This is a genomic window from Geotalea toluenoxydans JCM 15764, from assembly GCF_001311985.1.
GTDB lineage: Bacteria > Desulfobacterota > Desulfuromonadia > Geobacterales > Geobacteraceae > Geotalea > Geotalea toluenoxydans.
The window spans coordinates 1-57671 of the sequence record NZ_BBCJ01000004.1; the positions used below are offsets into that span (position 1 = coordinate 1).

At 54.6% G+C, this 57671-nt stretch carries 51 protein-coding genes, 7 pseudogenes and 1 CRISPR repeat array (1 of these 59 running past the window's edge); of the genes and pseudogenes, 48 read left to right on the forward strand and 10 right to left on the reverse strand.

Translation table 11 applies throughout. From position 1 onward, the window contains the following. Positions 1–28 precede the first annotated feature (28 nt). Positions 29–1120: a CRISPR direct-repeat array (repeat unit 36 nt; unit sequence AGTGTACTTAGGAAACGGTTCTTCTTCAACAACAAC). Between the two features lie 78 nt (positions 1121–1198). The 3 genes from JCM15764_RS21450 to JCM15764_RS03210 form a co-directional block, all read right to left on the reverse strand. After that, a complete protein-coding gene (locus JCM15764_RS21450; RefSeq protein WP_243688251.1) occupies positions 1199–2440 on the reverse strand; it encodes a methyl-accepting chemotaxis protein in 1242 nt (413 codons plus the stop codon). Beyond that, complete coding sequence (locus JCM15764_RS21455) at positions 2323–3285, reverse strand: HAMP domain-containing protein (RefSeq protein WP_243688252.1); 963 nt, start codon at positions 3283–3285, stop codon at positions 2323–2325. Before JCM15764_RS21455 ends, JCM15764_RS21450 begins: the two co-directional genes overlap by 118 nt. 275 nt (positions 3286–3560) lie before the next feature. After that, a complete protein-coding gene (locus tag JCM15764_RS03210; protein WP_054692559.1) occupies positions 3561–3770 on the reverse strand; it encodes a GSU3473 family protein in 210 nt (69 codons plus the stop codon). A 233-nt stretch (positions 3771–4003) separates the two neighbouring features. Here JCM15764_RS03210 and JCM15764_RS03215 point away from each other — a divergent pair, with 233 nt between their 5' ends. The 10 genes and pseudogenes from JCM15764_RS03215 (at position 4004) to JCM15764_RS03250 (ending at position 12268) form a co-directional block, all read left to right on the forward strand. Then, positions 4004–4432, forward strand: coding sequence for a hypothetical protein (locus JCM15764_RS03215; RefSeq protein WP_054692562.1), 429 nt, complete (start codon positions 4004–4006; stop codon positions 4430–4432). A gap of 2 nt (positions 4433–4434) precedes the next feature. Beyond that, positions 4435–4563, forward strand: a complete 129-nt coding sequence (locus JCM15764_RS25965) for a hypothetical protein (RefSeq protein WP_279384238.1) — start codon at positions 4435–4437, stop codon at positions 4561–4563. A gap of 53 nt (positions 4564–4616) precedes the next feature. Continuing rightward, positions 4617–4799: a hypothetical protein gene (locus tag JCM15764_RS03220; RefSeq protein ID WP_243688253.1), complete on the forward strand. Its 183-nt coding sequence runs from the start codon at positions 4617–4619 to the stop codon at positions 4797–4799. Positions 4800–5793: 994 nt separating this feature from the next. Then, complete coding sequence (locus tag JCM15764_RS03225) at positions 5794–6729, forward strand: TolC family protein (protein WP_054692567.1); 936 nt, start codon at positions 5794–5796, stop codon at positions 6727–6729. 11 nt (positions 6730–6740) lie between these two features. Then, the gene (locus tag JCM15764_RS21460) at positions 6741–6878 is read left to right on the forward strand and encodes a hypothetical protein (RefSeq protein ID WP_243688254.1); all 138 of its coding nucleotides are present in this window, start codon (positions 6741–6743) and stop codon (positions 6876–6878) included. After that, positions 6875–7405 (forward strand): hypothetical protein, encoded by a 531-nt coding sequence (locus tag JCM15764_RS03230; protein ID WP_054692570.1) that lies wholly within the window; start codon positions 6875–6877, stop codon positions 7403–7405. Before JCM15764_RS21460 ends, JCM15764_RS03230 begins: the two co-directional genes overlap by 4 nt. Further along, complete coding sequence (locus JCM15764_RS03235; protein ID WP_243688318.1) at positions 7399–8406, forward strand: efflux RND transporter periplasmic adaptor subunit; 1008 nt, start codon at positions 7399–7401, stop codon at positions 8404–8406. The genes JCM15764_RS03230 and JCM15764_RS03235 overlap by 7 nt, the downstream gene beginning before the upstream one ends. 132 nt (positions 8407–8538) lie before the next feature. After that, positions 8539–10179: an efflux RND transporter permease subunit gene (locus JCM15764_RS25970; protein ID WP_054692575.1), complete on the forward strand. Its 1641-nt coding sequence runs from the start codon at positions 8539–8541 to the stop codon at positions 10177–10179. An 11-nt stretch (positions 10180–10190) separates the two neighbouring features. Beyond that, positions 10191–11616, forward strand: a pseudogene (locus JCM15764_RS25975) (efflux RND transporter permease subunit). An 85-nt stretch (positions 11617–11701) separates the two neighbouring features. Then, positions 11702–12268 carry a hypothetical protein gene (locus tag JCM15764_RS03250; protein ID WP_054692577.1) on the forward strand — a complete coding sequence of 189 codons (567 nt, stop codon included), beginning with the start codon at positions 11702–11704 and terminating at the stop codon, positions 12266–12268. An 84-nt stretch (positions 12269–12352) separates the two neighbouring features. Here the strand turns inward: JCM15764_RS03250 and JCM15764_RS29255 are convergent, their stop codons facing one another. From JCM15764_RS29255 to JCM15764_RS03265, 5 genes and pseudogenes are all read right to left on the reverse strand, one after another. After that, complete coding sequence (locus tag JCM15764_RS29255; RefSeq protein WP_439645250.1) at positions 12353–12868, reverse strand: DUF3443 family protein; 516 nt, start codon at positions 12866–12868, stop codon at positions 12353–12355. After that, a pseudogene (locus JCM15764_RS27740) lies at positions 12762–13570 on the reverse strand (DUF3443 family protein). The gene JCM15764_RS29255 and the pseudogene JCM15764_RS27740 overlap by 107 nt, the downstream one beginning before the upstream one ends. After that, positions 13558–13821, reverse strand: a complete 264-nt coding sequence (locus JCM15764_RS21485) for an Ig-like domain-containing protein (protein WP_243688256.1) — start codon at positions 13819–13821, stop codon at positions 13558–13560. The pseudogene JCM15764_RS27740 and the gene JCM15764_RS21485 overlap by 13 nt, the downstream one beginning before the upstream one ends. Beyond that, positions 13808–14275, reverse strand: a complete 468-nt coding sequence (locus tag JCM15764_RS03260) for a DUF2844 domain-containing protein (protein ID WP_054692580.1) — start codon at positions 14273–14275, stop codon at positions 13808–13810. The genes JCM15764_RS21485 and JCM15764_RS03260 overlap by 14 nt, the downstream gene beginning before the upstream one ends. A 46-nt stretch (positions 14276–14321) precedes the next feature. Further along, on the reverse strand, positions 14322–14663 hold the full coding sequence (locus JCM15764_RS03265; protein WP_012648825.1) for a YtxH domain-containing protein: 342 nt from the start codon (positions 14661–14663) through the stop codon (positions 14322–14324). A 194-nt stretch (positions 14664–14857) separates the two neighbouring features. Between JCM15764_RS03265 and JCM15764_RS03270 the strand changes: the two are divergent. Beyond that, a pseudogene (locus JCM15764_RS03270) lies at positions 14858–16499 on the forward strand (aspartate:alanine exchanger family transporter). Between the two features lie 62 nt (positions 16500–16561). Here JCM15764_RS03270 and JCM15764_RS03275 read toward each other — a convergent pair. Next, positions 16562–17533 (reverse strand): ATP-dependent 6-phosphofructokinase, encoded by a 972-nt coding sequence (locus JCM15764_RS03275; protein WP_054692811.1) that lies wholly within the window; start codon positions 17531–17533, stop codon positions 16562–16564. A 138-nt stretch (positions 17534–17671) separates the two neighbouring features. Between JCM15764_RS03275 and JCM15764_RS03280 the strand changes: the two genes are divergently transcribed. The 31 genes and pseudogenes from JCM15764_RS03280 (at position 17672) to JCM15764_RS21550 (ending at position 50548) form a co-directional block, all read left to right on the forward strand. After that, positions 17672–18799, forward strand: coding sequence for a hypothetical protein (locus JCM15764_RS03280; RefSeq protein ID WP_054692583.1), 1128 nt, complete (start codon positions 17672–17674; stop codon positions 18797–18799). 186 nt (positions 18800–18985) lie between these two features. Continuing rightward, a complete protein-coding gene (locus JCM15764_RS03285) occupies positions 18986–19729 on the forward strand; it encodes a Pvc16 family protein (RefSeq protein ID WP_243688257.1) in 744 nt (247 codons plus the stop codon). Continuing rightward, positions 19686–20924, forward strand: coding sequence for a hypothetical protein (locus tag JCM15764_RS21490; protein ID WP_243688258.1), 1239 nt, complete (start codon positions 19686–19688; stop codon positions 20922–20924). The genes JCM15764_RS03285 and JCM15764_RS21490 overlap by 44 nt, the downstream gene beginning before the upstream one ends. A gap of 7 nt (positions 20925–20931) precedes the next feature. Further along, positions 20932–21489, forward strand: coding sequence for a hypothetical protein (locus JCM15764_RS21495; protein WP_243688259.1), 558 nt, complete (start codon positions 20932–20934; stop codon positions 21487–21489). Positions 21490–21518: 29 nt separating this feature from the next. Next, the gene (locus JCM15764_RS21500) at positions 21519–22508 is read left to right on the forward strand and encodes a phage tail sheath family protein (protein ID WP_243688260.1); all 990 of its coding nucleotides are present in this window, start codon (positions 21519–21521) and stop codon (positions 22506–22508) included. A 56-nt stretch (positions 22509–22564) separates the two neighbouring features. After that, entirely contained in the window at positions 22565–23005 is a 441-nt protein-coding gene (locus tag JCM15764_RS03295) for a phage tail protein (RefSeq protein ID WP_054692586.1), read from the forward strand. Further along, a pseudogene (locus JCM15764_RS03300) lies at positions 23005–23450 on the forward strand (phage tail protein). Before JCM15764_RS03295 ends, JCM15764_RS03300 begins: the two are co-directional and overlap by 1 nt. A gap of 1 nt (position 23451) precedes the next feature. Beyond that, positions 23452–23613 (forward strand): DUF5908 family protein, encoded by a 162-nt coding sequence (locus JCM15764_RS21505; RefSeq protein ID WP_243688261.1) that lies wholly within the window; start codon positions 23452–23454, stop codon positions 23611–23613. Positions 23614–23616: 3 nt separating this feature from the next. Beyond that, on the forward strand, positions 23617–23790 hold the full coding sequence (locus tag JCM15764_RS25980) for a CIS tube protein (protein WP_279384239.1): 174 nt from the start codon (positions 23617–23619) through the stop codon (positions 23788–23790). A 25-nt stretch (positions 23791–23815) separates the two neighbouring features. Further along, positions 23816–24283, forward strand: a complete 468-nt coding sequence (locus JCM15764_RS03305; RefSeq protein WP_279384240.1) for a CIS tube protein — start codon at positions 23816–23818, stop codon at positions 24281–24283. 74 nt (positions 24284–24357) lie between these two features. Then, positions 24358–25778 (forward strand): annotated as a pseudogene (gene vgrG / locus JCM15764_RS30580) (type VI secretion system tip protein VgrG). Continuing rightward, the gene (locus JCM15764_RS21520) at positions 25775–26122 is read left to right on the forward strand and encodes a hypothetical protein (RefSeq protein ID WP_243688264.1); all 348 of its coding nucleotides are present in this window, start codon (positions 25775–25777) and stop codon (positions 26120–26122) included. Before vgrG ends, JCM15764_RS21520 begins: the two are co-directional and overlap by 4 nt. A 9-nt stretch (positions 26123–26131) precedes the next feature. Further along, positions 26132–26407, forward strand: a complete 276-nt coding sequence (locus JCM15764_RS03315) for a PAAR domain-containing protein (RefSeq protein WP_054692590.1) — start codon at positions 26132–26134, stop codon at positions 26405–26407. Positions 26408–26509: 102 nt separating this feature from the next. Next, positions 26510–26878, forward strand: coding sequence for a GPW/gp25 family protein (locus tag JCM15764_RS03320; RefSeq protein ID WP_243688265.1), 369 nt, complete (start codon positions 26510–26512; stop codon positions 26876–26878). 21 nt (positions 26879–26899) lie between these two features. Further along, a complete protein-coding gene (locus JCM15764_RS03325; RefSeq protein ID WP_054692594.1) occupies positions 26900–28150 on the forward strand; it encodes a baseplate J/gp47 family protein in 1251 nt (416 codons plus the stop codon). After that, complete coding sequence (locus tag JCM15764_RS03330; protein ID WP_243688266.1) at positions 28117–29913, forward strand: baseplate J/gp47 family protein; 1797 nt, start codon at positions 28117–28119, stop codon at positions 29911–29913. Before JCM15764_RS03325 ends, JCM15764_RS03330 begins: the two co-directional genes overlap by 34 nt. A 1-nt stretch (position 29914) precedes the next feature. Then, entirely contained in the window at positions 29915–32665 is a 2751-nt protein-coding gene (locus JCM15764_RS03335; protein ID WP_054692602.1) for a baseplate wedge protein, read from the forward strand. Positions 32666–32674: 9 nt separating this feature from the next. Beyond that, complete coding sequence (locus tag JCM15764_RS03340) at positions 32675–35626, forward strand: hypothetical protein (RefSeq protein WP_054692604.1); 2952 nt, start codon at positions 32675–32677, stop codon at positions 35624–35626. 15 nt (positions 35627–35641) lie between these two features. Continuing rightward, complete coding sequence (locus JCM15764_RS03345) at positions 35642–37501, forward strand: contractile injection system tape measure protein (protein ID WP_054692605.1); 1860 nt, start codon at positions 35642–35644, stop codon at positions 37499–37501. Beyond that, the gene (locus tag JCM15764_RS03350; protein ID WP_243688267.1) at positions 37468–38844 is read left to right on the forward strand and encodes an ATP-binding protein; all 1377 of its coding nucleotides are present in this window, start codon (positions 37468–37470) and stop codon (positions 38842–38844) included. Before JCM15764_RS03345 ends, JCM15764_RS03350 begins: the two co-directional genes overlap by 34 nt. Then, on the forward strand, positions 38844–41078 hold the full coding sequence (locus JCM15764_RS03355; protein ID WP_054692606.1) for an eCIS core domain-containing protein: 2235 nt from the start codon (positions 38844–38846) through the stop codon (positions 41076–41078). Before JCM15764_RS03350 ends, JCM15764_RS03355 begins: the two co-directional genes overlap by 1 nt. Then, positions 40973–42262 carry a DNA/RNA non-specific endonuclease gene (locus tag JCM15764_RS03360; protein WP_243688268.1) on the forward strand — a complete coding sequence of 430 codons (1290 nt, stop codon included), beginning with the start codon at positions 40973–40975 and terminating at the stop codon, positions 42260–42262. Before JCM15764_RS03355 ends, JCM15764_RS03360 begins: the two co-directional genes overlap by 106 nt. A 505-nt stretch (positions 42263–42767) precedes the next feature. Continuing rightward, positions 42768–43502, forward strand: a complete 735-nt coding sequence (locus tag JCM15764_RS21525; protein WP_243688269.1) for a hypothetical protein — start codon at positions 42768–42770, stop codon at positions 43500–43502. 416 nt (positions 43503–43918) lie between these two features. Beyond that, positions 43919–44449: pseudogene (locus tag JCM15764_RS21530) on the forward strand (CxxxxCH/CxxCH domain c-type cytochrome); the annotation flags it as partial. Positions 44450–44664: 215 nt separating this feature from the next. Next, positions 44665–44763 (forward strand): annotated as a pseudogene (locus tag JCM15764_RS29260) (CxxxxCH/CxxCH domain-containing protein); the annotation flags it as partial. Between the two features lie 199 nt (positions 44764–44962). Then, positions 44963–45211, forward strand: a complete 249-nt coding sequence (locus JCM15764_RS03370; RefSeq protein ID WP_054692613.1) for a CxxxxCH/CxxCH domain c-type cytochrome — start codon at positions 44963–44965, stop codon at positions 45209–45211. Next, positions 45208–47340 (forward strand): CxxxxCH/CxxCH domain c-type cytochrome, encoded by a 2133-nt coding sequence (locus JCM15764_RS03375; RefSeq protein WP_054692616.1) that lies wholly within the window; start codon positions 45208–45210, stop codon positions 47338–47340. The genes JCM15764_RS03370 and JCM15764_RS03375 overlap by 4 nt, the downstream gene beginning before the upstream one ends. Continuing rightward, positions 47301–48119 (forward strand): CxxxxCH/CxxCH domain c-type cytochrome, encoded by an 819-nt coding sequence (locus tag JCM15764_RS03380; RefSeq protein WP_054692619.1) that lies wholly within the window; start codon positions 47301–47303, stop codon positions 48117–48119. Before JCM15764_RS03375 ends, JCM15764_RS03380 begins: the two co-directional genes overlap by 40 nt. A 13-nt stretch (positions 48120–48132) precedes the next feature. Then, positions 48133–48417, forward strand: coding sequence for a hypothetical protein (locus JCM15764_RS21540; protein ID WP_243688270.1), 285 nt, complete (start codon positions 48133–48135; stop codon positions 48415–48417). Further along, positions 48381–49211 (forward strand): cytochrome c3 family protein, encoded by an 831-nt coding sequence (locus JCM15764_RS21545; RefSeq protein ID WP_243688271.1) that lies wholly within the window; start codon positions 48381–48383, stop codon positions 49209–49211. The genes JCM15764_RS21540 and JCM15764_RS21545 overlap by 37 nt, the downstream gene beginning before the upstream one ends. After that, entirely contained in the window at positions 49208–50548 is a 1341-nt protein-coding gene (locus JCM15764_RS21550; RefSeq protein WP_243688272.1) for a CxxxxCH/CxxCH domain c-type cytochrome, read from the forward strand. The genes JCM15764_RS21545 and JCM15764_RS21550 overlap by 4 nt, the downstream gene beginning before the upstream one ends. A 165-nt stretch (positions 50549–50713) precedes the next feature. On the opposite strand, the gene JCM15764_RS21555 is transcribed toward JCM15764_RS21550, so the two are convergent. Then, positions 50714–50941, reverse strand: a complete 228-nt coding sequence (locus tag JCM15764_RS21555; protein ID WP_243688273.1) for a hypothetical protein — start codon at positions 50939–50941, stop codon at positions 50714–50716. On the opposite strand from JCM15764_RS21555, the gene JCM15764_RS21560 reads away from it, so the two are divergent. The 6 genes from JCM15764_RS21560 to JCM15764_RS21585 all read left to right on the forward strand — a co-directional run. Beyond that, positions 50918–52489 (forward strand): CxxxxCH/CxxCH domain c-type cytochrome, encoded by a 1572-nt coding sequence (locus JCM15764_RS21560; RefSeq protein WP_243688274.1) that lies wholly within the window; start codon positions 50918–50920, stop codon positions 52487–52489. The two genes, JCM15764_RS21555 and JCM15764_RS21560, sit on opposite strands and share 24 nt — an antisense overlap. An 11-nt stretch (positions 52490–52500) precedes the next feature. Further along, positions 52501–53229 (forward strand): cytochrome c3 family protein, encoded by a 729-nt coding sequence (locus tag JCM15764_RS21565; RefSeq protein ID WP_243688275.1) that lies wholly within the window; start codon positions 52501–52503, stop codon positions 53227–53229. After that, positions 53202–55430 carry a CxxxxCH/CxxCH domain c-type cytochrome gene (locus tag JCM15764_RS21570; protein WP_243688276.1) on the forward strand — a complete coding sequence of 743 codons (2229 nt, stop codon included), beginning with the start codon at positions 53202–53204 and terminating at the stop codon, positions 55428–55430. Before JCM15764_RS21565 ends, JCM15764_RS21570 begins: the two co-directional genes overlap by 28 nt. Continuing rightward, positions 55405–56220, forward strand: a complete 816-nt coding sequence (locus JCM15764_RS21575) for a CxxxxCH/CxxCH domain c-type cytochrome (RefSeq protein WP_243688277.1) — start codon at positions 55405–55407, stop codon at positions 56218–56220. Before JCM15764_RS21570 ends, JCM15764_RS21575 begins: the two co-directional genes overlap by 26 nt. Beyond that, positions 56217–57590: a CxxxxCH/CxxCH domain c-type cytochrome gene (locus JCM15764_RS21580; protein ID WP_243688278.1), complete on the forward strand. Its 1374-nt coding sequence runs from the start codon at positions 56217–56219 to the stop codon at positions 57588–57590. The genes JCM15764_RS21575 and JCM15764_RS21580 overlap by 4 nt, the downstream gene beginning before the upstream one ends. 61 nt (positions 57591–57651) lie before the next feature. Then, positions 57652–57671 carry the 5' portion of a CxxxxCH/CxxCH domain c-type cytochrome gene (locus JCM15764_RS21585; protein WP_243688279.1) on the forward strand. It continues 1993 nt past the right edge of the window, so only the first 20 of its 2013 coding nucleotides appear in the window; its start codon is at positions 57652–57654; its stop codon lies beyond the right edge, outside the window.

The following is a 57671-nucleotide window of genomic DNA, read 5'->3' on the forward strand; positions in this document are numbered from 1 at the left end:
CCGCGTCAGCAAAACCGCCAATTTCTGCAGTGTACTTAGGAAACGGTTCTTCTTCAACAACAACAATGTGGTTGGTCTGATGCAATGGCTAGAAAGTGTACTTAGGAAACGGTTCTTCTTCAACAACAACACAGTCTCTAAGCTTGTAGCAAACCCTTGTTAGTGTACTTAGGAAACGGTTCTTCTTCAACAACAACTGTGTAAACAGAGAGCGGCAAATATAACAAGTGTACTTAGGAAACGGTTCTTCTTCAACAACAACAGGGTGATCTGATGCCCACTCAAAATTTCCAGTGTACTTAGGAAACGGTTCTTCTTCAACAACAACCCCTGTGGAGGCGTCCCAGGCCGGAATCCTAGTGTACTTAGGAAACGGTTCTTCTTCAACAACAACCCAACAAGATCAAGGCCGAGAGAAAGGAGAAAGTGTACTTAGGAAACGGTTCTTCTTCAACAACAACGAACTGAAGACCAGGCCGCAGCTTAACTACAGTGTACTTAGGAAACGGTTCTTCTTCAACAACAACTTGGCGCCGTTGTCCCAGTAGGCGGTCCAGAGTGTACTTAGGAAACGGTTCTTCTTCAACAACAACGGTCTCGGCGAGCTTTTCGTACTCCGCCAGAGTGTACTTAGGAAACGGTTCTTCTTCAACAACAACTGAATGTACGATACATCAACCAATGAGGGAAGTGTACTTAGGAAACGGTTCTTCTTCAACAACAACGGCGTAGATGGCGGCGGTGGACTTGCCCCAAGTGTACTTAGGAAACGGTTCTTCTTCAACAACAACCATGGGGCTTGGTGACCGCATTAGTGGCAAAGTGTACTTAGGAAACGGTTCTTCTTCAACAACAACTATGAAACCGGAACTGAAACCCCTTGATATAGTGTACTTAGGAAACGGTTCTTCTTCAACAACAACTTGTTGGCGTTGCGGACAGTTTGTTTTCAAGTGTACTTAGGAAACGGTTCTTCTTCAACAACAACACCTAACGAAAACTCAATCAATGCCGGAGCAGTGTACTTAGGAAACGGTTCTTCTTCAACAACAACGCTGCAATTACGCCATGCCTGATCTTCACCAGTGTACTTAGGAAACGGTTCTTATTCAACAACAACCATGAACGACCGCAACTGAACGCAGGTGTAAAAAAGCCGCCCCATTTACAGGGCGGCCTTTTTCTGTCTTTGGTCCGTTTATCTGGACTGGTAGCCGATTCGTACCGCACCCCAGTGCCTGTTGTCGATGATGATGGGGGCCGACATGTCGTTCATGATCTCGCCGGTATCCCGCATGTAAGTCTGCAGGATGAAGGGCTCTGTGTTCTGTGCTCCCCTGATGCCGGTGCGGTCGTCAAAGATTCTCTTGGTTCTGTTGGCGGTTTTGTCTGTCTCCGGATTGCCGGTGAGAGGCTTGGTGTAGCGCAGATTATGGGTCGGGCAATAGCCATGATCATCGACACAAATGGCAAAGTTGATATCCTCGCTGTCTGCCAGTAGTCGTTCCTGGATCGGAGAGATGGCCTGATCGAAAAAACTGTCGAAGCGGGTGGTAAACTTCTGGGGAGAGGCGCCGGGAATCGGCTTGTAATTACGATCGAAAAGATCTGAAATGGAAAGCCTGTTTTCGGCGATAGCCTTTTCCAGTGCTGCCACCACCTCATCCCGCAACCGGCAGGCATAACCCTTCATGGCGTCGTGATGGTTTCCCACGTTGAACTTGCCCACGGTAGTAAAGATATTTTCCGCCACCTCGGTGAGCTCGTTAAATGCTGCCCTGCTTTTTTGCATCTGCCCGTAAACCTCGGCAGCCGAGGACGACACATTATGGATGCTGGAGGCGATCTCGTTGACCGTCGCACTCTGTTCTTCCGTGGCCGACGCTATCTGGTTGATCATATCCGACGATTCGGAGGCGGAGAGGAGGATTTTTTCCAGACAATCCTTCGCTGCCAGCGATTTGTCCACCCCTTCCTCGACCCGCTGTTTTTCCTCAATAATTGAGGCTGCGGCATCCCGGCTTTCGCTCTGGATATCGGCGATGATCTTGGCAATTTCCTTGGTGGAAGCAGCAGTCTTTGCCGACAGATTCTTCACCTCATCGGCAACCACGGCAAATCCCCTGCCGTGCTCTCCGGCGCGTGCCGCCTCTATGGCAGCATTGAGTGCAAGCAGGTTGGTCTGGTCTGCTATGTCCTCAATGAGCACGATAATTTCGCCAATTTTCTTCGACGAGGTTTCCAGTTTCATAACAGTTCCCAGGGTTGCCGTCACATTTTCGTTGACCATCCTGATGCTGCTGCATGCTTCATCGACCACGGTCATTCCGTCGCTTGCCGCGGCATCGACCTGGGCTGAAAGCTCTGCCGCCCGATGGGTGTTACCGGCGACCACATTAAGGGTGGCCGCCATCTCTTCTGTGGCCACGGCAACTGACATGGCCTGCTCTTTCTGGGCGCTTGAGGCTGCTCGGTGCCTATAGTATCCCTGGAGACCATGCAGATGGAGACGGAAATGTTTCCTGCCTGTACATAAAGGGAAGCGATAATATCTCGCAGTTTCGAGATCAGATGGTTGATCTCCTCTGCCAGTGAGCCGATTTCATCCTGGGAGCGGATGGATATCTCCTTGGTCAGGTCCCCCTCGCCGCGGGCAATGACCCGCAGTTTATCGGCGAATTCAATAAGGTCTTTGATGATCGTCTTTTTGAAGAATAAATAGAGGGTGATGAGCATGGTCAGGAAGAAAAATATGCCGGCAGCAGTCAGCATCCAGGTAAGCTTGAGGGCACTGTTGAACCCTTCTTCAAGGGAGGTGGTGAGGACGATGGCCCCCAGGAATTTGGGCTCCGCATCATGGCACTGCTTGCACCGTTCCTCGTTGGGCACGGGCACCACAGATCTAAGGGTGTGAATGCCGTTTTCCTTCTGCTTCAGCTCCAGTGTTTTGCCGCTGGCCAAGGCAGCAACAACATCCTTATTGGCTGGTACTTCCAATTGTTCGGACTCTTTACCGTCGCCATTGAAGATTCGCATATCAAGGGCGAATTTTTTCTCCTTTATTTTGCTAAGGAAGCCCTCCACAGCCTTGGATTCCCCTTTCATCATGTACTCATCGATATTGTGGATGATAAACGCCGCCATGTTGCGGCTGTTTTTCATCTGCAGGTCCATGGTGGCTGAGTACTCAAGCCATAGGGCCAGTATGCCCATGGCGGCAAAGCCGACGAAAAGGGTAAGACCGATAATTCCGAGAATTTTGTGCAGGAGCTTTTTCTTGGGCATAATTCCTCGCAGAGCCGCAGCCATTTTAAGTATTTGTAGAGAGTTATCGGCGGCGCCATGGGAATCTTGAGAATAAAACGCAGTTTAATTAGGAGGGGTATAAGCTGCAGATTTGTGGGAATTGGTGCTGCAGAAGGTTTGTTGCAGATTGCCAGGATGTTGAAAATTATTGGGCAGTCGACCCCGCGAACTTCCTTCCCTTGAATGAAAGAAGGGTGCAATGATCTTGATGTGGACTCTTACGGCAGTAAGCCTAGCATTGGAGGCCTTCCTGGTCAGCCATAGTAGTCTTCCATCAGATCGTTTACCCTCTTCCCCGGCCCGTCGAAGGGGAGCTTCTGTCTGCGGACCGGGTCCCGGTCAAGGCGTGTCCAGCCATCGGACCGGCAGAAGGCGAAGATTTCCCCGTTTTTGATCAGGTGGCTCAGTGAAGAAGAATTTACAATATCGACGCTGCCGTCGCGATAGATGACATTGATCAGCATGGTAGATCTCCAGGGGGGGCAAGAATTAAATTGATCTAACATTTTAGAGTATACTAAATTTCCGTCAAATATCTGCCGACTTCAGTAATAAATAAAATATCCTCCCATTCTTTCGGTGATGCTAAATTCACTTCAGTTTTGCGGGGTTGTGCCGAAATAAACCATTAGAATTAACTACAGCATGGACCGGTTTGCCGTGTTGTGCTGAGAAAATCCAATAGGAGGAAAACAAATTGAAAAAGCTATCATTTGTTGCGGCCATGGTTATGTTGAGTGTGGCTCCGGCGTTCAGCGCCGAGTACCGCGAAATTCAGGACAACTCTTTCCTCATCGAAGAAGCATACAACCAAGAGGACGGGGTAATCCAACACATTTTCACCTACCAGCACATGAAGGGTGACAGCTCGTTGTTTACCTTCACTCAAGAATGGCCGGTGCCGAAACAGGATCATCAGCTTTCATACACCATCCCGGTCGAGAGGATCAGGGGGGGCGGACAAGACGACACAGGATTTGGAGATGTGGCGATCAATTACCGCTATCAGGCAGTTCTGAAGGAAGGCATCGCCTTTGCGCCCCGCTTCTCTCTCATCCTTCCCACCGGTGATGAGAAGAAGGGACTGGGAACCGGCACAGTTGGTTATCAGTCAACTTTCCACTGAGCGTGAAACTTGCCGAACGGTGGGTTACCCACTACAACATGGGCATTACCTTTACCCCTGACAGCAAGGATGCAGCAGGAGCCAAGGCCGACACGGTTGCGACTAACTACGGCGCAAGCGCAATTTTCTAGCCTCGAAAAATCTGAACCTGATGCTCGAAATAGTAGGAGGTACAGAACAGACCGTGCAGGGAAAAGGGGTAACCGCCGATGAACACTCACTACTCGTAAGCCCCGGGTTTCGGTATGCAATCGACATCGGCAAACTGCAGATTGTGCCGGGCGTTGCGTTTCCCATTGGTTTCGGTCCTTCCAAAGGAGAATATGGCGCATTCGCCTATCTTTCATTTGAGCATTCATTGTTCTGATAAATTAGTCGATACGAGTGGCAAAGCCTGTCAGGCACTATTTTTTACAGGCTTTGCCACTCTCGCATTTTACTGCTTGACACAGACGCTGCAAAAATTTAATCTCTTGCAATAGCTACTCATTAAAAGGGTTGAGGTCGTAAACACGCTTGAATTCGAAATTCAGAAAAATCACTGCATTAACCCTGATAATGGTAATGGCCTGTCTTTCCATCAATACCGTATTTTCTGTTGCCCATGAAATTGAGGAAGCAGGGTTTTCCACCCCCCACAAAATCTCAATAGGATTTTTGCACGTCGAAACTTCCGGTCACTGCCCGGTTTGTCCACCTGACGACCATCCCAGCACCGACCATGACCATTTCAGTTGCGACCATCACACCTACGTTTCTCTGGCAGCCCAAACCGCTTATCGTCTTCCCTTACCCCATGAACTTCCTCACCTCAATTTAGAATCTTTTCAATTCATCCCCGAAGTATTTCTGGCTATAGATACTCCCCCGCATAACCTCGCCTGAAGGCTGACACGCTACACATGCGCCTAAAACGACACTCTTCCTGAGGTCGTTCTGCGTCCAGTCCATAATTCTCGAAATACTACAACTTAATTCCCCGTAATTGTGTCAGTGGGCCTGGCTTTGGCCAGAATTACAAAGGCATTTCTGCATGCGTATTACCTTGCTGTTGGCTGAGGTAATTCAATGATGCTGATATTGGCACAGTTACGTGGTTGGATTCAGGACAAGTCATACCTTAGCGCAACCAGGGAGGAACAATTGAAACAGAGTGTAATGAAGCGACTAACGTCTGTCGTCGCAATGGCGGCAGTAATTTGTGCAGCAACGGCGCCACTTCGGGCAGAGGAATATGCCATTAATCTACAGGAAATCATCACCATTGCCAGGGAGCACAACGGGGAACTGAAAGCGCTCCGCCAAGAGTTGGGAATCGGCGACGCAGGCAAAATCAAGGCCGGCTCCATCCCAATCCTGTTTTGGATCTGGAAGGCGCCACCGGCGCCCTTACCGGCAGTTCGTCCGAAAACCGTCTGGGCATCGGCGTATCCCAGGAATTCTTGTTCGGTGGTAAACGTGAGAAGCGGCTGGCCGTGGCTGACTCCGAACTTGTACGGTTCGGGAACCGGATCAAGGATGCGGAACGTCTGCTGCTGCTGGAGGTGAAGACCGGGTTCTACAATCTTCTTCTAGTGGAAAGCCGTCTTGAGCTGGCACAAAAGTCCCAGGAACTGAACAAAGAATTGTTGCAGATTGCCAAAGAACGGCTGGCCGCCGGTGATGTTGCGGAACTGGATGTAAACCTGGCCAGGGTCGAAACCGCCCGCAGTGAAGGACGAAAAATCGAGGCGGAGCGCGAACTCGTGCCGGCCCGGCAGCAACTACTCTCGCTTATGGGGACGCCTGCCTTGACGGACTTGAAGATTACCGGCAATCCGGAGACGAAGCCGTCCACTGAAAATCCTGCAGAATTCAAGGCTATGGCCCTGCAAAATCGCCCTGACCTGGGAGCTGCTGAAGCGGAAAAGAACAAAGGTGAAGCTGAACTCTCCCTGGCTAAGGCCGAACGGGTGCCGAATGTGACGGCTGGAGTCGGTTTCAGCTGGGAAAGGTCGGAGACTTCCTTGGGAGGCCTCCAGGAGCAAGATACCGACTATCTGATCGGTCTGAAGCTCTCTGTCCCCCTTCAATTTTTTGACCGAAACCAGGCAGGCGTAAGAGAAGCCCAGGCCAGAAAAAGCAGTGCTGAAACACGCCAAGCGTTCGTCAGGCAGGGCATTGAGAGGGAGGTAGAAGCTGCCCACGCGCGTCTCGCCTCTGCGGAAAAATCTTTGAATATCTATGCCGAGGAAATTATCCCACAACTCACTGAGAACCTGAAACTGGTCCAGGAGCGTATCGCCTTGGTGAAGTAGGGATTCTTGCAGTGATCGAGGAACAGAAGAATTTTATCGAGGTAAATGACGGCTATCTTACAGCACTCTACAGCTGGAACACGGCGGTCGCAAAACTGGAGGCCGCGGTGGGAGTCGAATTACAGAAAGTGGACGGAGGAAATAAATGAGCATCTACAAAACTGCCATGAAATATATGGGTATAGTACTGGTCCTGCTGTTCACACTGTCAGGCTGTAATCACAAGGAACATGCGCCCGCCGCTGCTGCCGGAGACGAAGCCGAACCAATCAAGGTAACCGCCTATTCCGCCAAGAGCGAACTTTTTATGGAATATGATCCGCCGGTGGCCGGAGAAAAGACGGGCTTTCTGATCCATCTCACCAGACTTGCCGATTTCAAGCCGGTAACTGAAGGGGGACTGAAAATGGTATTCACTCCATCTGCCGGCGAACCGGTAACCTTCACCATGCCGGCCCCGACCCGCGCCGGTATTTACAAGGCTGAGGCGACCCTTGCCAATCCCGGGAAATATTCGCTCAAACTGATCACTGACGGGAAGGGATTCGCCGACGAAATCACGGTATCTGAAGTACAGGTATTGAACAAGGGTGAGAAACCGGCAGAAGGACATGCAGGCGGTAAGGGAGCAATTGCCTATTTGAAGGAACAACAGTGGTCGTGGACTTCATGGTAACCCAGCCGGTCAAGAAAGATCTGGGCAGCTTCGTTACCACGACCGGGGAGCTGGTGCCGGTGTCGAACGCCGAAGCAACGGTTGCCGCACCTTTGGCTGGCATTGTCTCGACTACCAAACAATTGCCGTTCATTGGGAAAAAAGTTGCAAAAGGTGAAGTCGTCGCCCTGATCGATCCTCCGATCAGGCCGGATGGCGGCATCGGCCAGTTGGGAGCGGCCTATGCCGAAGCAAAAAACCGGGTTGCACTTGCGCAAAAGGAGTACGACCGGGCCAAGCGACTCCATGACGCTAAAATAGCCCCGCTGAAAAGAGTGGAGGAAGCGGAGCTGGCACTTTCCAGTGCGAAGTCGGCCCTTGAGCCTCTTGAAAAATCCATGGGAAGTGTCAAGGGAGAAGGAAGTGGTCGGATTGCGGTGCGTGCACCGGTGAGCGGCACGGTGGTCGAGGTGACTGCCGGGGCCGGCAAAGGGGTTGAGGCGGGACAACCAATCCTGCGTATTGTCAATACCGGCACTCTCTGGCTCAAAGCAAATCTTCCCGCGAGCGAGATCGCCACAGCCGGCAAATCGCTCAATGCCACTTTCACCGTTGCCGGCTTGACTGATGAATTCAAACCGTCGCGTCTGGTGTCGGTCGGCGACATGCTCGATCCCCAGACCAGAACCCTGCCGGTACTGTTTGAAGTGCCCAATCAATCAGGGCGCCTCAAGGTAGGATTGTTTGCCAATGTTGCCATTCGGACCGGCTCTGTTGCCGGCGCGCTGGCCGTGCCCAAGGATGCTCTGATTGAAGACGAGGCCCGCTGGTTCGTCTTTATCCAGCCGTCGGGGGAGGCCTTTGATCGACGGGAGGTAAAGGTCGGCGTCGAAGATGGCGGATTTGTCCAGATAACCTCAGGTCTCAAGGGTGATGAGCGGGTAGTGACCCGTGGCGCCTATTACGTCAAACAAGCCGAGTCTGCTGCCAAGGGTGGCGCAGACCAGGGCCATGCCCACTAGATCCGGATTGAAGCCCCGATGACAATTTTTGTAGGGGCAACCCCAGTGGTTGCCCAATCAGGGCGGCCACATGGGGCCGCCCCTACAGATCGGTGTAATCCTGATTTCAGAGACAAACAAGGAGATACATTCATGCTCGATAAAGTAATCCGCCTGGCCCTGGAGAACCGGCTGATCGTCGTTGTGGCGTCACTGCTGGTGCTGCTGGTCGGGACCTATATAACCATGAAGATGCCGGTGGATGTCCTGCCGGATCTGACCGCGCCGACGGTTACCATCATCACCGAGGCCCATGGCATGGCCACGGAAGAGGTGGAGTCGGTCGTCACCTATCCGATTGAAAGTGCCGTCAACGGCTCCAGCGGCGTGCGCCGGGTCCGTTCTTATACGGTAGCCGGTCTCTCCACCGTCTGGGTCGAGTTCACCTGGGGAACTGATATATACAAGGCGCGCCAGGTGGTCAATGAAAAGCTGCAATCACTGGCCGGTGTTCTGCCTGCTGATGCGATTCCCCAACTGGCCCCGATCTCCTCAATCATGGGGGAGATCATGCACGTGGCCCTTGTCAGCGACAAGCATAACACCATGGAATTGAAAGAAACCGCTGACTTCGTTATCCGCAAGCGACTTCTGGCGGTACCGGGGGTCTCGCAGGTTTCCAATATCGGCGGTGACACCCGCCAGTATCAGGCCGAACTTGATCCGCAACGTCTGCAAGCCTTCGGCGTCACAGTGGGGCAAGTAATTACGGCGCTCAAGGGAGCTAATGAAAACTTTGCCGCCGGTGTTATGAAGAAGACCGGCCAGGAATACATGATTCGTGGCGTGGGCAGAGTCCGCACCACAGCCGATCTGGAGCAGGTTGTAGTGGCTGCCAGGGGCGGTGTGCCGGTTCTGGTTCGGGATGTGGCGCGGGTTGTCATTGGCCCGGCTTTCAGGTATGGGGACGCTTCGGCCAACGGCAAACCCGGGGTGGTGATCTCGATTCAGAAGCATCCTACCGCAAATACCCTTGAACTGACCAAGCGCCTGGAAGGGAAACTCGCTGAGTTGCAGAAAAGTCTGCCTGCCGGTATGAAGCTGGAGACCGACATATTCCGCCAGTCAGATTTCATCGAGAGGGCCATAGACAACATCAAGAAAGTTTTGACCGAGGGGGCGCTGCTGGTCATCGTCATCCTTTTCCTTTTCCTGGGCAATGTGCGGACCACCCTCATCTCTATCACCGCCATGCCATTGTCGCTGCTGTTTGCCATCTTTGCCCTGCGGATTTTCGACATCTCCATTAACACCATGACTCTTGGGGGAATGGCCATCGCCATCGGGGTCATTGTCGACGATGCCATCATCGATGTGGAAAACGTTTTTCGGCGTTTGCAGGAAAATCGCCTGAAACCGGAAAGCACACGATCCCCGTCGCGCATGGTGATTTTCGAGGCGTCGAAAGAGATCCGTGCATCCATTGTCAATGCGACCATGATCATTCTTATGGTATTCATGCCCCTCTTCTTTCTCACGGGCGTTGAGGGTCGGCTGTTGCGGCCGCTCGGAATATCCTACATGGTTTCAATCGGCGCGTCGCTGATTGTCGCCCTGACGGTGACCCCGGCCCTCTGCTCCTACCTGTTGCCACGGGCCAAATGCCTGGAGCGGGAGGAAGAAAGTGCCGCAGTTCGCTGGTTGCAGCGCCTCTATCGCCCCATGCTCAACCTGGCAATCAGCCGGCCTAAACTCGTGATTGCAGGATCAGTGGTGGCCTTTGCTTGGCAATGATTCCCTTGTCCATGACAGGCCGCTCCTTTCTCCCCGCATTTAACGAAGGGGCGCTGACGGTGGTTGTCGTTACGTCGGCGGGAACCTCATTGGAACAGTCGGCGGCCATTGCTCTGGAGGTGGAAAAAAAGCTGCTGGCACACCCTAACATCAAGAAAACGGCCCGCAGAACAGGTCGGGGTGATATGGATGAGCACGGCAAGGCGGCAAGCATGACGGAGATCGAGGCCAAGCTCGATATGAAGGACCGCAAACTTGGCGATGTCATGGCGGAAGTGCGCAAATCAATGGCCGGAATGCCTGCTACCATTACCTTCGGCCAGCCTATCGGCCACCGGATCGACCATATGCTGTCCGGCACCATGGCTAACCTCGCCATTAAGGTCTATGGTCCCGAGCTGTACCGGTTGCGGATTACAGCGGAAGAAATCAGGGGCGCCATTGCCGATGTTCCGGGCCTGGCGGATCTGTCGGTTGAACAGCAGAAGGACATCCCCCAGGTCCGGATCATTCCGGACCGGGTCCAGATGGCTCGGTATGATCTCACCATGTCTGGTGTTGCGGAGGCAATGGAGGCTGCCACCGCCGGCATGGCCGTGACCCGTACCCTGGAAGGAGATCGAGGGTTCGACGTAGTGGTGAAGTTTCCAGATACGGCTCGTGATAGTACCGGTTCCATCGAAAACGTCATGATCGACACCCCGACCGGGGTCAAGATTCCCCTGTCCACCGTAGCTCGGGTCGTTTCCGCCAAGGGGCCGAATACCATCACCAGGGAGAACGCTCAACGCAAGATTGTCGTTCAGGCAAACGTGGCAGGACGTGATCTGCGCAGTGTTTTTGAGGATGTCCGCAGCAACATCGAGCAGAAGGTCAAGCTCCCGGAGATACTACGTGGAGTACGGCGGACAGTTTGAGAGCGAGGCAGAGGCAACCAGGACAATCGGCCTGCTGAGTATCGTTTCGCTGCTCTTCATAATCCTGATCCTCTATATTGAATTCCGTTGTTTCAGAGATGCGTTTCTGGTCATGGTCAACCTGCCGCTTGCCTTTATCGGCGGCATAATAGCCGTCTATTTCACCTCAAGGGTCATCAGTGTCGCTTCGCTGGTGGGATTTATCACCCTGTTCGGCATAGCAACACGAAATGGCATTCTGCTGATTTCCCACTACAAACACCTGATGGAACAAGATGGGAAAACCTTGCAAGAAGCAGTGCTGCAGGGCTCTATGGAGCGTCTCAGACCGGTCATAATGACCGCACTGGCAGCCGGTCTGGCACTGGTGCCATTTGCCATTGCCGCCGACAAGCCGGGCAACGAGATCCTTTCGCCGCTGGCCATCGTAATTCTGGGGGGGCTGCTCAGCTCGACCGTGCTGAATATGGTGGTACTGCCCTCGCTCTATCTGAAGTTCGGAAAAGAGCAACAGAAGTAATGTCTGTGCCCCTCTCCCCATCGCGGGGGAGGGGCACACCGGTAATAACGGTTGACAGCTCGATTATTACAAGGAGACCCACAGTATGAAAACTGTGTTGCATTTTGCATGCATGATCATGATTGCAAGTTTACTGATCAGCGGATGTGCAAACAGCCGGGGGCTAATTGCGAAGGCATCGATTGGAAGTAAACAGGATGTCTTTACTGACGTGCTTGGTAAGGAGGTCCCGTTGGGTAAAGCTATTGCGGATATCAAATTTTCCGTCAAAAGTATTTCTTCACGGTTCCTGTGGTTTTACAACAAGCATAACGACCCTCCATTTACCGTTCATCTGAATATTGATGGTCAGGCAACGGTGCTTGAGACTGAGCCGGTCTTGGAAGAAATATCACCAATTGATTCCAACGTGCCGGAAAGTGGGACGGGCTGGAGATATCAATTCAGTAAGCAGATTGCCCTAGCTCCGGGCAAACACCAGCTTAGGATTGTGCTTCCAGTTGATGATGTAATTGTGGAGCAAGAAATTGTTCTGCGGGATGGTTTAAATAGGATCAACCTGAAACCCTTATACAAGAAGAGATTACTTCGTCCATATAAAGGTGAAAGTTTTACTGCTGGTGTAAAGTCGGTTGAGGTGGTGGTTCATTAGATTGAATAATTTCGATAACTACTCTGAAAATTCCGCACAGGGTCCATCAACGGACCCTGTGCGGCAGCAGGATTGAGATCTGTTTCAAAATGCCCAGAAGGGTCCCTCACCTAGATTGGTCCCTTTTCCTTCGATACCGATGAAGACATCCCTGCCCAGGAAGAAAGGGAAGCCCCAGTCGAAGATGTTGCCATGTGAGGGGCCGCCGATATTATTGAAAACCCTGTTTCCTGTGGCGGTGAGATTGAGGAAATTGCCGACCCGGAACGGGACCTCTGCCGTCGGGACGCCGGCCGCCGCAATGACCGTGGCGGAAAGGGGCAGTTCCTCTGGCGGACAGTACCAGGCGGCAAAGGGGGAAGGGCACGGGGGAAGCGACGGCTGGGCCGGCTGGGGGAAAAAGAGGCCATTGGAGCCGCTGTCGATGAAGCTGCCGTTTGAGACTCCATTGAAGACGGTGGTTATCTCCCCGAACTGGTTGACGGCAAAGGTCTTAACTGCCGTCGGTGTATTGTTTGGTTGAGTGCCGAGGCCGAAGATGAGACTGCCGTCTACCGAAGGCGCCCCTGTTGCGGAAACGGCTGGAAATCGGACGAGTATGCCGTTGTTGTCCTGGGGGAGGAAGGCGACCGGATTCTTCACCTGGTCGCAACGGCCACGGTAGTACCGACGCAGGAAGTGCCGTTGCAGGAAAAATACATGCCGTTGGCGGCAGCGTTGGCGCATCTGCTTCCGCAGTCCTGTGGGAACAGCCCGACCCCGAGTATGCCGTTGAACCCGGCTGTAGCCGGATCGGGATCGGCATCGAGCAGGCGGTGGAACGTGTGCCAAAGGAGGTATCAAAGACATGGATCGGGATGTTGATTGCCGGCTCGTTGCCGAGGGTGACGCTGGCCATGCGGATGGGACCCCACTCTGAGGTGCCGTCGGCAAATTGAATGCATTCGGCCAATGCACCGAGGCGCCTGGTGCGGCGGGCAATTCGAGCCCCAAGGGCTGCTTGAAAAGACGCAAGCCGAAACTTCCCGTATCCAGCAGGATATCGTTGATGGTTGTACAGGTGGTAGTGCCGGGGATGCAGACCGTAACGGCGACGCACGGTTTATTGGGATAGGAGTTGGCCGAACAGAGCGAGCCGTTGACGGTGACCGGCATGACATTGCGCTCGGCGACCCCGGCTACCCCGGCCGCGGAGGTTACAGTGAGAGTGGTCGAGCCTTGGACGTCGCCGGATGTTGCGGTAATGGCCGTAGACCCGGCAGCGACTGCTGTGGCAAGACCGGCGTTGCTTATTGTTGCCACAGCCGCATCTGCGGATGACCATGCGGCCGCAGAAGTGAGATCCTGGGACGTGCGTCGGAAAAGGTGCCGGTAGCTGAGAACTGCTGGGTCTGTCCCGTACTCAGGGAATGCGCCGATGGTGTGACGGCGATGGAGAGGAGAGCTTTCGGCGCTAGTGCTGCGTTGCTGTTTCCGCTGTCGCCGCAGCCACCCATGGCCAGAGCGAGAATAAGCATCAGCATGGAGCGAAAGAGCAGGTTATCGGATCTCATTGATGGTCACCCCCGCCGGCAACAGATCAGGTGCATAGGCGCGTCCCTGCAGGTTCCGCATGTGGCCCCATTTTTCGACGATGACCCTGCTGGAGGTTACCTGCAGGCTTCGGCGCCCCGGTTTGCGGGGAACCTTTTTCAAGGCCTGCTGATATTCAGAGGCGTAGGACCCGAGGAGATGGGTAAGATCGGGATGGACCAAGCCATTCCAGGCAACGGCAAAAACAATTCCGTCAGGTGAGACGTATTCCCGCACCGAAGTGGCTTCCGACTGTATCTCCTGTACCTCAAAGCCGTCGCCGGCTGACTTGGCAATCCGCAAGCCCCCGAGAGACTCTTTATCCGATGCAATGGAAGTGGCTGGTTCCCCCAAAACAGCATTTGCCGGCTGAACAGCGAAGAACTGCGCAGCCAGGAAAACAATTCCTCCCAAGAAAAAAAAGTGACTGGGCATGATAATCGTCCTCCGGTTGTCATGTGTGGGGCTGTTGCCCTTAACCTCAGCCGATCAACCGCGCCAGTCTCTGCCGCTGTTTCTCCAGCTTGACCTGCCCCCTTTCTATGGCTGCCAAAAGCTCTTTTTTCGATTCCGGAGCCAAGTCCACTTCACTGCTGAGGATACTGGACGCCTTTTCGCCGATGGTGTCGGCCAGCTCGGAAACATTGTCGGCAAACTCATGGACGACCTTGTCCGTTTTACTGCCGACGGTTCTCGCCATGCGGACAATATCCTTGCGGGTATCCTTTCCTGTCTTGGGAGCGAGCAACAAGGCCAACCCGGCGCCTACAATACCGCCACCGACGAGCATCAGAGCATCTGCCATGGTATCTTTCTGTGCCATAATTGTGTCTCCTTTTTATTTATAAATTTTAATTTTAACTATAGCATAAAAATAGACGGCGCAAATGAAATGGGAAGAAAAGGTGGTTTCCCCTGCTCATTGACGTTCAATTCCCTATGGAATAGGGGGACAGAGGGGAGTGGATATTTGGCAGAATTGGTTATAATTATTAAGGATAATTAAAGGAGCCACTGATGACCAAAATCCTCATCGACAACCCACTGTTGCTCCTTTTCCTCGTGGCTGGAATCGGCTATCCACTGGGGCGGATAAAAATACGCGGCAGCAGCTTCGGAGTGGCGGCAGTGCTTTTCGTCGGCCTGGCCTTTGGTTCCCTCGATCCCGCCATGAAACTGCCGGAAGTCATTTACATGCTGGGATTGAGCCTGTTCATCTACGCCATCGGCCTGAGCGGCGGCCCCACCTTCATGGCGTCATTCAAGCGTCAGGGGCTTCGCTACAACCTGCTGGTGATCGGTGTTCTGACGGTCTGTGCCGCAGTGGCGGCGGTGGCAGGCAAGCTACTGCACCTTAAGTCGACGATCGCAGCAGGGATGTTTGCCGGAAGCCTGACCAGCACGCCGGCCCTGGCGGCTATTCTCGATACGCTGAAGCACAACTACTCGGGCAGCGGCCTTGAAGATCTTCTGGCCGAGCCGGTTGTCGCTACTCCATCACCTATCCCATGGGAGTCATCGGCACCGTCCTTGCCATCGGCCTGGCACAGCGCCTGTGGCGGATCAATTTCGCCGGCGAGGCCAAGCAGCTGCGCGATCTGGGCGCACCCACCGAGCCGTTGCGAAATTTCACCATCCGCGTGACCCGGGCTCCCGTCTGTTGCGCCAAGCCATTGGAGGATCTGCGCCGGGAGCAGGGGTGGGACGTGATCTTCGGACGGGTGAAACGGGCCGGCCAGTTTCAATTGGCAACCATGGAAGAAAAGCTGGCCATAGGAGACCTGATCACCGTGGTCGGCTCTTCCGGGGAGATAGAGCGGGCCGCCGCCTACCTGGGGGAAAAGAGCGTGGAAGAGATCGATCTGGACCGAAGCGAGTTCGATTTTCGCCGTATATTCGTCTCCAGCCCGGAGGTGGCAGGGCGCCGCCTCAAGGACCTCAACCTCCGCAAGAGGTTCGGCGCGGTCATCACCAGGGTTCGGCGCGGCGATGACGACTTTCTGCCCAATGGCGATCTGGTGCTGGAACTGGGGGACCGGGTCAGGGTGGTGACCCACCACGACAACATGAAGGCGGTGTCAAGATACCTGGGGGATTCGTATCGCGCTGTCAGCGAGGTGGATATCCTCACCTTCAGCGGTGGACTGGCCCTGGGGCTCCTGCTGGGCATTCTGCCGATCCCGCTTCCCGGCGGCATCACCTTCAAGTTCGGTTTTGCCGGGGGGCCGCTGGTGGTGGCGCTGATCCTGGGCACCATTGGCCACAGCGGAAAGATGGTCTGGAACCTTCCCTACAGCGCCAACATGACCCTGCGTCAGATAGGCATGGTGCTCTTTCTGGCCGGCATCGGCACCCGCGCCGGGTACAGTTTTCTCTCTACCTTTACCAAGGGCGGTGGCATTCTGATCTTCGGTACCGGCATCATCCTCACCTGTCTTGCTTCACTGGCAGCGCTCTGGATCGCTACCGCCTGCTGAAGATTCCCATGACCCTTCTCATCGGCATTATTGCAGGAATGCAGACCCAGACCGCCGTTCTCGGCTATGCCCTGGATCAGACCCGCAATGATCTGCCCAATATCGGTTTTGCATCGGTCTATCCGGCGGCGACCATCTACAAGATTATTTGCGTTCAGGTGCTGCTGGCAATGCTGGAGTGAACAGGCTGTTGTAAAACTACTGCGAGGGTGGTCTGCGGCGTTGCTGTCTCGCCCGGTTCCGGTCATTTTGCCAGGATTTTTGCCAATTCCAACAAACGCAAGTCAAGATCTTTTTTGTTCTCGACGACCACGTCCAGCGGCGTGGCGGTGATTTCTCCCTTAATCATCCCCATCAGGACCCCCTTGTTGCCTTTCTCCAGATTTTCGGTGGCGGCTGCACCGAGCTGGGTGCCGAGGATGCGGTCGAATGAGCCGGGAGATCCGCCGCGTTGCACATGGCCGAGCTTGGTAACCCTGAGCTCGAAACCGAGCCGTTCCCGATGGATCTGAAAGTACTGGGCCATGCCGTCGGCGTTGTTCTGTGCACCTTCGGCGACAACGATAATGGCATGGGCCTTGCCGTTGTCATAGGCAGCTCGCAGATCGGCAGCAACAACCTCCGGGTCGGTCTTCTGTTCGGGAATCATGATCGCCTCGGCGCCGCCGGCAATGCCTGCCATCAATGCCAGGTATCCGCATTTGCGCCCCATGACCTCAAGAAGAAAGGCCCGATGGTGGGAGGAGGCGGTAACCTTGAGCCGGTCGATTGCTTCAAGTGCCACATCCATGGCGGTCTGGACGCCGATGGTAATGTCCGAACCGTAGAGATCGTTGTCGATGGTCGAGGCGACTCCCACCACCGGGAACCCCATCCGGGACAGCTCATAGGCGCCGGTCTGGGAGCCGTTGCCGCCAATGACGATCAGGCCGCCGATTCCCTGCTGCTCCATCTGGGTCAAGGCTTTCCGGCGACCTTCCTCGGTCTCGAATTCGCGGCAGCGGGCGCTACCGAGCATTGTACCACCCTTCTGGATGATGCCCCCCACATCCCGCGCGCCCAATGGCATTATCTCGCCGCTGATCAAGCCGGCATAGCCGTTATGAACGCCAAACATCTCCCAACCCTTGTCAAGTCCTGTCCTGACGATGGCACGAATGGCGGCGTTCATGCCAGGGGCGTCGCCGCCGCTGGTGAGTACGGCAATACGTTTCATGGTTCCCTCCACACGGTTGATTTTCAGTAATTTTATATCAGAATCGGGATAAGCATAGGTGTGGCAGCAAGATTTTTCGCCGGCCTTTCTGCGAATGTGAGCGAGCATTAGCCGGAAAACCTTACCTGGAGGAACGGGATGAATTCAAGATCTGTCAGCATCGGGCATATATTGCCCATCATTGTCATGGCCATGGCTCTGACCGGCTGTAATCCGGTACGAGACTACGAGGCGGCAAAACTACTGGTGGATATTGCCGCCGGAGCAAAGGAAGCCCCAAGTGGGGATGCAGCCGAGCCACGGCGTTTGGCAAGGAATTTTCAAGTAAAAGGGGTACGTTATCATGCCGACCTGTATCTTGCCGGCCAAAAGCCGCTGGCGGCGATGCTGCTGCTTCCGGGGGCTGCGGAGAAAGGCAAGGACGACCCGCGACTGCAGGCTTTGGCCATGAGCATGGCCCGTGCACGTTTTGCCGTGCTGGTGCCGGACCTGCAGGGATTCCGTTCGCTGCAGATCGGTTCCAGGGACATTGAAGATGTGACGCGGTGTTTTTATTGGCTGGCCACGCAGCAGGATTTGGCGCCAAACGGGCGTGCCGGTCTTTGTGGCATCAGCTATGCCTGCGGACCGGCCGTACTCGCGGCACTCGATCCTCTCATTGCCCAACGGACACGATTCATCATGACCATCGGCGGTTATTACGACCTGGTCCGGGTGCTCACCTTCTTTACCACCGGCTATTTCGAAAAGGCTGGTGTGTGGCAGTACCGGGAACCAAATCACTACGGCAAGTGGGTTTTTGTCCTGAGCAATATCAGCCGGCTGAGTTCAAAGGAGGACCAGCAGCTCTTTAAACGTATGGTTGCCCGCAAATTGGGCGATACCCACGCCATCATCGACGACCTGGCAGATGGGCTGTCACCTGAGGGGCGAGATTTCTTCAATTTCATCGAGAACAGGGACCGGACCAGGGTGACGGCCCTCATCGGTCGGTTGCCGCTCTCCATCCGCCAGGAGATCACACGGCTGAATATCGCCGGTTACGACATGGGCCGCCTGAAGGCGCAGATGATCATCCTTCACGGCTATGATGATGATATCATTCCCTATACGGAGAGCGTCGCCCTTGCCGAGAATATCCCTCGCAGCCAGGGAAGCCTTTATCTGGTCCAAGGCCTGATGCATGTCAATTTAAAACCACGTATTAGCGATATTGTTAAGCTGTGGAGAGCGCTGTCACGGCTTTTGCGGGTATCAAGGCAATAAGAGAAAAAATAATAAAAAATCGTTTTGACAGGCAGTTAGTTTTATGTTAATAAGCTGCTTAAATTAAAGGAACAAACATGTTTTGTATTTTAAAATAAAGAAAACAAGCCATGCTGTCGTCGTTCTGAACCCAGCAACACAAGCTTCCGCCAAACTAATCTTCCACAGCTTTCTCTGGAGGTACTGGTGCTCGATGTTGCCCTTCAGTTTCTCACAGACGAGATCAACGCGTACAGTCTAACCACTGACCGCACAGGCTTTACCAAGGTCAAGCTGGGACCTGTAGTCAATGGGAAGGGTGAGTATGCCATTGACAGCGATACGATTGGCCTCAGCATTGTCAATATTGAAGAGGAGCGAGTGCTAAAGTCTCAGACTCTGGAACACAGGCTGGTAGGTGATCAGCATGTTGTTCTGGAGCCGGAACTGAAGTTGAATATCTATCTCCTGTTTGCCGCGAACTACACTGTTTATGATGTCGCTTTAAAAGCCATTTCCCACATAATCTCCTTTTTTCAGTCCCGTCCTTCCTTTACTTCCGAACAATACCCTGCACTTGACAGACAAATAGCAAAGCTGAGCGTAGAGCTGCAATCCCCCAACTATGAGCAGCTCAACCAGATATGGGGATTCATCGGCGCCAAACAGCTCCCTTCCGTCCTGTATAAGGTCAGGATGATAACTATCCAGGATGGGGCGGTAAAAACCGTGAAGCTCCTGTTACGAAAATACAGGGAGATACGAACAGTCAATGATTACTACCTTCAGAACTCTTTTTACGGTAGCGATATCACATGGTTACTACACAAAGAGCTGCAACGACATCGATTTTGTACTGCTTGGAGATACACGGGAGCTCCTGAGAAACGCGAGGGTGCTCTCCAGGGTGAAAAACGGTGTCCTGTACTTCCTTCAGGAGGTGGACGCTGAAAACAATCCTCTCTTCTCCCTGGCAGGCGCGACGGTAAGGTTTCGGCTCGAGTTGCTCAACCCGTATTTCATGAATTTCACAAATATCAATGTTTCCCCAAAGCGGGTCCTCTACTACCGTAACGGTACCCTCCCAGAGAGATTCGAGAGTGCAAGTGAGGTAGCAGTCACCACGGACCTTCTTTCCCATACGATTATTAGCAAGGTTCGACCTTTGAGTTTGGTTTTGCGGGATGATAGCGGCCATATTCTGGCTGAGGAGATGGCCGCCAATGCGGAGTTTCGCGAGGCCCGGTTCACATTGAACGGGTATTCCGGCCGTAGTTTTATGGTTGATGAAGGAGCTCCCGACTCGGAAACAATGACCTGGTATTACCGTGATGCCGAGATGCTGCAGGCTGGTGGGCTCGCAATTGTCGAAGTAGCGATAGACGACTCTTTTTACCAGTCCAAAGATGCCCCCATGCAGCTGAACCTCCCGTTCGAGAGGAAGGAAGAGTTCCTCGAATATTTCGTGGTGGCGAAGGGATACTCAGAAGAAGAGCTGGATCAGGTGAAGGTCGAGGAGAAAGGGCAGGGTAACGGCAACAACGGAGATTCGAAGACATCTTTCGAAAGGGTATCACCCGAAGAAATGCCACCAGGGTACAAGGGACTCGGCGGCATGGAGGCGAGGGTTGCCTTGTTCAGATCGGAAAAACCGGTACCGAGGGCTGAAGCAGGAACGAGAAAAATGCAGTTGCTCAGGAATGACGAAACGCTCATCAAGTCGCTGCCGCTACCTGCGGCGGACAAGCCCGACGGAAGATCGTCATCCACATATCGAAAGGATAAGGAACCGATTATGAGACCATTGAGAACACCGGATGTTTACGTGGAGGAGATTTCGTTGTTTCCGCCGTCGGTGGCCGAAGTCGAGACTGCTGTCCCTGCATTCGTGGGGTACACCGCAAGAGCGACGAAGATCACCGACAAGGATCTAAGCATGGTACCGACGAAGATAAAGTCGTTGCCCGACTTCGAGATGTACTTCGGAGGTGCTCCGGCCGTAGTTCCAAAGGAAGTCAATCTCGACGAAGCTACAACTTTGTCAGCGCCAACTTCGAGAGCAGAAACTTCTACCTTTACGACAGCCTGCGGCTTTTCTTCGATAACGGGGGGGGAAATGCTACATCGTTTCCGTCGGAAACTATGAAGAGGATGTGAGCAAAGAGAAGCTGATAGCGGGGGTTCGGGAACTCAAGAAGTACGACGAACCGACGATGCTACTGTTCCCCGATGCCGCCTCCCTTGATGCCGGAGCTCTCGGAGAGGTGCAGCAGCAGGCGCTCATGCAGTGCGGGGACCTGATGGACCGGGTCGGGATATTCGAAACTCGCCTTGACGACCCGAACGGAACCTTATTCCGCGACAAGATAGGGATAAACAACCTGAAATACGGCGCCGCCTATACTCCCTGGCTCAACATCAGTGTGAGCAAGAATATCCCGTACGCCAATGTCAGGGATGCCATTTATGTCGGAGGGACGAAAACTTCCATCGAGCAACTCACGACCGACAAGGGGATAAGGGACCTTGTCAAGCTGGTCGAAACGGCGCTTGAAGACATATCGACGGTAGATGCTGAGATGAAAGACCTGCTCGGCACTTCCAAGAGCATCAACCAAGGGTATCAGGATCTGGTGGCCGCATACAAGGACAACAAGGGGCTCGGCAAGATGGGGATATCTTCGAGTTCATCTTCAGTATCCCTGGTTTAACCGAAAAACTTCTCGACGCGACCTCCGGGGTGAAGGGAGAGAGACTCAGGAAGGATATAAAGGATGCGATAGAGGGGCGGCTCAAGAAGGCATACGAGGAGCTGATAGCGAACGAAAAGGAGCTCGACGAATCCGTCGCCAGCGATGAGTACATTGCCAGCTGGGGCGTAGATCCCGATCCTGCAGCAATCGAATGGGGAGGGATCTTTTCCTCTTCCGCACCGGGCAAGTCGTCGATCATCCCCGGTGTGGCAACGACCGACGAGGCGAAGTGCGATGCGATCTTTCCGAACGTGGCAAAGAACTTCGCAATTATCCGCGAGACGGTAATGGGCATCGTCATGAGTGCTTCTAATTACGCCAGCACCTATGAAACATCCCTCTATGAGAGCTTTCCCCTATACCGGAAGATCCTCAAGGGGATCAACGAAACGGCAACCACTGTTCCTCCGAGCGGAGCGATTGCCGGGGTGTGTGCCGCCGTGGACAACGCCAGGGGGGTCTGGAAAGCTCCGGCCAATGTGAGCCTCGCCGGTGTCGTCGGTCCCGTCTACCAGTTCGATGCCGACGAGACCGACAACCTGAATATTGACACGAATGCCGGCAAATCGATCAATGCCATCAGGGCGTTCTCCGGAAAAGGGACGCTGGTCTGGGGAGCCCGCACCCTTGCCGGTAACGACAACGAATGGCGTTACATCTCGGTCAGAAGGTTTTTCAACATGGTGGAGGAGTCGGTGAAGAAATCCACCTATTGGGCAGTGTTCGAGCCGAATGATGCTAACACCTGGGTGAAGGTGCGGGGCATGATCGAGAACTACCTCATGCAGAAATGGCGTGATGGAGCACTTGCCGGGGCGACCCCCAAGGAGGCATTTTTCGTCAGGTGCGGCCTGGGGACGACAATGAACTCCCAGGACATACTTGAAGGGCGGATGAACGTGGAAATCGGCATGGCTGTCGTCCGCCCGGCCGAGTTCATCGTACTCAAGTTTTCCCACAAGCTGCAGACGTCATAGCCTGGGACATCGATCGATAATGATTTTCCTAATCCAATAGAAAAGGAATCAAGACCATGGCCATTACAGCAGATTATCCGCTTCCAGTATTTCATTTCAGGGTCGAATGGGGGGGCAAGCGCATAGGCTTTTCGGAAGTCACCGGCCTCACCCAGGAGAACCAGGCGATCGAGTATCGTGATGGGTCGTTTCCCGAGTACTCGTCAATCAAGATGCCGGGGCTCCGAAAATTCAGCAACATCACCCTGAAGCGGGGGGTCGTGAAGAGCGACAACGATTTTTTTGCCTGGCTCAGCACTGTCAAGCTCAACACCGTCGAGCGGCGGGACCTTGCCATCAGCCTTCTGAACGAGAACCATGACCCGGTCATGGTCTGGAAGGTCCATAAGGCGTTCCCGGTGAAGGTCGAGGGGCCGCAGCTCAAGGCAAGCGGCAACGAGGTGGCGATCGAGTCGATCGAAATAGCTCACGAAGGGCTAGAGGTGCAAAACGACTGATGGCGAACTATTATCCCCCCGTTGCCTTTCACTTCAAGGTCGAGGTCCTCGGGCTTCCGTCCAACGATAACGATGTCCGGTTCACCGAGGTGACGGGACTGTCGATGGAAATGGCAACCGAAGAGGTGCCAGAGGGGGAGAGAACCGCTTCGTGCAGAAGTTCCCGATACGGGCGAGGTATCCCGAGCTGGTGTTGAAGCGCGGCCTCCTCGTCAATTCGGAAATAACGGAGTGGGTACGGCGGTGCATCGAGGATCTGGACATCGAGCCGAAGAGCGTGGACATCAAGCTGCTGAATGAACAACACCAGCCACTCCTTACCTGGCACCTGGTCGGCGCGTATCCGACCAAATGGTCGCTGGGCGACCTCAATGCCTCGAACAGCGCCGTTTCCATCGAGTCGCTCCAGCTTTACTACCAGCGTTTCACCATGGATAAATCATAGCATGCCGGTCATAGTCGATGAAGTTGTCATTTCCGTAGAGGTAACCAACGATGCTTCAGGGGGGAGCGCCGCTCCCCCCTCATCCACCGAAGATAAACAGTCGGTTGTGAATGAGTGCGTGGAGCGCGTGCTTGAGATTCTTGCACGGAAAGGGGAGCGTTAGCCGATGGCGGACATGGGAGCTCTTGAAAAACTGCTGATTCTGGCCTTCCGCGAGCCCGATTATTCCGATTCCCCCTGTGGAACATTCGAGTCCTTTCTGAATCCGAACGAGATCACGCTTTCGTATGAGATGGAGTACGACAGCGCCCAGGCGCCGGTACCACCAATAGTAGAATGAACTTCAAGAAGGCGAAGCGGGGGATATGTCGCTGACCTTTTTCATCGACGGCACTGGGGCCAACGGGAAAAAGATCGATGTCCAGCAGAAAATAGAGGAGTTCCAGATAGTCACCGGCTATGACGGGACAATACATCGTCCGCATTACCTTAAGGTAGTGTGGGGTAAGCTGCAGGTGAAGAGGTGCGTACTCAAGAGCGCCTCCATCGCCTATAAGATGTTCCAGCCGAGCGGTATTCCTTTGAGGGCGATCATTACCGCCACCTTTACCGATAATTCGGATGACCGCACCCGTCAAGCCATGGCGCGGGACGAGTCTCCCGACCTGACACACGTGCGTGTCGTGCGGGTGGCCGACAACCTTCCATTAATGTGCAACGAAATATACGGTGATCCAGGTTACTACCTTCAGGTAGCCGTGGTGAACGGCCTCGACAACTTCCGGAAACTTGTTCCCGGAACTAAGGTGTTCTTTCCGCCGTTGGAGAAATAGCCATTCCTGCACAGAGAACGTTACCCATTTCAGCCACCCACCGCGAGTTCACCATAAAGGTGGACGGTACGGCGGTGAACCGCGAGCACCATCTCCTCGGGTTGTCCATAACGAAGATGGTGAACCGGCTGTCATCTGCGCAACTCGTATACCTGGACGGCTCCGCCTCGTCCGGTAAGTTCCCCCTGGCCGATGATAGTCTCTTCCTGCCTGGCGGGGAGGTTGAAATCGTTGCAGGCAGTGGCAGCGATGAAGTATCTCTTTTTAATGGAACAGTGGTACGACAGAGTATCAAAATCCGCGACCGCAGCTCCTCGCAGCTCGTGGTCGAGTGCCGGCACCAGGCCAGCAAGATGACCATCGGACGGAAAAGCGCCTATTTTTTCGACCAGACCGACAGTGACATTATCACAGCCCTTCTTGACGCCGCTTCTGTCGATGCCGACGTGGAGTCCACATCGGTCACCCACAAGCAACAGGTGCAGTATGATTCCACTGACTGGGATTTTATTGTCTCCCGGGCAGATGCATGTGGTAGAGCGGTCTTCGCGAACGACAAAAAAGTGAAGGTCGCAACGCCGAAGCTCGATGGGACGTCGGTCTGCACGCTGCTGTACGGGGCCACCATCTTGGAGATGGATGCCGAGATGGATTCGCGGTTCCAATATCCTGCGGTGAAGAGCTTTACCTGGGACCCGGCCCAGCAGGCAATCTCCGAAAAGGATGCCACCGATCCGGGGCAACTTGCTCCGGGGGATGTTTCCACCGATGATCTCGCAGCTGTTGCAGGGCTCGACCACTACCGGCTGCAATCTGCCGCGGTTACCGAGGAAGAGGCGCAGGCATGGCCGATGCGCAGTGGCTGAAATCGAAGCTGAGCAAGGTAAGCGGGCGGATAAAGTGCGAGGGAATCGGAAGTGTGAACCCCGGGGACACGGTAGAGGTCGACGGTGTCGGAGGGCGTTTCAGCGGTAAAGTCTTCGTCACAGGAGTTCGGCACGATTTCGATACGGTGCAGGGGTGGAAGACACATATCCAATTCGGAAGCATGGAAAAATGGTTTGCTGAGGAGCAGCCGGTCTCGGCTCCGAAGGCAGCTGCGCTTCTGCCGGCGGTAAGCGGCCTGCAGATCGGCGTAGTGGTGTCCAACGAAGACCCGGACGGAGAACACCGCGTGCGTGTCAGGATGCCGCTGGTAAATGCTGAAGAAGACGGCACCTGGGCGCGGGTCGCCGCATTGGATGCCGGAAGCGAACGCGGCTTCTTTTTCAGGCCCGAGGTGGATGACGAGGTGGTCCTCGGTTTCCTGAATGATGACCCGCGGCAGGCGGTGATCCTGGGCATGCTGCACAGCAGCGCAAAAGCCGCACCGCTGCAGGGTTCCGACGATAACCATGAAAAGGTCTACCAGAGTCGCTCCAAGATGAAGCTCTACTTCAATGACGAAAAAAAGTCATGCAGTTCGAGACCCCCGGAGGGAACTCGATCACTTTGAGCGAGGAAGACAAGGCGATAAAAATCTCCGACCAGAACGGCAACAAGATCGAAATGACCCAGGACGGCATCACCATGGAAAGCAGCAAGGCGATCACCCTGAAAGCGGGGACCGAGGTGAAGCTGGAATCGGGCACCTCCTTCGCTGCCAAGGCGGGATCGGAGATGAAGCTGGAATCAGGCACCTCCTTCGCCGCCAAGGCGGGAACGGAGATGAAGATCGAATCGGGAACCTCCCTCGGAGCCAAGGGGGGGACCGAACTGAAGCTGGAAGGCGCCGCAGGAGCCGAGCTTTCCAGCAGCGCCGTGACCAAGGTCAAGGGGAGCCTTTTGAAGCTCAATTGAGGAGGACCTATGCCTGCAGCCGCACGAGTCGGCGACACTACCACCCACGGCGGAACCATCACCGGTCCCGGAAGCCCGACTGTCCTTATCGGCGGAAAGCCGGCGGCGGTTGCTGGAGACATGCATATATGTGTCCTTCCGCCACAGACACATCTCAAGAGCAGTGCCTTTCCCTCGGGAAGCACAACGGTGCTCATCGGCAACAAGCCGGCCCTAAGGACGACCGACGCCTGTCTCTGCGGCGCAAAGGCGGCAGTGGGAGAGCCGACGGTCCAGATCGGATGAACCGGAGGAGATATGGGAGATCCTAAGGAGAGCATAACCTCGTTCCTCGGAAGCGGATGGAGCTTCCCCCCCTCGTTCTCTGCTGCCGCAGGGAGGGTAAACATGAGCTCAGAGGAAAAGGACATCGAGGAAAGCCTGAGAATTCTTTTGGGAACCACTGCAGGAGAGCGTTTTCTCAACCCAAAGTATGGTCTTGACATGCGTCAGCTGCTTTTCGAGCCGATGAGCGAGACGATGAAGACCTACATAGCCGACGGAATCCGTATCGGCATACTCATCTACGAGGCTCGCATCAACCTCATTTCCGTCGTGCTTGATACGAGCGCCCAATATCAAGGGGTGATCGCCGTCAACCTGGAGTACGAAATCCGTGCCACGAACTCGCGCTACAACCTTGTTTATCCCTTTTATCTGGCCGAGGGGGGAGAGCGCGGGGAACAATCGACAGTTCACGAGGGGAAGCCGGCGTGAGCGTCGGGACCGGAAGAGCAGATGCCCGATAAAGAAACCACCCCTCACTCGATGGATTCGCCGGGCCAGGACCGGCGCAGCCGTCTCGCCGAAGAACTCTCGGTGCACTTTGCCGACATCGACGAACGGAGTCCTCGTGATTTCCTACTCCAAGCAAAAAAGCTGGCGGAGGTGATGGATTTCTACGATATGGATCCCTCCGTTCCTTCGGGAAACTGGAGCCGGTTTTTCGACTGTGACGAGAAAGAAGCGGATCTCCTGCCCGGATCAGATTCGGGGGATATGGAGCCCCACCTGGCGCTCTTTTTTTCATTCCTCAAGCTTTACGAGATACCGAAAGAGGTATTGAATCGCTTTACCGGCCGCCATCTGGATTTTTACTACCAGGATGTCCTCCGTTTCCAGAAAAAATCTCCCCAATGGGACAAGGCGCATCTTCTGCTTGAGCTGAAAAAGAATATGCCTGCCACGGAGATAGGGCCTGGACACTCCTTTTCAGCAGGGAAGGATGCAAAGGGGGTGGAGCGTCTTTATGTCCCTTCACGAAATACGGTCATCAATGCCGCGAAAGTAGCGTCGTTGAAGGGGGTCCACCTCGGAAGTGACGGGATCGTGAGACGCGCCACGGTTGCGAATTCTTCGAACGGTGTGGGAGGGGAATTTAAAGGGCCGGAGCCGAAATGGCACCCCTTCGGCACAGACCGCTGGCCCGAAGCAGAAATAGGGTTCGCCCTATCCGCTCCGGTGCTGCGGATGAAGGAGGGGAGTCGCCGCATTATCATGAAGTTAAGCCTGACCGGAGGGGAGAATCTGAAAGGGAACATTTCCCTCGCCGAGATCTTCGAAGTCCGCTTGACTGGCGAAAAAGGGTGGATCTCCGTAAATGTTCGCGAAATTGCCTGCAGCGGCAGTGAGCTGGAATTGGACATCGGGATTCCGGCTACGGAACAGGCAGTGGTGGACTGCGATGGGAAACTCCATCAATTTTCCTGCGTTCCCCCGGCGCCGGTCATTCAGGTGCTCCTGAAGCAGAAGGATAGCCCCCAATATGGCAAACTTGCAGGGATAAAGGTGGAAGAGGCGGAGATCTTCGTGGAAGTGGGTCGCAGGTGTCTCAGGAAAAGGAAGCCCCAGTCCGGCTCCGCACCATTCATGTTGAGACGGACCTGGGTGCGGCGGATCCCAAAAAACCCTTTCTTCCCTTCGGCCCGCAGCCCACGTCCGGGTCGAAATTTACCGTGGTGTCTCCCGAAGCGGCAGAAAAAACGGTGACTTCCCTCGATCTGCAAATCAAATGGAAGGGGGCGCCGGATAATCTGGTCGAACACTATAAAGCCTATGATGAGAGTGGCTTGAAGAACAACAGTTACTTTACCGCTCGAATTACTGCATCTGACAATTCCGGCATCGCCAGTGAGGTCGAGAGCGCTGCGCCTCTTTTTGAGGGAAACGCAACTGCCTTGAAGGATTTTGCCATCGGCAAGGCCGGACCGGCAACATTCTCGCTCAAACAGGATTTCCTGCACTCCCAATATTTAAACAAATATGTCATAGCCACAATGGCCTTGGCGCAGACGGCGCAGGCTGTGGCTCCGCCGCCGCCTGTGGCTCCGCCGCAGGGGCTGGATGTCGTAGATCAGGTAGAACAGCCGCAGCTTCCGAACGAACCTTACACGCCAGCCATCGAGGAAATCACCCTCTCCTATACCGCCACTTCCGGCACGGTTGTAATCTCTTCAATTAAAGAAGATGCCTACAAGAATGAAGAAATCCAATTTTTTCACCTGTCATGTTTTGGCACCAACAGAGAGCACAGTTATCTCAGGAACGTGGGCGGTTTAAAAGACGCGCAGCTAAAGGTGCCGCTTTTGCCGGAATATTCAAACGAAGGGGAGCTGTACATCGGCTTCTCCAGCCTCCGGGGTGGAGACAGTGTAAATGTGCTTTTTCAGGTTGCCGAAGGGAGCAACAACCCGGAGTCCGGTTCCCCCAGCCCGAAGTGGTCCGTTCTGTGTAACAACTACTGGAAACCTCTGGGGCTGACGGAGGTGCTGCTCGACTCTACCAACAATTTTCGCCGGAGCGGGACCATCACTTTTGTGATCCCGTCGGAGGCCAGCCTTGCCAATACCATCCTCCCCTCGGACCTTCTCTGGATCAGGGGAACAGTGGGCAAGGATTCCGATGGGGTCTGCCAGATGGTAGAGGTGGCGGCGAATGCGGTCGAAGTGACCTTCAGGGACAACGGTAACGATCTCTCCCATCTTGCCGCTCCGCTTCCTTCGGGAACCATTGCCAGGCTGAAAACGCCGATAGCCACGGTAAAAGGGGTCATGCAGCCCTTTGCCACATTCGGCGGCGCCCCGGAAGAGGGGGATGGCGACTTCCATGCCCGTGTTGCCGAGCGGCTACGACACAAGAACCGCTGCATCACCGCGTGGGACTATGAGCGGGTCGTGCTGGAAGCCTTTCCGAATATCCATATGGCCAGATGCATTCCCCATGCAAGTAAGGATTCATGGCTCGCTCCGGGAAACGTTCTCATAGTGGTGGTTCCGGACCTGAGAAACAGGAATGCCGCCGATCCGCTGGAGCCGAAGGTGGATACCGATACCCTCGACCGCATTGCCTCAGATCTCCGCGCAAGAACCTCATCTCAGGTCAATATTCATGTCAAAAGCCCGGCTTATCAGAAGCTGGAGCTCGATTTCAAGGTGAAGTTCAAGGAAGGTTTTGAATTCAATTACTACAGCAAGGACCTGAACGCGAAGTTGAAGGAGTTTCTTTCGCCCTGGGCTTTCGAAACGGGGTCTTCAATCATCGACGGTCGGGAGCTCTCCTTCGGCGGCAGAATATACAAATCGGTCATCCTCGATTTCATCGAAGAGGTGGAGTACGTGGATTTCGTCACCGACTTCATGATGTACACCTACACCGAAGGCAAAACCATGGACGACATGGACGAAGCGCGTCCCGAACGCCCCGACGCAATACTGGTCTCCGTCCCTCTCCATACCATCAGCGAGGTCCCCTGAAATGTTCTCTCCTGTGACCATACCGAAACGAAAACCGGGAGAAGAGTTCGATCATCGCCATCTTTTCGAGATCGGGCTTCAGCATGTGCAGCGCCTCTCACACCGGATCTGGACGGACTACAACATCCATGACCCCGGTATTACCATCCTCGAATTACTTGCCTACGCCCTTACCGATCTTTCCTACCGTGCATCCCTTCCGGTCAAGGATCTGCTGGCGGCGCCCGCTGATAACGAGAAGAACATGCAGGGGCAGTTTTTCACCGCCAGGACTATTCTGCCGAACAGACCTCTCACCCTGCTCGATTACCGTAAGCTGCTGATTGATCTGAAAGGGGTGAGGAACGCATGGCTTGAGAAATGTCCCGTCACCTACTATGCGGACATTGCAGCAGGTGAACTCTCCCATTCCAGACCGGCCCATCATGGGAGAGAGGTGGCGGTGCAGGGTCTCTACAATGTAATCGTGGATTTCGAATCAAACGATCCGCAAGAACAGAAGGAAGCAGAGGAGTTGGTCAGAAAAACGCTTCATGGGAACAGAAACCTTTGTGAGGATTTCGTCTCCATAATGAAGGTTGAGACGGAAGAGTTCAATCTCTGCTGCGAAATCGAAGTTGCCCCCGACACTTCCGATGCTGGGCTGATCGAAGTCGCGGCAAAAATCCTCTTCATGGTCGAACAGTACTTCGACCCGCCGGTCAGAAACTACTCTTTAAGCGAGATGCTGGAAAAGAAAAAGCCTGACGGCAGTCGGTTCAGGGTTGACGAGTTATTCGAAGGGCCAAGGCTTGATTGTGGTTTCATTGACGATTACGAGCTTGCCAAAGGGGCTCTGCGGGAAGAGATTCGTCTCTCCGACATCATCAGCATTGTAATGGACGTCGATGCTGTCCGGGCGGTTCAGGAAATACTGGTCAACAGGGTCCGGAAGGGGAAGGTCGAGCCGGCGAGAAACAAGTGGGTTCTTAAGGTGAGTCAGGGAAGAAAACCGGTTCTCGGAAAAAATCGCATTGTTTTTAACCGCCGCGGGGTGCGGGTAGCTCCATCCGAGGATGCCGTACGTGCAAGACTTGCTGAGCTTCGAAAAGGGGCGATCTTGCTGGTGGAGACGAAGCGGGAAGAGGATCTGGATGTTCCACTGGGAATTTTCAGAAACCCTTCAACGTACTATTCGTTTCAGAACCACTTTCCCCAGATCTACGGGATCAGCGAATACGGACTCGGCAGCCAGGCCGATGACAGAAGGAAGGCATCGGCGATGCAGCTGAAGGGTTACCTCCTGTTTTTCGACCAGCTGATGGCGGACTATCTTGCACAGCTGGGCCGGGTCCGCGAGCTTTTTTCGAACAAGCCCCATGTCCGGACAACTTATTTTCACCAGGTTGTTGACTCGTTTGCACAGCACGAGCGCCTCTACTCCATAAAAAGAACCATTAAGAAAACAGCCTCCGGCGAAGAGGACAAGAAAGAGAAAATAAGGAAGATAGTCGCTTTTGTTTGTGGGACAACAGCGGACGAAGGTGCGGTCCGCGATGCGGAGAAGGCAGCTGCACGTTTCGTAAGAGGTGGCACGGGTGAAGAGGACCACCTTCAGCGTCTCATGAATATTGCCCTCCAGAGCAGATTCGAGGATGAGGGCGTTAACATCGACAGGAGAAGCCGTTTTCTCGACCATCTCATCGCGCGCTTTGCAGAGCGTTTCACCGAATTCGCACATCTCATGTATTCCGATTTCGGAGCGAGCAGCCTCTCCATTCTCAGGTATAAATGTGAATTCCTGAAGGATTACCCAAGGATAAGCAGTGACAGGGGGCTTGCCTACAACTACACGTTAAGCCATCCACGATCCCGGTGGGACAGCAAAAATATTTCCGGATTCGAGAGACGCGTGGCACGGCTTCTTGGCATTCGCAATTTTACCCGCAGGAATCTTGCCGAAAGCATTCCATACGATATCTACCCGGAAATCGACGCCACCCCTGGAGACGAGTTCCGTTTCCGAATTCGCAGGAGTGCAACGAAGGGAATACTGCTCAGCAGCAGCAGGAATTTCGGGACCGAGGAGAAGGCACGGCAGGAGATGATGCATGCGGCGCATTTTGCTCAGATCCCCTCTGCCTATGTGCGCAGCATCACCACCGACGGCAAGCACTGCTTCAAGATCGTCGACGAGCACAGGAAAGTGGTTGCAGTCAGGAAACAATCGTTTGGCAGGAAAGAGGAAATGGAACAGGCCATTGACGAATTGATTGACATCATGACTGCCAATTATGGTGGAGAAGGAATGTATGTGGTCGAGAATATCCTTCTGCGTCCCCAGGATGGAAGCGATGATCCTTTCCTTCGAATAAACCGGTCATCAGCCGGTGACGATGTTGCATCCCTCGATCCCTACTCGTACCGGCTCCACGTGATCCTGCCGGCGTACGGGCGCCGCTTCGGCGACATGCATTTCAGGCGCTATGCCGAACAGGTAATCAGGCAGGAGACCCCGGCGCACATACTGCCGAAAATCTGCTGGATCAGCCGCGAGGATATGGAGCTTTTGCAGGAAGTCTATCAGGACTGGGTAGGCGTTAAATCGGGTGCGGATGAATCGGACCGAAGAAGCAAGCTATTCAGGTTCTTCTGTACCCTGTTTGCCGTCAAGAACATCTATCCGACTGCAACCCTGACCGGTTGTGCAAAAGGGGCACGCGAAGGGAAATTCATTTTAGATCAGACGAGTCTCGGCAAAAAGAGCGGATAAGGATGTCACATGTCAAATTACATCAGCGAATGGCTTGTTCTCGGACCAATTTTCAATGTGAAACACCAGTCGTTCTCTCACCACGCCGGAGACGGGCACCCCACGGCAAAACAGATCATAAACGATATCGTTTCACCCTTTGGCGGTATCCGCCCGCTGGACATCACCAGGTCACTGTGCGTCTCACCCCAAGAGGGTGATACGGTTCATTACCGCAGCAGTTTTTATGACATGAACTGCACCTGGCAGCGCGCATCTTTCCATGTCAATGACTGGGAGAATCCCCATGATACGGGGGATGACATCCGTCGGCTCCATGACTTATCGAACACCTCCCTGCACGACTTTTCCGACAAGCACCACTGTCTGGCATTTTTTCTTGTCTATATCCATTCACCAGACACCCGGCACACAGAACTTTTGGTCAGAAACGACGACTCGCTCAGGGTGTGGCTGAACGGTGAGGAGATCGATGAGCTGAAATTCGCGGGCGAGATGGAAGTGGATGTGGCGGAGAGGTCGGCGGAGGTGTGTCTCTGCAAGGGGACGAATGTTTTGCTGGCCGCCGTTGCGGAAACCCATTACGAATGGGGATTTTCGGCCAGATTTGCGAACGATGAAGGTCTGGAGTTTACGACTGTGAAGCCTGCCGAGGAGCCGTTCCATCCCCCGGGTCGCGATGCGGTGCAGTCGCTGAAGCATATATCGGAGATGTACAGCATTTTCGAGAAGGGGCAGGTGCTCACACACGACCAGTTGAACAGCATAGCCGAATACCTGGATGACCAGACACGCCTGACACGGGTGAACCTGATCGGTGTCGGCATTCTCTGCGGGTTCGACATCTCCCTCGAAAAGACCCGCATCAAGATCGGCAAGGGGGTCGGGGTGACGACCGATGGCGACTTGGTCGTCTTCTCCGCCCCGCGCATCTTCGAGTGGTTCACCCTATTCGATGAAAGCCGGCCGCGCTACGCTCCATTCTACGGCGGCGATACGGAAAAGGGGAAGCTGATCGAACTCTACGAGCTGTTGGACGAGAGGCCGTATTGCGAAGAAGACGCCACCCCGCTTGCCAAACTCCCCAATTTTCAGAAAATGGCGGTCATCCTCTATGTGGAGAGCTACATCACCGACAAGGACATTTGTTCCGCCACCGACTGCGACAACCTGGGGCAGGAACGGGTCAACCAGGTCAAGGTGCTGCTTGCCAACCGTGAGCAGGCGGCCTCTCTTACGATCCAACGGAGGACCCAAGAGCCGCTTCCGAAGATTCTAGCCGACCGTCCGGTTTTAAGCCCGCTGCCATTTCTTCTTGCAGGGGAGGCTGGAACAGGACTTTGGTACAAGATGCTGCATGACACTTACTGGGAAGCCTGCGAAAAGAACTGGGCCAAGTTCGACAAGTTCTGCGAATCTTTGCCCCAACTTTGCCAACCTATCGCCTTGTTCATAGAAGGTCCTTTGGAAGGTTTCTTAACAAATTGGAAAGAAATTCTGATGGGGATCCGCGACGGGTTTAAACCGGAGAAGAGTCCGGAACAGTTGAAGGCCATCGGTTTAAGTCAGGAGAAGTACCCATTGGACATTCAGTACTACCACGATTTTCTTAAAGATCTTCTGGAGTGCTGCAACATGCTGGGAGAGGCAGCAGTTGTAGCAAGTGCCGTGTGTGCTCCCGACTACAACCTGTTTCCAAAGCACCTGCTGGCAGGCATAACCAGCGGTAATACGGATCGTCTTCGTACCTCCTTTCAACCGGCGGTTTGTTCCAAGGCCAAGCAGACTCTTGAGACCGCTCTTCAGCTCCTTGAAAAAATAAACAGTATGATTCGGAGTTTCAAGATCCCAGTCGTCGACTGGGTAGCAGTGACCCCGACTGGCAGGCACGGAGATTGGCTGCTGAATGAGGGGCAGACTCCTTATTACTATTCCAAAGTTGTTAGCAGTCGCCCGGGAACCGCGGTGCTTGCAGAAGCCCCTGTCTTGCAGAGGCCGTATAAATGGGAAAGGGTTATACACAAACCTGACCCGGATCTTCTTGCCAAGTTGGAACGTGACCGCGAGTCGATGCAACACGCGGCCAACGAAAAAATTGAAAATTTAGAGAAAATTGAAATGACGGGGCTATTCGAGAAGGAAGCGACGCGGCAGGAGCCGTTAAAAGTTTCCCTCTGCGACAATTCCTTTTTCAGGATAGAAGGGCATCTTGGTCAGGATGTGGCGGTGGTCATGAGACGTCTCTTGACCCTTATCCTGTGCTACAACCTCCCCTTTGCCGTGCTGCCGGTTACTCTCAAAAACGAAATGTGGGAACCGAAAAGCAGGGAGAATGCCGTTGCTATGGCGGGTGAACGACTTGTCAAGATGATCGGCGATGCCAAGGTCGATGACAGTATCGAGATCGAGAAGCTGACGCAGGTTATAGACCAGATATACACGGAACTGCTTAGGGCAAAACTCAATTTCGACTCCGATCAATGGCGGGACTTCTGGATAATTTTCGACAGTATTAATTTTGCACGTGCAAGCGGTTTCAAAAAGGTCGCAGCCGAAGAGGCCAAGGAACTGTTAAGTGTCGGCCTCAGGTTTTTCCGTCGATTGACTCAAGCGCTGGGGGACAGAATGCCATTTAGAGCTCTCTTTTCCCGGGATCCCGGATTACAACACTGCGGCGGAGTGTCGCGCGGCGGCACCTTTGTCATCGTCGATTACGAAGGGACTGTCGTAGCGGATTTTATGCTGTCCGATTATATTTCCATGACACGTTACCTAAAGACAGAAGCTTTAACTGTTGTGATAGATCAGAGAGTTACCGACGCGGCGAAGGCTGCCGGGAGACATAAACAGGTTGCCATAAAGAAGGCTGGTGTAAGAAAGACTGTGAAGGATGCGCCAAAGCCCGATGTGCCCTCTTCCCCTGCGACCCCTGTGGATAAAGAAAATCCGCCACAGGGGTAAAGGATGGACGTTTAAATGCCGACATCAGCCCCTCACCGTATTCGCAAGCAGCAATGGATAGTCCGCACAGGGACTGCCGCCGAGGCGTTCGCGCTACGGAAGTACTTGCGGGAGCAGGGGGAAGAGATTCTCTTGCCGGTCCTGCAACAAGCGTTCGACGAAGCGGCGGAAGGGGCTCATCCACTGCGGATACCGAAGATCGAGGTGAACCTGAAAATCAATGCAAAGGGGGAATGGAAGGACCTGCTTCCCCATCTGATCCTGCAGCAGGTTCGGGAGCAACTTCGCTCTCATCTTCTCCACAGGCCGAGAACTGCGGCTAAAGGTTCAGATGCGGGAATATCGCCCGGCGGGGTGAGTGCTTTTGATGGTCTCCTTCACTACCTTGAGACCGGATATCTGCCATGGGAAGAATCGGGTGTCCCTCAGTCGAAAGCGGCGGCCGCACTTCGCGCCAGCTGTCGGGATCGGTGGGCCGACCTGTTCAGCTTCATCGGGAGCAACAGGCTTGAAGCTTTCCAATTTTTTCGCCTCCTGCAGATTGTTGGGGAGGAGAATATTTATCGTCTTGCAGCGGAACTGCCGGGGGGGAAGGCAAGAGGGGGAGGGAGTGTCTCGGCCGGCGAAGTTCTGAAACTGCTCCTGGACGGCAAGGGATTCCATTTGAGCAGCCACACGCGATTGAGGATCGGGGCGGCTGTTTTGGCGAAATGTGCGGCAGAGCCTGCCGGAGACATCATTGAGGAGCTGTGTATCGCGGTTGAAGGCACTATCGTGTCGCAGCAAGAGGCGGAGACGGTCGAGCGCTTCATCTCACGGCTACGAGTGGGTGTTTCCCGGAACGCTCCTCCTGGGATTGGTAACCCGGCCAATGCCGTCAAACACCCTTCGTCCGTCGATCCCACGGTAGGGGAAACTGCAGCAACGGTAACCGGGACTCGGCGACGCGGTTCTTTCTCCATGGAGAGACAGGGGGAGAGAGGCGCAAATGACAGCAGCCGGGAGACAGCTGTACCGGGTGCCGGCACAGAACGTCCCGGATCATTTAACGCAGGCAAGCGCCGGGAATCGTTGAAAAAGGAAACTGGGCTAACGAGAGAAAAACCGGGAACAGAGGCCACGCGGAACGTTAGGGGAAGCCTTCTTTCTGCCGTCCCCCTTGAAGATGTTGAAGATCATGCAGCAAAAGCACAGTCTGTACCGCGTTCTCAGAGTCTCTGGACCCCCACTGGAGCGGGTGATGCGTCGGCTGTCCGGCGGGAGAAGGAGGAATCCTTTTCTGCCGGTGAGATTCCGGAGGTTTCGCCGGGAGGGGAAGAGGTCTTCTCGACAGGTGCTCTAATTCGTGCCGACAATACGTTCAGGTTGGATCTTTTCCCCTTGTCGGTGGGGCAGGCAGGATTGATCCTGCTTCATCCGTTTCTCCCCCGCTTCTTTGATGCCACCGGAATTGCCACTTCGGAAAAAGTGCTCCTGCCGTCCGAGCGGGCGCGTGCGGCCGCCCTCCTGCATTTTTGCGCGACGGGGAGCGACGAGGTGTACGAATTTGAACTCGCCCTGACGAAGATACTGCTCGGACTGGATCCCGAGGCTCCGCTGCCGGTGTGCGAGGGGCTTCTCGCTCAAAAAGAGCGGGATGAATCGGCAGCGCTGCTTCGCGCGGTGGTATCCCACTGGAGTGCCTTGAAAAACACCTCCATCGAGGGGTTCCGCTCCGCCTTCTTGCAGCGCCGGGGGCTTTTGCGAAAGGAGGAGTACGGTTGGAGACTGAATGTGGAGCGCCGGCCTTTCGACCTTCTCCTTGAGCATCTGCCGTGGAGCATGGGGATCGTGAAACTGCCATGGATGAAAATACCGGTATACGTGGAATGGTAGCCGCCTCCGCCGAAAACGCACAGGATCTCGCCGCCGAACTTTCCTGGTTTGCCGATGTCCTCGATGCCCGCATCCGGCTCTATTTCAACAAGGACGCCGCCTTGGGCTCGATTTTAGAGATTGCTCCCCCTGATATCTCCACCAGCAATTCTTGCTATGGAGAATTCGTGCGGCATTACGATCTTTCATTTAACGAGCGGCTGGTGCTTGTGCTCGCACTCATACCACATCTCCGTCCCCAACTCCTCGACGTCCTGTGGAGCAAAAACGAAACCACCGAGCGTGGATTTACCGAATTCGGGGGATTGCACGGGAACACGCATGGAGGATTCATTCCCTCCGGGGAGACTGCGGCCTTCATATTGGCGGGAGACGACCTGGGGACGCGATTTGAAGTGGTGAGGCTCTTCGCCGGCGACCATTTTTTTGCACGTCACAACATCCTGCATCTGTCCCCCACCTCCACATTGGAGCCGGTGCTGAGCGGCCCACTCATCATCTCTCGCGAGCATCTTCAGTGGTTTACAACCGGTGAAGAGCGGAAACCCGCCTATAATTCGGATTTTCCGGCACGTCTGATCGAGACGCAGCTCGAATGGGACGATCTCATTCTACCGCCTGCTACGATGGAGCAGATTGAAGAGATCAGGAATTGGATTCTTCACGGACAGCGGTTGCTGGAGGAGTGGGAGATGAATAAGAAGCTCCAGCCGGGCTTTATCACTCTTTTTCACGGCCCCCCAGGCACCGGAAAGACTCTATCTGCATCATTGCTGGGGAAAAGGTGTGGCCGCGATGTTTACCGAATCGACCTGAGCATGATCGTATCGAAGTACATCGGCGAGACCGAAAAGAATATGGCGAAAGTTTTCGACATGGCCGAGCACAAGAGGTGGATTCTTTTTTTCGATGAGGCTGATGCCCTTTTCGGAAAGAGGACGCGCGTCGACGATTCCCATGACAGGTATGCGAACCAGGAGGTAAGCTTTCTTCTGCAACGGATAGAGGAGTTTGCCGGCGTGGTCATCCTGGCCTCCAACTTGAGGACCAATATGGATGACGCTTTTGTGAGACGCTTCCAGTCGATCATCCATTTCTCCATTCCGAAACCGTCCGAACGCCTGCGGATCTGGCGGAATGCCTTTTCACCCAAGGCGGAGTTGGAGGAGAGGATGGACCTGGAGAGGATAGCGGAGAAGTACGAGTTGACGGGGGGGACGATAATGAACGTCGTTCGTTTCGCATCCCTGAAGGCAGTGAGTAAAGACAGCACAACAATACTTCTTGACGATGTGGAAGAGGGGATCCGCAGGGAATTATACAAGGAGGGCAGGGCTATCTGATGCAGACGGCTAAGCACGCGAAGACGATAACTAAGCCGGCAGCGAATCAATCTGCCGCTTCGATCAAGGGGGTGCAGCGGAAGACCTCCCATGCCACGGCGCCCTTTTCTGTGCAGACCTCTGCGCTCAAGATCTCCTCCCCCCACGACAGGACCGAGCAGGAAGCCGACATGACCGCAAAGAAGGTCGCCCGGATGCCGCTTCCGCTCTCTCCGGTAACGACCAGGCCCAGCGACGGCATTTCAAGGATGACCTCTCCCTATCTAAGTAAATTTGCCGATTCAGGAATTCTCAGGAAGGAGAAAAAGGAAGAAGAGAAAGAAAAGATCCAGCGCAAGGGGACGGGGGAAGGAAACCTGTCGCCGAGCGTTGCTGACGGTATCTCCGGCAGTATGTCGGGAGGAAAGCCTCTTCCCCACGGCGTGCGCAGCTTCATGGAACCGAGGTTTCGTGCAGATTTCTCGAATGTGCGGATCCACACCGGTGAAAGTTCCGCGAAGCTAAACAGGCAGTTGAACGCGCAGGCCTTTACCGTCGGAAATCACGTATTCTTCGGCAAAGATCGTTTCAGGCCCGAGAGTGGCGATGGAAAAGAGCTGATCGCCCACGAGCTCACTCACACGGTACAGCAGGGAGGAACCCTCCAGCGGAGCGGAGATCCAACTATTTCCCAGACCTCTCCGCCAATGGTGCAGCGCCTGTTCGGAGTTCCAAGCCCGCTGAACTACATCGCCGAAAAGGCGGCGATCATACCGGGCTTCAGAATGTTCACCATCATCCTCGGCGTCAACCCGATCAACATGAGCAGAGTCGACCGAAGCCCGGCCAACATCCTCCGCGCCGTCGTAGAGTTCACGCCGGGAGGCTTCCTCATCACCCAGGCGCTCGACAACCACGGCATCTTCGACAAGGTCGGGAGGTGGGTCGAGCAGCAAATCTCCGCTCTGGGAATGAGTGGCTCGGCAATAAAGCAGGCTGTCATGACATTCATCGACTCCCTCGGCATGAGAGATCTCGCGGACCTGGGAGGTGCATGGGACAGGGCGAAACGGATATTCACCGAGCCGATCGACAGGATCGTCGGCTTTGCCAAGGGGCTCGTCAGCGGCATCCTGAAATTCATCAGGGAGGCGATCCTGCGTCCGTTGGCGAAGCTGGCCGAGGGGACGCGGGGATATGACCTGCTGAAAGCGATACTGGGGCAGGACCCGGTGACCGGAGAACCGGTGCCGCGCAATGCTGAGACGCTCATCGGCGGCTTCATGAAGCTGATAGGTCAGGAAGAGGTGTGGCAGAATCTGAAGAAGGCAAACGCCGTGGCGCGCGCCTGGGCCTGGTTCCAGGGGGCGGTTGCCTCGCTGGTCGGCTTCGTCAGGCAGATCCCTGCACTTTTTATGAAAACCCTCCAGTCACTGGAGTTGGCTGACATTGTCCTTGTTCCCCGTGCATTCGTGAAGGTTGCAGGTGTTTTCGGCGACTTCGTCGGCAAGTTCGTCACCTGGGCCGGGAATGCTGTCTGGAACTTGCTGGAGATCATCTTCGAAGTGGTTGCGCCGGCTGCCATTCCCTACCTGAAAAAAGGGATCGAGGTATTCCGGACGATTCTGAAGGACCCGATCCGGTTTGTCGGGAACCTCGTCAAGGCGGGGATCCAGGGATTCAGGCAGTTCTCGGCCAACATAGGCACGCACCTCAAGACGAGCCTTCTCCAGTGGCTTACCGGAGCACTCGCTGGTGCCGCCATCTACATTCCGCAGTCGTTCGACATGAAGGAGATCATCAAGTTCATTCTCTCCGTTCTGGGGCTTACCTGGCAGAACATCCGGCAGAAGCTGGTGCGTGCCGTCGGGGAGACGGTGGTAAAGACCATGGAAACCGGTTTCGACATCGTTGTCACGCTGGTTAAGGAAGGCCCTGCGGCCGCCTGGGAGAAGATAAAGGAGCAACTTTCCAATCTGAAGGAGATCGTCCTGGAGGAGATCCGCAATTTCGTTATCGTGAAGGTGGTGGAGAGTGCCATCACCAAGCTCGTCACGAGCCTGAACCCGGCGGGGGCAATCATCCAGCAATCATCGCCATCTACAACACCATCATGTTCTTCATCGAACGGATCAAGCAGATTACCCAGGTGGCGAAATCCTTCCTCGATTCCATTGCCGCCATTGCATCGGGAGCGATTGCCGCAGCGGCAAACCGGGTCGAGCAGACCATGGCGGGGCTCCTTACCATGGTGATCAGCTTTCTTGCCCGCTTGGTCGGTCTCGGCAAGGTGACCGACATAACCACAGGCATCATGAACAAGGTCCGTGCCCCCATTGACAAAGCGCTGGAGAAGGTAGTGGAGTGGATTGTCGCCGGGGCGAAGAAGTTGTGGAAAACAGCCAAGGATGCAGGAGGCGCTATAGTAGGTTGGTGGAAAAGGAAAAGCTCTTTCAGAACGCCGAAAGGGGCGAAGCACGAGTTCTTCTTCAAGGGAACGGAGGCGAAACCGCGCCCATGGGTCGCAAGTGAAGACCCGACGGAGGTGCAGGCGAGGATCAACCGGTGGAAAGCGGATGCCGGGAGTGCCGATGCGACCACTGCAATGAAGGGGGCGAAACCGAAACTCGACGAAGCAGGGAAACTCGACGCCATTCTGCAAAAGGCGGCTCAGGAAAACAAAGAGAAACCGAAGGACGCACCTGCGAAGCTGGAGACATTGCTCGCGGAACTGCTGGATATATTCGAAACCACAATTGCTGGGTCTGCCGAGCCTGTCAAAGTGGGAGATGTCGAAGTAAAGCCGGTGATTACTTACCGTACTGGAAGCGTGAGGATCGGCAACAAGTCTTCCGTTGCCGGTTACCACATGACATATGAGTATCTTGCTCCTAACCACGGACAGGGGACAAGCCCGAAGGATTCGGAGCAGGCGGAAGTTTTCTCCATCCTTCCGACTGTCGGTAAGGTCGGCAAGGGACGCTCGGGAGGGGAGACGTATATCAAGGGACACCTGCTCAACGACAATGTTGGCGGTCCCGGGATCGCGAAGAACCTCTTTCCCATCACCACCCAGGCGAATTCTGATCACAAGACGATGGTTGAAACGCACGTGAAGAACCTGGTGAACAAAGCTGGCTGCCTCGCTTTCTATGAGGTGAAGGTGATAGAAAAACCGGCCGAGCCGCTTATCGGCCACGTCAATGATGCCGGTGAGCAGATGTACAAGATCGACGCGCGACTGGAGCTTTCGTCGATACCTATACGCTCCATGATAAAAAACGCCTTGAGAGGCGGCGGAAGGACCCGAAAAAATTCACAATCAATTCTACCTACAGGGCGGGGTCGACTCCCAGGGAGGAGTCGAAGAAAAAGGCGGAGGAGCGCAGGGCCGCGAAATCCGAATTCGAGAAAGATGCTGACGATGCAGCGAAGATGAAGAAGTTCGATCCTTCGAAGGTGATATGGAGCGAGTCATATTATGAGAGAAGAAAAAAATAGAAGACTGAAGTAGCTCAGCCGATTCTTTCTAAGTCCGACAGACTCCTGGCGCCATCCGGAAACTCCGATGAGACATTAACAGCTTCCTGCAAAAAAATGCTGTTTCCCTTCCCTACCTGTTAAATTACCTATTTACCTTGGTCCCCCCCATCCTTCCCTATTCGCTAAAGCTAAAGAAATTCAGCAGCTAAGCGACTCTGGTTCCAGTCAGCAATGCAAAATGAAAAAACTCAATTCTGGCATTAATCCTGCTTAACAAGAACCTGTTTAATTCCGCTATACATATAATCAAAGTAATTATTGCGACTTAATAAACTCATTAGAAATAGGGCCTGCTTTTAATGAGTCGTGAACTAACTGCATTTGCGAAAGATTCAGCTTTTTTACGGGGTTTGCTTAGCCCTGCGTCAAATGCGATTTGCGGGTAAAGGGAGATAAACCATATGAGACACGATAAAGTGGGAAGTGTTGCTGCAACAGGCAGCAAGACCCAGGCAAGCGTCATGACAATGGTCGTGGCCTTACTGATCATTGGTTTTTTTATAGCAGACCCGCTTTTCCCGACGGCTGCAAGTGCCGATGCACTCAAATTGATCCATAACAGTACCAACACTGCTTCGGGTAAATACGGAACTTGGGGTAGCGAGTATACTTGTGCTACCTGTCACAATAGAAAAGCGGGAAAGAACATCAAGTACGTCAATTATTCTATTGCCACTCCCACAGGTAAAAGAAGAGTCATCTTCGACCGCTATACCACAACGTCCAATGGAATAACCGGTGTTTTCGGAAATGACGAGCGGACTGATTATAAGGATGGCTCCCGCAATGTCTGCGAGGTATGCCATCACAGGACCCTCTACACAATTACAGCGCCAGCAAGCTATCCAATATTGTACATGCGGAACATGGACCGAAAGGGAGCAGTAACAGGAGAGATTGTAACGGATGCCATCAGCACAGCACAGGCTACAAGGCCCCTCAGGTCGGTGAGTGTACATCCTGTCACGGGATACCACCAACCAGCCCGGCAACCATGGTGTACGGCAGTAACACCCTTGGTCTCAATCCCCCCGCCGATGCCGGTGCTCACTACCGCCACCGCAACATTGAGCAAATGGAGTGCTATACCTGCCATAACAATTACGGTCATGGCATTCTCAATGGCAATGACATGATCGAGATGGGTTTCCGCATCGACAGGAAGACCTGGAAAGGATTTTCCGGTATCTCTACGGTAATGACCGGAACCTATACCGGCACCATCGGTCCTCCGTTCACTAACAATTTTGCAGTTGCTCCGGGAAATCCCGGTACCACGCTTTTGCGCGAAGCAGGGGTGAACAGCTGCAGTATCTACTGCCATGGTGATGGTTGGGCGGTAGATGCCGGGAAAGCTGATCCATACAAGGGAGCTATTTCCTGGACCCATGGCCCCCTTGGCGGCACTCAGCGCTCCTGTGATGCCGCGGCATGCCACGGTACAACTCCAGCCAACCCGCCGAACCCGGTCCCACCCGGTGCACACAAAAGGCATGTTGGAGATCTGGAGATGGCCTGCACCAGGTGCCACGACGATTATGTGAGCCCCCATATGATAAATGGGCGGGTGGCATGGAATCTGTCGGAACAGGGATCATCCGCCACCTATAAGGGCTACAAGCGGTTTTCCACGGCGACGCTCCCCGGCGTAGCCCCTTACGGTAATTGCAACAACATCTATTGCCACAGTAATGTTCAGCCCAACGGTGGGGTTGGCGAACCTGACAGCTACAAGACTGTCACCTGGGGGATTACGACTGTTCTTGCATGCGACGGTTGCCATGGCGGCAAGCAGGGTGACGGAACAATAATCAGCAGCGGTGCCCACACCAGCCACATTGGCAATTATGCTTACGACTGCGCCACCTGCCACAATGGTTATGGCGGCGACGGTACCCTGATGACCCATCTCGACGACAACATCCAGGTGGTGTTCAACGCATACAGCGGCGCCTATAACCAAATGCCGGCCAATGCACCCGGCAACGGCTACGGCAGCTGCTCGGCGAACTACTGCCATTCGGATGCAAAGGGGAATAAAAAAAGCGTCGGCTGGGGTGAAGCTGGTCCTCTGGCATGTGACGCCTGCCACAAGGCTGCCCAGACTGGTAACGCTGTCAACACCGGCAAACATACGGCCCATGTGGACAATGTCGGCTTCCTGGGCTCCAATTATGGCTGCGTTGTTTGCCATGCCAATACCGTCCTTAACAATTTCACCATCGGTGATGTGGGCAGCACGTCAACAAATATGCGGAGTATTCGGGGGCCAGGGCGGGTCGTTACAACAGCTCAACGGGGGCATGCTCTGTTTCCTACTGCCACAGTGATGGAAAAGGCGGTTCCCCCGCCGTTACGGTTTCCTGGAAAGACGGCTCGGTAATCAATGACTGCAAGGGGTGTCACGGGGTGTCTGCAGGAGGAACATTTGTCAGTGCTGCAGGTGAGCCCAACTATGCAAACACCGGTGCGGATACGACGTTTGCCAACAGCCATGACCGTCACATGGGTGGCATCGGCCTGAGTACCTGTGTTTATTGCCACAATGATACGGTATCCACTATCGGCCTGAAGGTGGGGACTCCACCTGAACGGGATGAAAAATATTGCCCCTGGCGGCGGCAAGACCTTCACCTATCTGGGAGACCGCACCTGTGCCAATATCAGCTGCCATGGTGGGCCGGCACAGGCAAAGTGGGGCCAGAAATTCGCCGCAGACTGCACCGGCTGCCATGGCAACAACGCCATAAGCTTCACTCCGATCAGTTCAGGCAAACATAAGCTTCACATGAATAACCCGACCTTCCTGGGCAAGAACTTTGCCTGTGCCGCCTGCCATCCTTGACCGTCAATCCTGACGACCGAAGCATCGCCGATAGCGCTGTTCACGGCAACGGCTTCAAGAATTACACTGGTACCCTGGCCGGTAGCAGGAGCAGTTACACGACGGCAACCGGTGTCTGCTCGGCCAGTTACTGCCATACTGATGGCAAGGGGGGTACGAACAAGACTTTCACCAGCCTGAACGGCTGGAAATCCAGTGCAACAACATTGGGGTGCCTGGGTTGCCACGGCAACAGCAGTCCGGCGGACTTCACTTCCGGCTATGGGGAACCCAACTACGCCAGTACCGGTGCCGGAACCCTGCGCGCCAACGATCATAAGAATCACGTGGATAATGGAAGATTAAGCTGCGCTTCCTGTCATGGCGGTACAGTCGATGCGGGCGGTGCGATTTTCTCCGGCAACTCCACACACATTCTCAATCGCCAGATTGATGTCCAGGCAGGTAACGGCAAGAGCTTCGGCTACGAAGAGGGAACCAAGACCTGCAGCAACATCAGCTGTCACGGCGGAAAAGGGTCTTTCAGCAAAATCTGGGGCGCGCCTGTCACTGAAGATTGCACCGGCTGCCATGGCAACAACCATTTGAGCTTTGCACCAATCAGTTCCGGCAGTCATAAGTCCCATATCAACAATGCCGCTACAATCGGTACCTATTACAACTGCACCGAGTGCCACGCCAAAACGATCAATGCTGATGAACGCTCCTTTGCCGATGGGACAAAACATGGCAATGGCTTCATCGACTACTCCGGTGCCCGGGCCGGAGGCAGTGCCTCTTACAATTCCGTGCAAGGCAACTGTTCCAATACCTACTGCCATACCGACGGAAAAGGGAAGGCGAACGTTGCCTTTAGCTCCGTCAACGGCTGGAACTCAAAAACCATCTACAGTAACTGCATCGGTTGCCACGGAAACGATTCGGCTCCCGATTTCGCCAGCACCGCCGGCGAACCGAACTATGCAAGCCAGACTGCCGGCACTTTGCGCGCCAACAGCCACAAGGTGCACGTGGGCGCCGGGGCGGCAGGGACCTGCTACTACTGCCATGCGGATGTGGTTGGTGTCGCCGGTTCCACCGTCAACACCAGGCATACCAACAGCTACATCAGCTATTCGACCTCCGGTATCTCCGGCAAGACATTTAATCGCGGTGTTGGCAGGACCTGCTCCAACATCGCCTGCCACGGTTCCGGAACCAACACCGCCACCTGGGGAGGAAGTCTCGGCTGTACCGGTTGCCATGGTGGCAATGCCGGCGCTGCACCCAGCGACATCAAGACCGGCCGGCATACTTCCCACGTGAATAATCCGGATATCGGCGGCAATTTTGCCTGTGCCGAGTGCCATGCACCGATCGTAGCCGATGATACAACCTTAAGTGACCGAACCAGGCATGCCGATGGCTTCGTCAACTACTCGGGTAGCATGGCAGGCAAGAACACTGCGGCGTGTAACACAGCCTATTGCCATAGCAATGGCAAGGCTATGCCTGGAAGTGCTGTCGGTTGGTCCACCGGCGCAACCTTCGTTAATTGCGTGGGCTGCCATGGTACGGCAACCGGTACGGGAACCTTCGTCAGCCAGGCCGGTGAGCCGAACTACGCCAACACCGGTACGGCAGGTTCTGCCACCTCCAACAACCATCAGACCCATACAAATAATCTGACCCTTAAAGGAGCAGCCAGCTGCGAAATATGCCATGTGAGTACGGTTACTGCTGCCGGCACTCAGATCAAGGCCAATTCCCTGCATCTTGACCGATCCATTGATGTCTATTTTGATACGGCACAGGCAGGTTCAGCCACCTATGACAAGATCAGCCGCACCTGCAGCAATACCGCTTGTCATGGCTCCCCTGCACCCAAATGGGGCGATACTGCCAGCGTCAGCTGCAAGACCTGTCATGCCAACCTCATGTCATCGGGTGCCCATGCAGCGCATGTTGGTATCGACCTTTGGAACACCAACTTTGCCACCATGTATAACTATACCTCCAGCAACTCGGCCGGCGCCATATACCGCTATGCTGCGCCAACTGCCATCCGGCAGTTGCGACCGGCAACCACCGCAACGGCACCTATGGTGATATGGACCTGTCCAGCAACGCATTGGGAATCGGCGCCCTGAGGAAGTTGAACAAGCAAATTCTCACTGCCGGTGCGGGATATACCAAGGATGGCACAACAACCTTTACCTGTGACCTGGTCTATTGCCACAGTGACGGCAGGAATACCGTCAATCCGGCTTACAGGAAATCGCCAAACTGGTACGGCGGAGCTTTTACCGGTAACAAGTGTGCCATGTGCCACGACAATCCACCGCTTTACGAAGGCCAGTCCCATTATGTGGCCCAGTCGAGCATGGGTAAGGAAAGCGGCCACATGATCGGCATTCACTATCGCAACAACTCCAAAGGGAACAATAGAAACGGCTTCCTCGGCTATTCCTCCAGCGGCAGCACGGCCCATGGAAACAGTGCAGTGTCAACTACCATCAGCTGTAATACATGTCACAGCGGCATCGTCGGCAGTACAAAGGTTGATACCTACGCCATGGCAGGCACTTCAAGCATCTTCAATTGCGGTTCCTGCCACAAGGCAGACAGCAGAACGCCACTGCAAGCTGGTGAGATCACCGATGCAGCCCTCCACGTGAACGGCGCCAAGAATGTCGCCTTTGCACCGATCGACTTCAAGACCAAAGCCCAATTGTCAGTTGCTGCCAATGCCCTCGGCTGGACGCGCAACGGCGACTACAAGGCTGATAACTCGTATGATTACGCAGACCTGCGTGTCTCTGCCTGGGATGCCCAAACAAAGACATGCCTTACTGCCTGCCATGTCAACCAGCCCAACATTACCTGGGGAGCACAGTTGCAATGTGTCAGCTGCCATGTCAACCAGTGAGGAGGGAGGGCGCATGAAAGCAATGACTATCGGGACAAAAGGTGAAATGACGATGAAGATGATTCGACAGAATCTGAATAATGATCACTTGAGCTTGAAAAGGGCGTGGTGCCTTGCAGTTGCCATCGTCGGTCTTCTTTTTGCTTCAGTTATCAGTGTCCAGGCAGCTGACCTTCTTCACAACAGTGCCGATACAGCATCGACAAAATGGCAGGCAGAGGGGGGGTGGGGTGTTGCCGGGGGGAAATATGGTAAATTTGATTGTGCACCTGCCACGAGCCTGATGCTGACAACCTGAAAAACATCCGCAAGACAATCACTACACCCAACGGCCAAAATTGGCCAAACGGCGCGCCATCAGTAAATGTGGCATTTCTCAATTCCACCAGCATGGGTTATGACAAAGACGGGCACGCCATTTCCAGCCGTATTTGCGAGATCTGCCATAGTGCGAACCAGTTTCATAACTTCAACACGTCCAACAATAGTGGCGGCCTGGCCCATCCTACACCCCAGGCGGTCTGCACTTCCTGTCACAAGCATAATACCGGCTTTAAGGCAGCCTGCGGCGGCTGCCACGGAAATCCGCCCACTGCAGCGGTTCTTGGCGGCGATTACGGCTTGATCGGTAAACCTCGACCGTCCAATGCCATGCCCTCCGGGCAGGTTGGCGCCCATGCAACACACACCCAGACCCGCAACATGGTTTGCGATACCTGTCACTACATCAACAACGGCACCATCAAGATGCCCAACCTGAGCAACACCATCGATATTGGCTTCTATGGTTTCGGCGGCAAGGTAACCAGCGGTACCTACACTCCATATTCTTCCAGCAATCGCGGCTATCGCATCGCCTCCGGCACCGCCAATACGACTATCGCCTCTGTGGTCACCAATTATCCGGCTGCCAACAAATGCGCTAATGTTTACTGCCATGGCGGTGGTGTCAAGGTGGGCTCTACCAGGTCAAGGCGCCTCTCACGGGTGGGACCAATACGATCCCCAAATGGGATTCAAGCTCTCAGAATGCCTGTGGCAGCTGTCACGGCATCAATGCCGCCAGTCCACCGACAATGGGGAGCCATATGAAGCATGTGGCGCCGGTCTGGTCGGCAGAAAGCGGCAACTGTGACCTTTGTCATCCGGCCATAGATATGTCCCACGTGCAAGGGAGTTTGCGCTGGGAAATGAAGGTAAGCGACCCCCGTGTTGGAGCCAATGCAGCGTACAAAGGTCTCTGGAAAGGTGCTACCGGCGATATGGCCCCCAGTGACAACTACGGCCAGTGTACCAATGTTGCCTGCCATACGGACGGCAAAGGACAACCGCCAAGGCTGAATGCAACCTGGGGCAGCAGCACATTCAACGCTGATTGTGCCGGCTGTCATGGCGGCAATGCCGACAGTGCAGCACCCATTGTCTCAGACATGCATGGGCAGCACATCAACCAGCTTTCAGTCAACGGTGTGAATTTCGGCTGTGCCGAATGTCACGCCCAGACCGTCACTGCTGACAGGACCATCGGCACGCCCGGCAATCACCTGAACCAGCTGGTCAACTACTCGGGGGCCAGGGCCGGCAAGAACAAGGCTGCCTGCAATGTTGCCTACTGCCACAGCGATGGCAAGGGGGGCGCAGGCATGGCGGTGAATTGGGCAGGTGGGACACCGATTGGCAACTGTGTCGGCTGTCATGGCTCGGCAATCCCTGCCGACTTTGCTTCAGTCTATGGGGAACCTAACTATGCCTCTACCGGTGAAGGCCAAACGAGGGCAAACAGTCATAAAAAGCATGTGGCTGGGGGAAGCGGGAGCTGTGTATATTGCCATACTGGTACGGTTACCGGAACAGGGACACTGACCGGCGCCGCTCATCTGGACAAAACCATCCAGGTGGCCCCGGGTGGTGGAGAGAGTTTCGCCTATCCGGGCGGCAAGACCTGCTCGACCATTTCCTGCCATGGCTCAGGATCCCCCAATGCGGTCTGGGGCGCTACCTTTGCCACAGAGTGTACCGGTTGTCACGGCGGCAACGCGGCCATAGCTCCCAGCGATATCAAGACTGGCAAGCATGCCCAGCATGTCAATAATGCAGGAGTAAACGGAACCAATTTCGGCTGTGCCGAGTGTCATGCCCAAACGGTGAGCGGCGACCGTACAATCAGCAATTCGACATTGCATCCCAACAAGTTGGTGAACTACTCCGGTGCCGGAGCAGGCAAGAATGCTGCTTCATGTAATACGGCCTACTGCCACACCGACGGCAAAGGGGGCTCAGGCATTGCAGTGAACTGGGCAACGGGGCCGGCCATAGATAACTGCACAGGTTGCCACGGTGCAGCTATTCCGGCTGCTTCGCCAGTATCTACGGTGAGCCTAACTATACGAGTACCGGCAGTGGGCTCGATCTTGCCAACAGCCACATGAAGCATGTCGGTACCTCCGGTTCTTCTACATGTGTTTATTGCCATGGGGGGACGGTGGCTGTGGATGGCAAACTTTCTGGAGCCAATCACATTGACAGGTTCATTCAGGTCGCACCGGGTGGGGGAAAAACCTTTCTATATCCAGGATCGAAAACTTGTTCAAATATCAGTTGTCATGGGACAGGCTCGCCCGACGCGTCTGGGGTGCGACCATGCCGTCTGATTGTACCGGCTGCATGGTGGCAATAGGGATGCAGCCCCCGGCGATATCAAAACCGGTAGCCATACCCAGCACATCAATCAGGCTGCACTCAATGGTGTTGACTATGGTTGCGCCGAATGTCATGCCCAGACCGTTGCCGGTGACCGCTTGGTTATCGACCAGGGTATCCATGGGAATCTGCTGGTCAACTACTCCGGAGCCAGGGCCGGGAAGAATGCAGCTGCCTGTAATACTTCGTACTGCCACAGTGACGGCAAGAGAAGCGCCGGCATGGTGGTTAGCTGGACAGGGGGAACCCCAATCACCAACTGCGTTGGTTGCCACGGTGTAGCCAGTCCTGCAGCCTTTACCAGCGTCGCCGGTGAACCTAATTACGCCAATGAAGGGCTCGGCCTCTTTAAGGCAAACAGCCACGCCACCCATACGCAAAAGCTTAAAATTTCCGGCGTCAGCGTCACCGGCGCCGCCAGTTGCGAGATCTGCCACATTGATACGGTCACCACGGCAGGGACGGCAATCCTTTCGAACGCCAATCACCTCAATGGCAGTGTAAATGTAAAATTAGATACGGCCAAGGCAGGTCTGACCGCCGATTACAACTATTCCACCAGGACCTGCAGCACCATCAGTTGCCATGGCGGCGGCAGTCCCCGCTGGGGGGATGCAGCCAGTGCCGGGTGTAATGCCTGCCACGCAAACCTTAGCGGGGCGCATGCTGCCCACATTGGCAACCTGATCAGCGCGGGGATGATTTCCTTCTATAATTTCACTGCAAACCGATCGACGGGCAGTTTCTACCGCTACGGCTGCGGCAACTGCCACCCTGCCGCAGACGACACCACCCATCGCAACAATGTGGTTGAGATCATCCTGAGGAAAAACAAGCCAGGGGCAAGCTATCTGGTTTCCCTCAACAACCTGATCACCACTGATACGGGAGGGTTTACAAAAACAGCAGCAGATAACTTTACCTGTGAAACAGTCTACTGCCACTCAAATGGTCGTACTACCGGCACAGCAGAAGTACCGGTTGCGGGTGATTATCGTCAGACTCCCAACTGGTACGGTACCTTCACCGGCAACAGGTGTGCCATGTGCCATGACAATCCTCCACGATATGCGGGCCAGTCCCATTATGTAGCAGAATCAAGCTTGGGTGACAATGGGGTCCGACCATTCGCTGAAACCGGGCACATGACCGGCATCCACTACATGAACACCTATGTGGGCAACAACAAAAACGGCTATCTCGGCTATTCCTCCAGTGGCAACATGGCCCATGGCAACTCAGCCCTGGCGACGACCATATCCTGTTACACCTGTCACAGCGGCATTGTCAGCAGCACAAAAATCGATACCTATGCCATGTACGACACCAGCAGTGATTTCCGCTGTGCCACATGCCACAAGCCCGGCAGCAGAACACCGCTCCAGGCAGGCGAGATAACCGATACTGCACTGCACATAAATGGCGCCAAAGAAGTAAGATTCGCTCCCATAACCATTAAGACCAAGGCCCAGTTGGCCAACGTTGCCAATGCTTTAGGTTGGTCACGCAGCGGCGGCTACAAGACCGATACCTCATACGATAGTGCCGACCTGAGTGTTGCCACCTGGAATGCCCAGAGCAAAACATGCCTCACCGCGTGCCACGTCAATCAACCGGGCATTACCTGGGGGGCGCAGCTTAAGTGTGTGAGTTGTCACGCGAACCAGTAAGGGGAAGGCACATGATCAATAACGGCATAAAGGGATTTTTCATAAAAGGTGAAGATGCGATGATAATACAGACGGTAATGGCTACTCCGGGGAGAATTTCAAAAGGGTTGGCACTGCTGGCGATTGCCTGGGCGATATGCTTGATCCCTTTACCATCGGGTGCCGTTGATCTTATGCATAACAGCGAGGGAACCGGCTCGACAAAATGGGCCGCCCAAGGAGGATGGGGGGTAACAAGCGGTAAATACGGGAAATTCGAATGTTCCACCTGCCATGAGCCGAATAAAAAGCCCAACATTAAGAACGTCCGCCGCGTCTTAACTACGCAGAACGGCGAAAACTGGCCCAATGGCTCCCCTTCGGTGGGCATATCCTTCAGCAACGTAACCAGCATGGGCGAGGATGCCGGTGGCCATGCAACTTCCAGCCGCATCTGCGAAGCCTGTCACAGCCAAAATAAATTTCATAATGCAGATACCGCAAACAATATCGCCAATGGCGGCAACCTCAGTCATCCTACCCCAAAAGCCATTTGTACCACATGCCACAAGCACAACACCGGCTTCAAGGCCGCCTGCGGCGGCTGTCACGGCAATCCCCCTTCCGAGGCGGTGCTGGGTGGGGATACGGGCTCATTGGTACACCCCGAGCTTCCAATGCCCTTGTTTCCGGACAGGCCGGCGCCCATGTTACCCATACCGAGACCAGGGGCATGGTATGTGATACCTGCCACTATATAAGCAACGGCACCATCAGGATGCCCAACCTGAGCAACAGCCTCGATATCGGGTTCTATGGTTTTGGCGGCAAGGTAACCAGCGGCGCCTATGTTCCCTATTCTTCCGTTGACCGTGGCTACCCTGTTTCTTCTGGCACTCCAAACACAACGATAGCAGCGGTGGTTACCGATCATGCCGTTGCCAACATCTGCTCCAATGTATACTGCCACGGGGGTGGTGTGAAAGTTGGTGCAGTGCAGGTGAAAGTTCCGTTAACGGGCGGGGCAAACCAGTCGCCGCGCTGGGACGCAGCAAGTCAGAATCAGTGCGGCAGCTGCCACGGAACTACACCGACCACGCCGCCCACCATGGGAAGCCATGTCAGGCACTCTGGTTCTACCGGTTACAGCTTCTCCTGTGATCTCTGTCATCCGGCTATCGATGTTTCCCATGTACAGGGGAATGTGCGCTGGGCAATGAAAACGACGGACCCTCTGGTAGGATCATCAGCCGGGTACCAGGCGGCCGGTTCCTTGACTCCGGCAGCTGCAGGTTCCACTGGTGATATGGCGCCAAGCGCGGCCTATGGAGAATGTTCCAATCTTTACTGTCACAGCGACGGAAAAGGACAACCACCTCGACAGAACCCGACCTGGGGCGACAGCAGTTACTCAACCGGCTGTGTAAATTGCCACGGTAACAATGCGGATGCGGTTTCAACCATTACCAGCAATGGTCACAAAGCCCACGTCGACAACACCAGTGCCCGTTTTAACGGTTTCAATTTCCGTTGTCAGGAATGTCATAATTCGACGGTGAATTCCTCCGACACCGGGCTGATTTCCATTTCCCTTCATGTCAATCGCGCAGCCGATGTGAACTGGGGCCCCGATGCCGCGTATGTGCCAACCGGGGGGACCAGTGTCCTTCCCTACGATCCTGCCCAGACATGTACGGTGTACTGCCATTCCAACGGCAAGGGAAGGTATAAAGCCCCTCCCCAGACATGGAAGACCATCGGTGACAACCAGCAGGGGGTAATCGAGTGCAATTACTGTCATAACGGTTTGGCAGGAATCCAGAATCAGATGAGCTCCGGGCGGCACCTGAACCATATCAATGGCGGCCCCCTGCCGCATCGACCCATCTCATGCAATTGGTGCCACTCGAATACGGTGGCATCTAACGGTCAATCGGTATACAACGGTACGGATGTCAAGCACATCAACCGCACCATCGATGTGTCGTTCATAAAAATGGCAAACTTCTCCGGTAGCTACAGTACTTCCACTCATGTCTGTTCCAACACCTACTGCCATACCAACAATGCCACCACCTCCACCCGCGACTGGGATACGGTAACCCTCAATACCTGCGGTAACTGTCATGAGGCCAACAACACGACCACGACCTCAGCCACCCTTTCTGCGGCCCACCGCAAGCATTACAATACGAGCACCCGCCCGGCAAATACCACGGAGGATGGCTGGACGAATGTAAATCGCTCAGTTTCAACCAACGTCTTCATGTGTGGGGTATGTCATCCTGGCAGCCCGACCACCAGCCATCTGAGCGGGCCGCCGGCAGGCGTTACCAATGGCTCGGTGGCCGAGGTCGCCTTGCGCCTGCCGTTTACACCTCCTGTGGGGGCAACTAGACTGGAGACAGTGACGCGTGGCACCGGCGTAAATTACGATGGCCGTGGCTATGGCTATTCCACCGGGACCACCTGTGATACCTACTGCCACTCCGATGGGCGTGGCAACCCGGGGAAACGCAACAGCACATCGACGCCAAGACTGGAGTGGACTACTTCGACAGGGGTCGTCTGCGGCAACTGTCACAACCAGTATGGTGATGCCAACCCCACCTGGTCCGGTTCCCACTCTAAGCACCTTTCAGGCTCCCGTAGTGCCAATGCCACCTGTAACGCCTGCCATGCAGCGACCGCATCCGGCAATACTACTCTTATTGCCAACAGACGCGACAGGCATCCCAATGGCTTCCGCAATGTTACCGGCAACAGCATCGCCGGGGCAATTCGCTGGGACAGTAGTGCCAACAGTGCACCAATGTCTACTGCCATTTCAATAAACCGGTTACCTGGGGAGCTCGCTGTCGGGGGGGTGCGCCGGTTGTCATGGTTACAATGCAGCCTCAGCCGATCCGATTGCCACCAAAGGTCATACTGCCCATGTGAACAATACCAGCAGCAGTTTTAGCGGTTTCAACTTCAAGTGCAACGAGTGCCATGCCTCGACGGTAAATGCCTTTGATAATGTCACCGCTTTTTCGCTTCACGCAAACAGGGTGAACAACGTGGCATGGGGGCCTAAATCGACCGGCGGGTTGGCCTACGCCGCCAACGGCTGTACCCAGATCTACTGCCACTCCAACGGGGCAGGTGTCTACAAGGCGCCTCCTACAACCTGGAACAACATCGCTGCCGGTCAGCAGGGGACCATCGAGTGCAATTACTGTCACAACGGCCTGGCTGGCGTTCAAAGGCAGATGAGCTCGGGGCGGCACCTGAACCACATAAGTTCCGGGCCCTTGCCGCACAAGCCGGTTACCTGCAACTGGTGCCACGTGAATACGGTCGCTGCCAATGGCCGGTCTGTCTTCAACGGCACCGACGTCAGGCACATCAACCGTGTGATTGACATAAACTTCATCAAGATGGCCAATTTCTCAGGCAGCTTTGCTTCTACCCACGTCTGCTCCAATACTTACTGCCACGGCAACAATTCCACGACCCAAAGTCGGGACTGGGACACCTCTACAATCAACACCTGCGGCAACTGCCACGAGGCCAATAACACCACTACATCAACAGCCACACTTTCACCCGCCCACCGAAAGCATTACAACCGCTCGACCCGCCCGTCCAGTACAACCGAACAAGGATGGACCAATGTCAATCTTTCCAGCAGCACCAACGTCTTCATGTGTGGCGTATGCCATCCCGCAGTCCGACCGAAAGCCATCTCAATGGGCCTCCTGCCGGCGTGACAAACGGTTCTGTTGCTGAAGTTATCATGCGCCCACCGTTCAACAACATTCCTTCAGGGGCAGGCAGGCCGGAGGTGGTCTACCGCGGCACAGGCTTGATCTATGACGGCCGCGGATATGGGTATTCAACCGGCACTTCCTGCGACACCTACTGCCACTCGGACGGACGAGGCGGCCTGGGCAAACGTAACTATGCGAATACTCTGGATCTGGTCCAGTCCCCCATGACCAGCGTGCTACGCTGGACCGGCAGAGCCGCCGCCTGTGGGGATTGCCATAACAAGGCAGCCGATGATCCGAATTCCCAGCACACCACCTGGTCAAAGCCCCACAACAAGCATGCCAACACCTATGGCAATGGTGGTACCATCGGCAGCAACAATACCTCCACAAACAACACCCTGGTAACCTGTGCCGCCTGTCACGCGTCTACGACAACCAGCAATACAGCTCTTCTTTCCGGCAGTCGTGCCAAGCATCCCAATGGTTTCCGCAATATCTCCGCCAGCAGTACGGTCGGCTCTGCAGCTTTCCGTTGGGATGCCGGAAATAATCAGTGTAAAAACGGTTACTGCCACAGCCGGGCCTATTCTTTCACCGATTACTCAACTCCCTGGATCAAATGGGATACGGTACAGGCGAACGTTCATTGCGGCAGCTGTCATACGGCCTATCCGACAGGGCCTGATTACCAGAACGGTTACAAGGGTAAAGCCAATAGCCATCCCAAGCATGCGGTCTTCTGGGGTTTTACCTGCGACTGGTGCCACAACGGCACGGTCGGCAGTGGCGGCAATACCATTTCCAGCGTGAGAAACCATGTAAACAAGAATTACAATGTCGTTGCCAACGGCACGAAAACATTTATCGGCTTGCCGAATACCTTTACCCCCACGTCTGCAAACCCTCCGACGACCAAAACCAGCTGTAGTAATGTCAATTGCCATGGCGGCAATGCTTCAAGGGTATTCACCTGGGGCGGCACCAACAAGTGCGGCGATTGTCACTTTGCCACTGCCGATACCGTCAATTACGCCTTCAAAAACAGCACCATGCGAAGATTGCCCGGGCGGAATGGAACTGGTCTGGTCATGGAAAACAATCCGGCAGCTACGATGTTACCGGGGCAACCTTTGCCGGATTCTCATCGGCTGCAGCCACGGCTGGTGGGGCAGGCGATCCATGCCTGTACTGCCACGAATACAACAGTGTCAGCCATGGGGATACAAATAACCCCTTGCGCCTGCGCAATTTCAATCATCCCACCTGGGGCAAGAACGGCGTCTGTCTGGTCTGCCACGCCTCCGTCGGTGCGACTGGCGTTATTCCGGGAACCGGCTACACAACAAAGACGGCAAGTCGCAAGGTGAATAAATATCACTTCGGCAGCAAGCATTCCACATCACTCAATGGCGGCCAGTTCTGCTGGGATTGCATGATTCCCACGGGGA

Coding starts and splice junctions, on each gene's coding strand:
- JCM15764_RS21450 (WP_243688251.1), bottom strand. CDS start 2,440: ATGTCAGTTGCCGTGGCCACAGAAGAGATGGCGGCCACCCTTAATGTG.
- JCM15764_RS21455 (WP_243688252.1), bottom strand. CDS start 3,285: ATGCCCAAGAAAAAGCTCCTGCACAAAATTCTCGGAATTATCGGTCTT.
- JCM15764_RS03210 (WP_054692559.1), bottom strand. CDS start 3,770: ATGCTGATCAATGTCATCTATCGCGACGGCAGCGTCGATATTGTAAAT.
- JCM15764_RS03230 (WP_054692570.1), top strand. CDS start 6,875: ATGAGCATCTACAAAACTGCCATGAAATATATGGGTATAGTACTGGTC.
- JCM15764_RS03235 (WP_243688318.1), top strand. CDS start 7,399: ATGGTAACCCAGCCGGTCAAGAAAGATCTGGGCAGCTTCGTTACCACG.
- JCM15764_RS25970 (WP_054692575.1), top strand. CDS start 8,539: ATGCTCGATAAAGTAATCCGCCTGGCCCTGGAGAACCGGCTGATCGTC.
- JCM15764_RS03250 (WP_054692577.1), top strand. CDS start 11,702: ATGAAAACTGTGTTGCATTTTGCATGCATGATCATGATTGCAAGTTTA.
- JCM15764_RS21485 (WP_243688256.1), bottom strand. CDS start 13,821: ATGAGATCCGATAACCTGCTCTTTCGCTCCATGCTGATGCTTATTCTC.
- JCM15764_RS03260 (WP_054692580.1), bottom strand. CDS start 14,275: ATGCCCAGTCACTTTTTTTTCTTGGGAGGAATTGTTTTCCTGGCTGCG.
- JCM15764_RS03265 (WP_012648825.1), bottom strand. CDS start 14,663: ATGGCACAGAAAGATACCATGGCAGATGCTCTGATGCTCGTCGGTGGC.
- JCM15764_RS03275 (WP_054692811.1), bottom strand. CDS start 17,533: ATGAAACGTATTGCCGTACTCACCAGCGGCGGCGACGCCCCTGGCATG.
- JCM15764_RS03280 (WP_054692583.1), top strand. CDS start 17,672: ATGAATTCAAGATCTGTCAGCATCGGGCATATATTGCCCATCATTGTC.
- JCM15764_RS03295 (WP_054692586.1), top strand. CDS start 22,565: ATGGCCATTACAGCAGATTATCCGCTTCCAGTATTTCATTTCAGGGTC.
- JCM15764_RS21505 (WP_243688261.1), top strand. CDS start 23,452: ATGCCGGTCATAGTCGATGAAGTTGTCATTTCCGTAGAGGTAACCAAC.
- JCM15764_RS25980 (WP_279384239.1), top strand. CDS start 23,617: ATGGCGGACATGGGAGCTCTTGAAAAACTGCTGATTCTGGCCTTCCGC.
- JCM15764_RS03305 (WP_279384240.1), top strand. CDS start 23,816: ATGTCGCTGACCTTTTTCATCGACGGCACTGGGGCCAACGGGAAAAAG.
- JCM15764_RS03315 (WP_054692590.1), top strand. CDS start 26,132: ATGCCTGCAGCCGCACGAGTCGGCGACACTACCACCCACGGCGGAACC.
- JCM15764_RS03320 (WP_243688265.1), top strand. CDS start 26,510: ATGAGCTCAGAGGAAAAGGACATCGAGGAAAGCCTGAGAATTCTTTTG.
- JCM15764_RS03325 (WP_054692594.1), top strand. CDS start 26,900: ATGCCCGATAAAGAAACCACCCCTCACTCGATGGATTCGCCGGGCCAG.
- JCM15764_RS03335 (WP_054692602.1), top strand. CDS start 29,915: ATGTTCTCTCCTGTGACCATACCGAAACGAAAACCGGGAGAAGAGTTC.
- JCM15764_RS03340 (WP_054692604.1), top strand. CDS start 32,675: ATGTCAAATTACATCAGCGAATGGCTTGTTCTCGGACCAATTTTCAAT.
- JCM15764_RS03345 (WP_054692605.1), top strand. CDS start 35,642: ATGCCGACATCAGCCCCTCACCGTATTCGCAAGCAGCAATGGATAGTC.
- JCM15764_RS03350 (WP_243688267.1), top strand. CDS start 37,468: ATGGATGAAAATACCGGTATACGTGGAATGGTAGCCGCCTCCGCCGAA.
- JCM15764_RS03355 (WP_054692606.1), top strand. CDS start 38,844: ATGCAGACGGCTAAGCACGCGAAGACGATAACTAAGCCGGCAGCGAAT.
- JCM15764_RS21525 (WP_243688269.1), top strand. CDS start 42,768: ATGAGACACGATAAAGTGGGAAGTGTTGCTGCAACAGGCAGCAAGACC.
- JCM15764_RS03370 (WP_054692613.1), top strand. CDS start 44,963: ATGAAAAATATTGCCCCTGGCGGCGGCAAGACCTTCACCTATCTGGGA.
- JCM15764_RS03380 (WP_054692619.1), top strand. CDS start 47,301: ATGGACCTGTCCAGCAACGCATTGGGAATCGGCGCCCTGAGGAAGTTG.
- JCM15764_RS21540 (WP_243688270.1), top strand. CDS start 48,133: ATGAAAGCAATGACTATCGGGACAAAAGGTGAAATGACGATGAAGATG.
- JCM15764_RS21550 (WP_243688272.1), top strand. CDS start 49,208: ATGAAGCATGTGGCGCCGGTCTGGTCGGCAGAAAGCGGCAACTGTGAC.
- JCM15764_RS21555 (WP_243688273.1), bottom strand. CDS start 50,941: ATGGATACCCTGGTCGATAACCAAGCGGTCACCGGCAACGGTCTGGGC.
- JCM15764_RS21565 (WP_243688275.1), top strand. CDS start 52,501: ATGATCAATAACGGCATAAAGGGATTTTTCATAAAAGGTGAAGATGCG.
- JCM15764_RS21570 (WP_243688276.1), top strand. CDS start 53,202: ATGGTATGTGATACCTGCCACTATATAAGCAACGGCACCATCAGGATG.